The organism is Planktotalea sp. (genome assembly GCF_018607995.1).
GTDB lineage: Bacteria > Pseudomonadota > Alphaproteobacteria > Rhodobacterales > Rhodobacteraceae > Planktotalea.
Genome location: NZ_JABBAL010000016.1, coordinates 1 through 56519, shown reverse-complemented (window position 1 = coordinate 56519; position 56519 = coordinate 1). Strand labels below are relative to the sequence as shown.

Annotated in this window: 56 protein-coding genes and 1 tRNA gene (1 of these 57 running past the window's edge); 30 read left to right on the top strand and 27 right to left on the bottom strand. The window is 54.0% G+C overall.

Translation table 11 applies throughout. The annotated features are described in order from the left end of the window. The 3 genes from QZ280_RS06390 to QZ280_RS06380 all read right to left on the bottom strand — a co-directional run. A protein-coding gene (locus tag QZ280_RS06390; RefSeq protein WP_293441747.1) for a hypothetical protein crosses the window boundary here: on the bottom strand, window positions 1-70 show its start. Its footprint begins 350 nt before the window's first position; 70 of the gene's 420 nt are visible here — the first part of the coding sequence; it begins with the start codon at window positions 68-70; its stop codon lies beyond the left edge, outside the window. A gap of 191 nt (window positions 71-261) precedes the next feature. After that, window positions 262-888, bottom strand: a complete 627-nt coding sequence (locus QZ280_RS06385; protein WP_293441746.1) for a LysE family translocator — start codon at window positions 886-888, stop codon at window positions 262-264. After that, a complete protein-coding gene (locus tag QZ280_RS06380; protein WP_293441745.1) occupies window positions 888-1763 on the bottom strand; it encodes an S-methyl-5'-thioadenosine phosphorylase in 876 nt (291 codons plus the stop codon). Before QZ280_RS06380 ends, QZ280_RS06385 begins: the two co-directional genes overlap by 1 nt. A 175-nt stretch (window positions 1764-1938) precedes the next feature. Here QZ280_RS06380 and QZ280_RS06375 point away from each other — a divergent pair, with 175 nt between their 5' ends. Continuing rightward, the gene (locus QZ280_RS06375; protein WP_293441744.1) at window positions 1939-3573 is read left to right on the top strand and encodes a SulP family inorganic anion transporter; all 1635 of its coding nucleotides are present in this window, start codon (window positions 1939-1941) and stop codon (window positions 3571-3573) included. Window positions 3574-3665: 92 nt separating this feature from the next. Here the strand turns inward: QZ280_RS06375 and QZ280_RS06370 are convergent, their stop codons facing one another. Then, the gene (locus QZ280_RS06370; protein ID WP_293441743.1) at window positions 3666-4271 is read right to left on the bottom strand and encodes a flavin reductase family protein; all 606 of its coding nucleotides are present in this window, start codon (window positions 4269-4271) and stop codon (window positions 3666-3668) included. A 34-nt stretch (window positions 4272-4305) separates the two neighbouring features. Here QZ280_RS06370 and QZ280_RS06365 point away from each other — a divergent pair, with 34 nt between their 5' ends. Beyond that, the gene (locus QZ280_RS06365; protein ID WP_293441772.1) at window positions 4306-4833 is read left to right on the top strand and encodes an N-acetyltransferase; all 528 of its coding nucleotides are present in this window, start codon (window positions 4306-4308) and stop codon (window positions 4831-4833) included. Window positions 4834-4864: 31 nt separating this feature from the next. Then, window positions 4865-5611: an EcsC family protein gene (locus QZ280_RS06360; RefSeq protein WP_293441771.1), complete on the top strand. Its 747-nt coding sequence runs from the start codon at window positions 4865-4867 to the stop codon at window positions 5609-5611. Window positions 5612-5620: 9 nt separating this feature from the next. Here the strand turns inward: QZ280_RS06360 and ptsP are convergent, their stop codons facing one another. From ptsP to QZ280_RS06330, 6 genes are all read right to left on the bottom strand, one after another. Further along, a complete protein-coding gene (ptsP, locus tag QZ280_RS06355) occupies window positions 5621-7867 on the bottom strand; it encodes a phosphoenolpyruvate--protein phosphotransferase (protein ID WP_293441742.1) in 2247 nt (748 codons plus the stop codon). Window positions 7868-7973: 106 nt separating this feature from the next. Beyond that, entirely contained in the window at window positions 7974-9212 is a 1239-nt protein-coding gene (locus QZ280_RS06350; RefSeq protein WP_293441741.1) for an aspartate kinase, read from the bottom strand. A 78-nt stretch (window positions 9213-9290) separates the two neighbouring features. Further along, window positions 9291-9932, bottom strand: a complete 642-nt coding sequence (locus tag QZ280_RS06345; protein ID WP_293441740.1) for an SDR family NAD(P)-dependent oxidoreductase — start codon at window positions 9930-9932, stop codon at window positions 9291-9293. Beyond that, entirely contained in the window at window positions 9932-10387 is a 456-nt protein-coding gene (locus QZ280_RS06340) for a DUF1178 family protein (RefSeq protein ID WP_293441739.1), read from the bottom strand. Before QZ280_RS06340 ends, QZ280_RS06345 begins: the two co-directional genes overlap by 1 nt. Window positions 10388-10428: 41 nt before the next feature. Continuing rightward, a complete protein-coding gene (locus QZ280_RS06335; protein ID WP_293441738.1) occupies window positions 10429-10917 on the bottom strand; it encodes an NUDIX hydrolase in 489 nt (162 codons plus the stop codon). Window positions 10918-10981: 64 nt separating this feature from the next. Continuing rightward, the gene (locus QZ280_RS06330; RefSeq protein WP_293441737.1) at window positions 10982-12214 is read right to left on the bottom strand and encodes a glycosyltransferase N-terminal domain-containing protein; all 1233 of its coding nucleotides are present in this window, start codon (window positions 12212-12214) and stop codon (window positions 10982-10984) included. A gap of 106 nt (window positions 12215-12320) precedes the next feature. On the opposite strand from QZ280_RS06330, the gene modA reads away from it, so the two are divergent. From modA to QZ280_RS06310, 4 genes are all read left to right on the top strand, one after another. After that, window positions 12321-13085 (top strand): molybdate ABC transporter substrate-binding protein, encoded by a 765-nt coding sequence (gene modA / locus QZ280_RS06325; RefSeq protein ID WP_293441736.1) that lies wholly within the window; start codon window positions 12321-12323, stop codon window positions 13083-13085. Continuing rightward, window positions 13085-13774 carry a molybdate ABC transporter permease subunit gene (gene modB / locus QZ280_RS06320; protein WP_293441735.1) on the top strand — a complete coding sequence of 230 codons (690 nt, stop codon included), beginning with the start codon at window positions 13085-13087 and terminating at the stop codon, window positions 13772-13774. Before modA ends, modB begins: the two co-directional genes overlap by 1 nt. After that, window positions 13771-14880: a molybdenum ABC transporter ATP-binding protein gene (modC, locus tag QZ280_RS06315; RefSeq protein ID WP_293441734.1), complete on the top strand. Its 1110-nt coding sequence runs from the start codon at window positions 13771-13773 to the stop codon at window positions 14878-14880. Before modB ends, modC begins: the two co-directional genes overlap by 4 nt. A 72-nt stretch (window positions 14881-14952) precedes the next feature. Beyond that, a tRNA-Met gene (locus QZ280_RS06310) sits at window positions 14953-15029 on the top strand. Window positions 15030-15048: 19 nt separating this feature from the next. On the opposite strand, the gene QZ280_RS06305 is transcribed toward QZ280_RS06310, so the two are convergent. From QZ280_RS06305 to QZ280_RS06285, 5 genes are read right to left on the bottom strand one after another with little or no spacing between them, the layout of a single operon-like run. Further along, complete coding sequence (locus QZ280_RS06305) at window positions 15049-16530, bottom strand: AMP-binding protein (protein WP_293441733.1); 1482 nt, start codon at window positions 16528-16530, stop codon at window positions 15049-15051. Next, window positions 16527-17933, bottom strand: coding sequence for an aldehyde dehydrogenase family protein (locus tag QZ280_RS06300; protein WP_293441732.1), 1407 nt, complete (start codon window positions 17931-17933; stop codon window positions 16527-16529). The genes QZ280_RS06305 and QZ280_RS06300 overlap by 4 nt, the downstream gene beginning before the upstream one ends. Window positions 17934-17990: 57 nt before the next feature. Next, the gene (locus tag QZ280_RS06295; protein ID WP_293441731.1) at window positions 17991-18959 is read right to left on the bottom strand and encodes a tripartite tricarboxylate transporter substrate binding protein; all 969 of its coding nucleotides are present in this window, start codon (window positions 18957-18959) and stop codon (window positions 17991-17993) included. Between the two features lie 54 nt (window positions 18960-19013). Further along, a complete protein-coding gene (locus QZ280_RS06290) occupies window positions 19014-19478 on the bottom strand; it encodes a tripartite tricarboxylate transporter TctB family protein (protein WP_293441730.1) in 465 nt (154 codons plus the stop codon). Window positions 19479-19480: 2 nt separating this feature from the next. Continuing rightward, entirely contained in the window at window positions 19481-21007 is a 1527-nt protein-coding gene (locus QZ280_RS06285; RefSeq protein WP_293441729.1) for a tripartite tricarboxylate transporter permease, read from the bottom strand. 100 nt (window positions 21008-21107) lie between these two features. Here QZ280_RS06285 and QZ280_RS06280 point away from each other — a divergent pair, with 100 nt between their 5' ends. The 8 genes from QZ280_RS06280 (at window position 21108) to QZ280_RS06245 (ending at window position 28657) form a co-directional block, all read left to right on the top strand. Continuing rightward, window positions 21108-22136 (top strand): substrate-binding domain-containing protein, encoded by a 1029-nt coding sequence (locus QZ280_RS06280; protein WP_293441728.1) that lies wholly within the window; start codon window positions 21108-21110, stop codon window positions 22134-22136. 81 nt (window positions 22137-22217) lie between these two features. After that, entirely contained in the window at window positions 22218-23228 is a 1011-nt protein-coding gene (locus tag QZ280_RS06275) for a C4-dicarboxylate TRAP transporter substrate-binding protein (protein ID WP_293441727.1), read from the top strand. A gap of 78 nt (window positions 23229-23306) precedes the next feature. Beyond that, window positions 23307-23936, top strand: a complete 630-nt coding sequence (locus QZ280_RS06270; protein ID WP_293441726.1) for a TRAP transporter small permease — start codon at window positions 23307-23309, stop codon at window positions 23934-23936. Next, a complete protein-coding gene (locus tag QZ280_RS06265; protein WP_293441725.1) occupies window positions 23936-25333 on the top strand; it encodes a TRAP transporter large permease in 1398 nt (465 codons plus the stop codon). Before QZ280_RS06270 ends, QZ280_RS06265 begins: the two co-directional genes overlap by 1 nt. A 54-nt stretch (window positions 25334-25387) precedes the next feature. Then, entirely contained in the window at window positions 25388-26872 is a 1485-nt protein-coding gene (gene glpK, locus QZ280_RS06260; protein WP_293441724.1) for a glycerol kinase GlpK, read from the top strand. Between the two features lie 41 nt (window positions 26873-26913). After that, window positions 26914-27711, top strand: a complete 798-nt coding sequence (locus QZ280_RS06255) for a thymidylate synthase (protein ID WP_293441723.1) — start codon at window positions 26914-26916, stop codon at window positions 27709-27711. Window positions 27712-27714: 3 nt separating this feature from the next. Then, the gene (locus tag QZ280_RS06250) at window positions 27715-28191 is read left to right on the top strand and encodes a dihydrofolate reductase (protein ID WP_293441722.1); all 477 of its coding nucleotides are present in this window, start codon (window positions 27715-27717) and stop codon (window positions 28189-28191) included. 166 nt (window positions 28192-28357) lie between these two features. Beyond that, the gene (locus QZ280_RS06245; protein WP_293441721.1) at window positions 28358-28657 is read left to right on the top strand and encodes a hypothetical protein; all 300 of its coding nucleotides are present in this window, start codon (window positions 28358-28360) and stop codon (window positions 28655-28657) included. Window positions 28658-28714: 57 nt separating this feature from the next. On the opposite strand, the gene QZ280_RS06240 is transcribed toward QZ280_RS06245, so the two are convergent. Continuing rightward, on the bottom strand, window positions 28715-28921 hold the full coding sequence (locus QZ280_RS06240; RefSeq protein WP_009829086.1) for a cold-shock protein: 207 nt from the start codon (window positions 28919-28921) through the stop codon (window positions 28715-28717). Window positions 28922-29055: 134 nt separating this feature from the next. Here QZ280_RS06240 and QZ280_RS06235 point away from each other — a divergent pair, with 134 nt between their 5' ends. Continuing rightward, the gene (locus QZ280_RS06235; protein ID WP_293441720.1) at window positions 29056-29370 is read left to right on the top strand and encodes an ArsC/Spx/MgsR family protein; all 315 of its coding nucleotides are present in this window, start codon (window positions 29056-29058) and stop codon (window positions 29368-29370) included. Between the two features lie 227 nt (window positions 29371-29597). Here QZ280_RS06235 and thrS read toward each other — a convergent pair whose 3' ends face one another. After that, a complete protein-coding gene (thrS, locus tag QZ280_RS06230) occupies window positions 29598-31544 on the bottom strand; it encodes a threonine--tRNA ligase (RefSeq protein WP_293441719.1) in 1947 nt (648 codons plus the stop codon). Window positions 31545-31833: 289 nt separating this feature from the next. Here thrS and QZ280_RS06225 point away from each other — a divergent pair, with 289 nt between their 5' ends. From QZ280_RS06225 to QZ280_RS06195, 7 genes are all read left to right on the top strand, one after another. Then, complete coding sequence (locus tag QZ280_RS06225) at window positions 31834-32058, top strand: hypothetical protein (RefSeq protein WP_293441718.1); 225 nt, start codon at window positions 31834-31836, stop codon at window positions 32056-32058. Between the two features lie 70 nt (window positions 32059-32128). Beyond that, window positions 32129-32881: an alpha/beta hydrolase gene (locus QZ280_RS06220; RefSeq protein WP_293441717.1), complete on the top strand. Its 753-nt coding sequence runs from the start codon at window positions 32129-32131 to the stop codon at window positions 32879-32881. Then, on the top strand, window positions 32878-33072 hold the full coding sequence (locus tag QZ280_RS06215) for a hypothetical protein (RefSeq protein ID WP_293441716.1): 195 nt from the start codon (window positions 32878-32880) through the stop codon (window positions 33070-33072). The genes QZ280_RS06220 and QZ280_RS06215 overlap by 4 nt, the downstream gene beginning before the upstream one ends. Before the next feature lie 57 nt (window positions 33073-33129). Beyond that, window positions 33130-33762 (top strand): alpha/beta fold hydrolase, encoded by a 633-nt coding sequence (locus QZ280_RS06210; protein WP_293441770.1) that lies wholly within the window; start codon window positions 33130-33132, stop codon window positions 33760-33762. A 64-nt stretch (window positions 33763-33826) separates the two neighbouring features. After that, window positions 33827-34435, top strand: coding sequence for a hypothetical protein (locus QZ280_RS06205; RefSeq protein WP_293441769.1), 609 nt, complete (start codon window positions 33827-33829; stop codon window positions 34433-34435). Between the two features lie 55 nt (window positions 34436-34490). Beyond that, on the top strand, window positions 34491-35252 hold the full coding sequence (locus tag QZ280_RS06200; RefSeq protein ID WP_293441715.1) for an SDR family oxidoreductase: 762 nt from the start codon (window positions 34491-34493) through the stop codon (window positions 35250-35252). A gap of 95 nt (window positions 35253-35347) precedes the next feature. Then, window positions 35348-36058: an alpha/beta hydrolase gene (locus QZ280_RS06195; protein WP_293441714.1), complete on the top strand. Its 711-nt coding sequence runs from the start codon at window positions 35348-35350 to the stop codon at window positions 36056-36058. Between the two features lie 61 nt (window positions 36059-36119). Here the strand turns inward: QZ280_RS06195 and QZ280_RS06190 are convergent, their stop codons facing one another. From QZ280_RS06190 to QZ280_RS06170, 5 genes are all read right to left on the bottom strand, one after another. After that, window positions 36120-37937 carry a M3 family oligoendopeptidase gene (locus QZ280_RS06190; RefSeq protein WP_293441713.1) on the bottom strand — a complete coding sequence of 606 codons (1818 nt, stop codon included), beginning with the start codon at window positions 37935-37937 and terminating at the stop codon, window positions 36120-36122. 91 nt (window positions 37938-38028) lie between these two features. Further along, window positions 38029-39621, bottom strand: coding sequence for an ATP-dependent DNA ligase (locus tag QZ280_RS06185; RefSeq protein ID WP_293441712.1), 1593 nt, complete (start codon window positions 39619-39621; stop codon window positions 38029-38031). Beyond that, on the bottom strand, window positions 39618-40646 hold the full coding sequence (locus tag QZ280_RS06180; protein ID WP_293441711.1) for a ligase-associated DNA damage response exonuclease: 1029 nt from the start codon (window positions 40644-40646) through the stop codon (window positions 39618-39620). The genes QZ280_RS06185 and QZ280_RS06180 overlap by 4 nt, the downstream gene beginning before the upstream one ends. A gap of 53 nt (window positions 40647-40699) precedes the next feature. Beyond that, a complete protein-coding gene (locus QZ280_RS06175) occupies window positions 40700-41632 on the bottom strand; it encodes an alpha/beta hydrolase (RefSeq protein ID WP_293441710.1) in 933 nt (310 codons plus the stop codon). Window positions 41633-41643: 11 nt separating this feature from the next. Further along, a complete protein-coding gene (locus QZ280_RS06170; RefSeq protein ID WP_293441709.1) occupies window positions 41644-41934 on the bottom strand; it encodes an SCP2 sterol-binding domain-containing protein in 291 nt (96 codons plus the stop codon). Between the two features lie 66 nt (window positions 41935-42000). Between QZ280_RS06170 and QZ280_RS06165 the strand changes: the two genes are divergently transcribed. From QZ280_RS06165 to QZ280_RS06145, 5 genes are all read left to right on the top strand, one after another. Further along, on the top strand, window positions 42001-42624 hold the full coding sequence (locus tag QZ280_RS06165; protein WP_293441708.1) for a tetratricopeptide repeat protein: 624 nt from the start codon (window positions 42001-42003) through the stop codon (window positions 42622-42624). Between the two features lie 24 nt (window positions 42625-42648). Continuing rightward, a complete protein-coding gene (locus tag QZ280_RS06160) occupies window positions 42649-45357 on the top strand; it encodes a helicase-related protein (RefSeq protein ID WP_293441707.1) in 2709 nt (902 codons plus the stop codon). After that, complete coding sequence (locus tag QZ280_RS06155) at window positions 45354-45728, top strand: RNA-binding S4 domain-containing protein (RefSeq protein WP_293441706.1); 375 nt, start codon at window positions 45354-45356, stop codon at window positions 45726-45728. The genes QZ280_RS06160 and QZ280_RS06155 overlap by 4 nt, the downstream gene beginning before the upstream one ends. 49 nt (window positions 45729-45777) lie before the next feature. Then, a complete protein-coding gene (gene fdxA / locus QZ280_RS06150) occupies window positions 45778-46116 on the top strand; it encodes a ferredoxin FdxA (protein WP_009827504.1) in 339 nt (112 codons plus the stop codon). Between the two features lie 295 nt (window positions 46117-46411). Beyond that, the gene (locus QZ280_RS06145) at window positions 46412-46930 is read left to right on the top strand and encodes a CarD family transcriptional regulator (RefSeq protein WP_293441705.1); all 519 of its coding nucleotides are present in this window, start codon (window positions 46412-46414) and stop codon (window positions 46928-46930) included. Between the two features lie 60 nt (window positions 46931-46990). On the opposite strand, the gene QZ280_RS06140 is transcribed toward QZ280_RS06145, so the two are convergent. Next, window positions 46991-47743: an adenosylcobinamide-GDP ribazoletransferase gene (locus QZ280_RS06140; RefSeq protein WP_293441704.1), complete on the bottom strand. Its 753-nt coding sequence runs from the start codon at window positions 47741-47743 to the stop codon at window positions 46991-46993. A 76-nt stretch (window positions 47744-47819) separates the two neighbouring features. Between QZ280_RS06140 and cobT the strand changes: the two genes are divergently transcribed. After that, a complete protein-coding gene (gene cobT / locus QZ280_RS06135; protein ID WP_293441768.1) occupies window positions 47820-48830 on the top strand; it encodes a nicotinate-nucleotide--dimethylbenzimidazole phosphoribosyltransferase in 1011 nt (336 codons plus the stop codon). Here the strand turns inward: cobT and QZ280_RS06130 are convergent. The 3 genes from QZ280_RS06130 to QZ280_RS06120 are packed head-to-tail and all read right to left on the bottom strand — an operon-like array spanning window position 48827 to window position 53815. Further along, window positions 48827-50704: a cation:proton antiporter gene (locus QZ280_RS06130; protein ID WP_293441703.1), complete on the bottom strand. Its 1878-nt coding sequence runs from the start codon at window positions 50702-50704 to the stop codon at window positions 48827-48829. The genes cobT and QZ280_RS06130 overlap by 4 nt on opposite strands. 24 nt (window positions 50705-50728) lie before the next feature. Further along, window positions 50729-51184, bottom strand: coding sequence for an Lrp/AsnC family transcriptional regulator (locus QZ280_RS06125; RefSeq protein WP_293441702.1), 456 nt, complete (start codon window positions 51182-51184; stop codon window positions 50729-50731). A 48-nt stretch (window positions 51185-51232) separates the two neighbouring features. Further along, a complete protein-coding gene (locus QZ280_RS06120; protein ID WP_293441701.1) occupies window positions 51233-53815 on the bottom strand; it encodes a hypothetical protein in 2583 nt (860 codons plus the stop codon). A gap of 236 nt (window positions 53816-54051) precedes the next feature. Between QZ280_RS06120 and QZ280_RS06115 the strand changes: the two genes are divergently transcribed. Next, complete coding sequence (locus QZ280_RS06115; RefSeq protein ID WP_293441700.1) at window positions 54052-54540, top strand: SIMPL domain-containing protein; 489 nt, start codon at window positions 54052-54054, stop codon at window positions 54538-54540. Window positions 54541-54837: 297 nt separating this feature from the next. Here QZ280_RS06115 and QZ280_RS06110 read toward each other — a convergent pair whose 3' ends face one another. Continuing rightward, the gene (locus QZ280_RS06110) at window positions 54838-56130 is read right to left on the bottom strand and encodes an O-acetylhomoserine aminocarboxypropyltransferase/cysteine synthase family protein (RefSeq protein ID WP_293441699.1); all 1293 of its coding nucleotides are present in this window, start codon (window positions 56128-56130) and stop codon (window positions 54838-54840) included. Window positions 56131-56519: the final 389 nt, after the last annotated feature.

The following is a 56519-nucleotide window of genomic DNA, read 5'->3' as shown; positions in this document are numbered from 1 at the left end:
TTTCATCAATGGCCCGGCTCAACGACGCCTCTGCGCGGGTTTTTTTGCCACCCAGATAGGCTCGGTCCATCTTGGTAATCCCTATCGTGAGCTCGGTCTTGGCCCAACGTACGATCGGCTTGTTACAATCCCCTTTTGGAGGAGCGGCGCAAGCGACGAGGCGATAGAAATCGTTATCCGCAAGGGCTGCGTCGGTCGCCAAAAATTCCTGTGCACTTACAGCGCTCGATAAAGCCAGAGACAGGGCGAGCGCCGCGCGCGTCACACCCGCTTCAACGCTGCTGTTGCGGCACCCATCCCGATCAGTGTTAGCCCGCCTGCTTGGGTTAATCTGCGTATCACGCGCGGCCTTGCGATTTGTGTGCGCAAGACATCGGCGAGAAGCGCGAAAGCAAATGCATTCAACGCTGCCAATACAACGAAAGTGGCAATCAAAATACCGGCCCCGGGGACATATGCTGCCTCAAACGAGATGAATTGCGGCACGAAGGCTACGAAAAAACCGATGCTCTTGGGGTTTAGGGCCGTGACAATAGCAGCATGGCGAAACACTTGTTTCGGTGTCGCAGAGGCGTCTGTTTTCACTAATCCAGCCCCTTCACTGGGTGCGTTCCTCAACATTTTTATGCCTAGATAGAGCAAATAAAGTGCGCCGAGCCACTTTAATACCGTGAATGCGAGGGCTGAGGTCGCGACCAACGCGCCAAGCCCGATCAAGGAGGCCGTCATGGCGATTAAATCCCCGAATGCGACGCCCGCGGCCGTGGCCAGCGCAACCTTGCGGCCCTGCGTGATTGCATAGCTGATGATCAGCAAGATTGTCGGCCCCGGAATTAGAAGCAACGCGCCAGACGCTGCAACAGAGGCCAGCCAAAGGGTAAGATCCATCAGCCGAGAACCCGTCCAGCGACAGCATCGAGTTTGGCGATCAAAACTGGATCGCGCTTTTCGGGGGCCGTCATTACCGCGAACTCCAACGCTTTGTCGCAGCCATGGGGGCAATCCTCGCGCTCTGCGCCAAGCAGGGCAGGCAAACCTTTCACGAGATCGCGACCTTTGTCGGAATTGCCCATCAGGGTTTTGATAATTTCTGTCACATCGACCTCTCCATGATCGGGGTGCCAGCTGTCATAATCGGTTATCATCGCGACGGAGGCATAACAAAGCTCCGCTTCGCGGGCGAGTTTCGCTTCTGGCATGTTGGTCATGCCAATCACATCCGCGCCCCAGCTTTCGCGATACATTTTGCTCTCCGCGAGGGTGGAAAATTGCGGGCCTTCCATAGCAAGATAGGTGCCCCCCATATGGACATTGATGCCGGCGTCCTTGGCCGCCGTGTGGCAAGCCTCTGACAGGCGCGGGCAGGTCGGGTGCGCAACAGAGACATGCGCGACGCAGCCTGTGCCGAAGAAGGATTTTTCGCGCGCGAATGTGCGGTCAATGAACTGATCTACAATGACAAAATCACCTGGGGCCATATTTTCGCGAAAGCTGCCACAGGCCGAAACTGAGACCACATTAGTGGCGCCCAAGCGCTTCAGTGCATCAATATTAGCGCGGTAAGGCACAGTTGTTGGGGAATGCACATGACCACGTCCATGACGCGGCAGAAAGGCCATTTTCACACCGTTTAACGTGCCCGTTAGGATTTGATCAGACGGCGTGCCCCAAGGGCTATCGACGGTTTGCCATGTGGCATCGGCTAAGCCGTCTATGTCATAAATACCAGAGCCGCCAATAACGGCAATCATGGTGTCACTCATGTTAATCGTTTCCTGTCATGTGCAGTTTATCGGCAGGCTAACCAGCACAAGGCTCAATGAAAATGCCTGAATCGTCTTCGTTGCATCAAAATGGCGTGCGAGCAGGGGTGTTCTTTGACCTCGGCTTGGTTTACGGGACGCTAACAAAACGTACTCCGAAAGGCAGGTTAACCACATGAAACGAGCTATTCTCGGTGCATTCGCCAATCACATGACACCGCCCGATTTGCGGTGGATGCCGGATGAAGGGTTTTCAATCACGCGTTTGCGGATCGAATTGCTCTCGGGCTTGACGGTGGCTTTGGCGCTTGTGCCAGAAGCGGTTGCCTTTGCGTTTGTCGCTGGTGTGCATCCTTTGGTGGGTCTTTATGCAGCGTTTTTAGTTGGCCTGATCACTGCCTTGTTTGGGGGACGTCCGGGTATGATTTCGGGCGCGACGGGGGCTTTGGCCGTTGTCATGGTGGCTTTGGTCGCGCAACACGGTGTGGAGTATCTGTTTGCCACCGTTGTTTTAATGGGACTTTTGCAGATCTTCTTTGGGGCAATGCATTGGGGCAAGTTCATTCGATTGGTGCCGCATCCTGTGATGCTTGGCTTCGTAAACGGCCTTGCAATTGTTATTTTTCTTGCGCAGTTGACCCAATTTAAAGTGCCGGGAACCGTCGTGAGTGACGGGCATGGTATGACGGGTGGTGAATGGTTGTCTGGCGGTCCGATGATGCTGATGTTGATCCTTGTTGGGTGCACCATGGCGATCATTTGGGTGACGCCGCGCTTGACGAGAGTGATACCGGCTCCACTTGCCGGGATCGGAATTGTCGCAGCTGTTGTGATTGCGTTTGGTCTTGATGTTCCGCGTGTTGGCGATTTGGCGTCTATCCAAGGCGGTTTGCCAACATGGCATATTCCCACGGTTCCTTTGAATTGGGAAACGGTCCAGATCATCCTGCCCTATGCTGTTATCCTGGCGGCAATCGGTTTGATCGAGAGTTTGTTGACACTGAACCTTGTGGGCGAAATGACCAACAAACGCGGGGGCGCGTCGCAAGAGTGTATTGCGCAGGGACTTGCGAATACTGTGACTGGCTTCTTCGGTGGCATGGGCGGTTGTGCGATGATTGGTCAGTCGATGATAAACGTGAAATCGGGCGGCCGCACGCGGATCGCTGGTATCGCGGCTGCACTCTTTTTGTTGCTATTCATCGTTGCTGGCTCGTCCGTGATAGAGTTGATCCCATTGGCCGCGCTTGTGGGAGTTATGTTTATGGTGGTGATTGGCACTTTCGCGTGGAACTCGCTGCTGATCCTGCGCCGCGTGCCGAAAATGGACGCATTTGTCATTATCTTGGTAACGGTTGTGACGGTGTATTCCGACCTTGCTGTGGCGGTTGTTGTGGGGGTGATCGTCTCAGCACTTGCCTATGCATGGAACAACGCTCGCCGCATTCACGCGATTGAGCGCCCATCGGCCAGCTCTGAGGGTGCAAAAGTCTATGAAATCCAAGGACCTCTGTTCTTTGGATCTTCGGATGGCTTTATTGAATTGTTTAATGTTGCAGATGATCCGTCTGAGATTATCGTTGATTTCGCACAAAGCCGGGTGGTTGATCAATCCGCGTTGCAAGCAATTGAAGCGGTCGCGGCCAAGTATGAAGAGGCTGGAAAGCGCATTCAGCTGCGTCATTTGAGCCGAGATTGCCACCAGCTGTTGAACACTGCGGGTCATCTCATGGTTGATAGCGACGATGATCCTGATTACGAAATAGCAGCAGACTATCAGGTACGGACCGGGATTTTGGGCGGGCACTAGCTTAGCCCGTAAGAGTTTGGTTTGGGTCGTTGCCCCCGCCAATCTTCGATCGACTCCCCCAAGGTATTTTTGGACCAAAGAAGACGGGTGGCTTAGTCGTCGGGGCGGTTCAGCTCGTAGAGCTCTTTAACAACTGAATAATCGCGATAGCCTAGGCGCGCGAGTGGTTGGAACGTTGTGACGTCAAATCGACCCTCTTTCATGCAGGCATCATCCATGTGAACGCCTGTGACTTCACCCAAGACTAGAAAATTGTTGCTGCCCTGCAGATCGATAATTTTCGTCATTTTGCATTCAAGGGAGGCAGGGGCGGTGGCGACGCGCGCAGCGTTGATGCTGACGCAGTCTGCTTTTTCAAGCTCTGCATGCTCGAATTCATCTACACCTGCGGCGAGCGTCGCACTTGACGCATTCATCGCATCTTGCAGCGCGCGCGAAACGATGTTCACACAAAACACCCCAGTTTCGCGGATCGCTGAAACGCTATCTTTGGTGCTATCCCGATCATCCTTTGTGCCAGTTGATGCGAACATAACCTGGGGTGGAACATAGGCGACCGCATTGAAAAAACTGTAGGGTGCGAGATTGTCGCGGCCCTCGCTATCGCGGGTTGAAATCCAGCCAATCGGACGTGGTGTCACAATGGCGTTGAAGGGATTATGAGGCAGGCCGTGGCCGTCTTTGGGACGATAAAACATCATGTCACTCCTTGTTTGCCCAATCGCTATCGACATGTTAACCGCGTTGCCAGTCAAAAAACGCGAGAGCAGAGACGTGTACACGCTCAGACCAGAAAAAACAGAGGATTGGTGGGAGGTCGAAGCCCTCTATGATCTATGTTTTGCGCCGGGTCGCGAGGCGCTATCGTCCTATCGTTTGCGCGACGGCGTGCCAACCGTCGCCGGTTTGAGCAGCGTAGCGCGCGACGCTGACGATATTCTATCAGGCGCGATCCGGTATTGGCCGGTTTGGATCGGTGATCATACCGCTTTATTGCTTGGCCCTATTGCCGTCCACCCAACGCGTCAGGGGGAAGGGTTGGGCGGTGCCCTCATTCGAAACAGTCTTTCGCGCGCGCAGGATCAGGGTTGGGCACGCGTCATGCTGGTTGGTGATGCGCCTTACTATGCGAAATTCGGTTTTTCGCAACTCAGCGGTGTTGTGATGCCGCCGCCAACCAACCCGGAGCGGGTCCTTGGCTTGCACGTTGACGGGCCAGATTGGAAAGACGTGAAAGGCCACGTTGTGCGTGCACCTTGAAACCGACGGGTTGGATGCAAATCTAAATGACATGAGCATCGATCTTATCCCCGCTTCTTTGGAGCAAGACATCGACGTTATTGCGCGTCGTTATCGCAAGGCTGGAGGAATGGGAATCCAAGTGCTTAATCTCGTGGGTGGACATGCAGAAAACTTGATGGAGCGTTTGCCGGACCCAGTGAAAGATCACTTGGAGGAGGCGACGCTGAAAGCGCTTAGAGTGGCCTCGGCCGCCGCCACGCGCAGCAGGGGGATCGTAGCAGATCAGAGCACTTGGCTTAATACTGCGACTGCGACCGCTATGGGGGCCGCAGGTGGCGCAGGTGGATTGCCGACGGCCTTGGCAGAACTTCCCATCACTACGACCGTTTTACTGCGTGCGATCCAAGGGATTGCGGCAGAATACGGCTTTGACCCGTCGGAGCCGAAGATCCAAGCCGAATGTTTGCAGGTCTTTGCAGCGGCGGGGCCTCTGGCGGCAGATGATGGGGCGGACATGGGCTTCTTAAGTGCGCGGATCACTTTGTCTGGCACGACTGTGCAAAGCATAATCGCACGCATTGCTCCGCGGTTAAGCGCTGCTCTGGGACAAAAGCTTGCCGCGCAAGCCGTTCCTATCATTGGGGCAGTCGCAGGGGCGGCCACCAACTATGCCTACACCAGCTATTACCAAGAAATGGCGCATGTGCACTTTGGCTTGATGCGGGCTGGTGCGCGCTATGGTGTACACCGCGATCAACTGGTTCTGCGGCTTTCAGATGCGGTGAAATCGCTCTAGGACACCTTGTTATAAAGGCAGAGACTTGATGTAATCACTCACAGGACCACGCACGGATCGCTCGCCTTTTTGGTCACATTCTTCAATGATTTGACGCAGAATGTTCAAATCCACATGGCGCAGCAGATGTTTAACCGGTCCGATTGAAGCAGGTCGCATCGAGAGCGCTCTCATTCCTATTGCAGCGAAACAGGCTGCCTCAATTGGGCGACCAGAGTCTTCGCCACAGAATGAAAGCGGTGTTCCAGCGATCTCGCAACGGGTCACGATGCCTTGTAAGAAGCTTAGAAATGGAATGGAGAGCGTGTCGTACCGGCGGCGCACCCGCTCATTTTCGCGATCTGCTGCGAAGAAGAACTGTTTAAGATCATTGCCGCCGATTGAGAGGAACCCGACGTCTTCGAAAAACGCTTGCGGTGCAAAGGCCAGCGATGGGGTTTCCAGCATTGCGCCGATTTCGATGTTCGAGGGCAAGGGATGACCGAGACGGCGTTCGCGCTCCATCGCTTTGTCCATCTCCGCTTTCGCGGCGATATACTCGCTATATTGGGCCACAAACGGGAACATGATCGATAGGTCGCGTCCCGCTGCGGCGCGCAAGAGGGCTTGCAACTGCATGCGCATAACACCCGGCTTATCTAACCCGACGCGGATTGCGCGCCACCCGAGGGCCGGATTGGGTTCGTCGTTGGGTTTCATATAGGTCAGAACTTTGTCAGATCCGATATCAAGCGTGCGAAACACAACGCGCTTGTTCCCTGCAGCATCCAGAACGCGGCTGTAGAGGGCGCTTAGCTCTGAGCGCTGAGGCATTTTGTTGCGTACAAGGAACTGTAGTTCTGTTCGAAACAGGCCCACGCCTTCTGCACCGGAATTTTCCAGCGAAGGTAAATCCGCCATCAAACCAGCGTTCATATGCAGTGAAATCGTCACCCCACACAGCGTCATGGCTGGTTTATCGCGTGTCGCTGAATACCGCTCTTGCGCATCCGCTTGCATCGCAATTTTGTCTTTGAAGGCCGCATTTACTGTGTCATCAGGGCGCAAATGCACGATGCCTTGATCGCCGTCGACCATGATATGATCGCCGTTAAGCGCCTCGCGCGTGATGCCATCCGCATGTACGACAAGAGGGATTGCGAGGGCACGTGCGACAATCGCAGCGTGTGATCCAACAGAGCCTTCTTCGAGAACAATCGCCTTAAGAGAGCGGCCGTATTCTAGTAGTTCACCGGGGCCAATATTGCGCGCGACGAGTACCGGATCACTGGGCAGCTCTGCACCAGTGGCGCTGCCTTGCCCCGTTAAAATGCGCAATAGACGGTTCGATAGGTCATCCAAGTCCTGCAAGCGTTCACGCAGGTAAGAATCATTGGCCTGACCAAGGCGCGTGCGGGCTTGCGTTTGCTCTTTTTCGACGGCAGCTTCAGCGGAGAGACCATTCAAAATGTCCTCTTCCATGCGACGCATCCAGCCTTTGGAGTTAGCGAACATGCGGTACGCTTCAAGAACCTGAAGCTGTTCTCCGTCACCTCCTGCGGCACCTGCCAAAAGTTTGTCGACGCTGACGCGCAGGGTCTCAACTGCATCATTCAAACGGGCGGTTTCGGTTTCGGGATCTTCGGCGATGACATTTGTAACGACAACCCGCGGCTCATGTAGCCAAACGTGTCCGATAGCTGCACCTTCTTGGCCCGCTGTACCACGTAGCAGAACGGGTTGTTGGTGACGGGCGGAGAGCGCCTCGCCCTCGCCAAGAAATGCACCAAGCTCGGTCATTTCTGCCAGAACCATGGCGACGACTTCTAATGCGTAAAGCTCATCCGCAGAAAATAAACGCGAGGCTTTGGATTGCACAACCAACACGCCCAGCTTTTCACCAAGGCGCTGAATGGGGATGCCAAGAAAAGACGAATAAATCTCTTCGCCTGTTTCCGGCATGAAGCGGAACCCTTTTTCGGAAGGGGCATCTGCGGTGTTGATTGTCTTGGATTTTTTAGCGACGCGGCCAACAAGACCTTCGCCAAGCCGCAAACGCGTTTGGTGCACGGATTCGGGGTTTAGGCCTTCTGTTGCGCAAAGTTCCAATGTTTCATGGTCACGAAACAGGTAGATGGAGCAGACCTCGGTTTGCATAGAGGTCGCAATAAGGCTGGTGATTTTGTCCAGTCGTTGCTGGCCATCCCCGTCTTCCGCCATTGCATCGCGCAAGCGCACGAGCAGTTTACGGCTTTCGCTTTCTCGTTTTTGCGCCATCTCGCGGTTTTATCCCCCCGGAAGAACCAACATCACGCCTAGAAGCGTCTGAAAGCAGTATATGGGAATCGCTCCCGGAAGGGGAGAGGCAACGCGAGCTGCGCGTTTAAGCCGCTTTTTCCAGCTCGAATGCATCGTGCAACGCTTGCACGGCAAGCTCCATATATTTGCGATCCACGAGGACCGAAATCTTGATTTCAGATGTCGCGATTACCTTGATGTTAACGCCTTCATCGCTGAGCGTTTTGAACATTTTTGCGGCCACGCCTGACTGGCTGCGCATACCAATGCCAACGGCAGAGATTTTGGCAACATCCGTATCCGCAATCAGGTCGTGATAGTTGATCTCGCCAGAGGCTTTCGCGTCTTCCATCGCTTTCTCAGCACGTTTCACCTGATCCGTGGGGCAAGAAAACGTCATATCTGTGCGCCCGTCTTCGGCGATGTTCTGGATAATCATATCTACGTTCACGCCCGCATCAGAGAGCGGGCCAAAGATCGCAGCTGCAATGCCAGGTCGATCTGCGACAGACACCAGGGTCATTTTCGCTTCGTCGCGGCTATAGGCGATGCCTGAAACAACATTGGATTCCATGATTTCCTCCTCGGCGCAAACAAGCGTGCCTGCGGTATCTGATTGTTCTTCAAATGAGCTGAGTACGCGCAGTTTGACCTTGTAGCGCATCGCCAATTCGACAGAGCGGGTCTGCAAAACCTTCGCGCCAAGGCTCGCTAGTTCCAGCATTTCTTCAAACGCGATCTTATCGAGCTTACGCGCCTTGTCGGTGATGCGCGGATCGGTCGTGTAAACGCCGTCCACGTCTGTGTAGATGTCGCAACGCTCTGCCTCAAAGGCGGCGGCAAAGGCAACGGCCGTCGTGTCAGAGCCACCGCGCCCAAGCGTCGTGATGCGACCTTCTGGGCTAACTCCTTGAAAACCAGCAACAACAGCAACGCGATCGCCCGCTGCAAACTTGGCCATGATATTGTCGGACGGAATTTCCTCAATGCGCGCAGCAGAATGGGCAGAGGTTGTTTTCACGGGCACTTGCCATCCCTGCCAAGAGCGCGCGGGCACATCCATTTCTTGCAGCGTGAGGGCCATTAGCCCTGCGGTCACATTCTCGCCAGAGCTGACAATCGCATCATATTCACGCGCATCATAAAGTGGAGAGGTTTCATTGACCCAGCCCACCAATTCATTGGTCTTGCCAGACATAGCAGAGACGATAACGATTACGTCGTAGCCCTTGGCAACCTCGACACCCACGCGCTTGGCTGCGCGTTTGATACGGTCAAGATTAGCAACTGAAGTGCCGCCGAATTTCATAACGAGAACGGGCATGGATGCGTCCTAGACAAGAGAAGTTGCGCAGCATTTACGACCCCTTTAGCCCAAGGGCAAGGGGGCAGTGGGACCGCATTAGAACGGCATATGCGCGCCGTCGTAATTCTCAAACACGCCAGTATGATCACGGGACAACAAATCGAAGCGTTGGATCAAGCCCGCTGCAGAGGTCGCAGCATCAATATCAGCTTCAGCGCCACCCATTTCGGTTTGCACCCAACCCGGATGATATGCACCAACCGCAATGCCGCTTGGCTTGAGTTCAATCGCGAGGTTGCAAGCGAGGTTGACCGCGGCCGCCTTAGACGCACGGTAAAGAAATGCGTTGCCGCCTGCGCGCTCCGAAGAGCCCATTTGCGACGCGATAATCGCGATCTTTGGGGCTTGGCTTTTGCGTAAAGCTGGCAGCAAAGCTTGGATTGTTTGAAACACGCCAGTGACGTTTACGCCAAATGTGTCGGTCCAGAGTTGCCGTTCGTAGCCCGTCTCAAGCGCGTGACCCTTATCGAGGTAAACGCCCGCATTGCAGATCAGCAAGTCGAGCACGGGCTGATAATCAGCTGCAAAGCTTTGAACTTGCTTTGCATTTGTCACATCAAGAACCGCATCTGTGCTGCCGTCGCGAGAGGTTGCGAGTACAGTATCGCCGCGAGCGCGCAGTTGGGATGTCATTTGCGCGCCAATACCGCGGTTGCCGCCTGTCAGAATTACCTGCATCAATTGTCCTTTCCTGAGGGGCGAAACGGCAGCGGTAGAACAGGAACACCGTCTTCCACCAGCTTTTTCGCCTCTTCCAAGTTTGCTTCGCCATAGATTGAGGTTTCGGGTGCATCGCCGTCGTGCATCGCGCGTGCTTTTTTTGCGAACTCGCCGCCTACATATTCGCTGTTGGCTTCAACAGAGCGCCGCAGTTCTGCGATTTTCTGCTCTTCGGGCGATGCAGGCGTCGACAAAGGACCGGACGTCTGATTGCCCTGAGACGCTTCTTTCTTCTGCGCCGTTGCACGCGCGGGGCGCACGGTGGGAGCCATGAGAACCTTGTTCACCTGCGTTGCGCCACAGATCGCACATGTCAACAGCCCTGCGCTTTGTAATTTGTCAAAGGCAGAGGCAGATTGAAACCAGCTGTCAAACTGGTGCCCTTCATAACATTTGAGCGCATATTGGATCATACTCTTCTGTTATATCTTGAAAATCGCAGGGTCGAGAGCATTTAGGCATTTTGAATTTTGTTTGGCTCGAAATTGCGAATGATATGGGCCAATTCCGGTTCGCTCACCTTGTGCGCGGCCTGCGCAAGGCTGAACCACTTACGCTTGCGTTGGCTCACTTCGCGGTATCTGTCATGAATTTTCTTAACTTTCAAAGGATACACAATGCCAACGCAAGGCAACGCGCGACCGGAGACATGGTTTTTAGTGTAAGAATAAATCCCGATACTAAAGTCGTGCAGTTTGCCTTCAACACCGGCCTCTTCATGGGCCTCAATCGCAGCACTTTGTGCAGGGCGCATGCCATCTTGCGGCCAGCCTTTCGGAATAATCCAACGCTTCTTGCGACGGCTGGTGATCAACAAGATTTCCGGCTTGCCCTTGCGCAAACGGTAGCAAAGTGCCGCAAACTGTGTGCGCAGCCCTGTTTTTTTGGCACCCATCATATCAATAGGGGCGAAGGAGTGATCTTTTGCGCGCTGTTCTTTCATGGGTCTGACTGTACTGCCTTTTGCCGCTGGTTTTCGCTTCGCGATCTTATTGTGCATGAATGTATCAGTTTTTTGACATTTGGGAAAGTGTAGTCAAAACAACGTCTAACGTGTTGGTTTGTGGCAGGGCGACGTGGGCGGCGTTGCGCATCTTGTTGGATGCTTCGAGATTGCGCAAAGAGATCACATTACACGCTATCTCTTCTGGTGTTGTGCACATCATGGCGGCTTCGTGTTTCGTAAGAGCTGCATAGGGGACCGCGAAGTTTTCCAAGTGTGGGCCATGCAAGATCGCGCAATCGTAGACGACCGGTTCAAAAGGGGTGTGACCACCTTTCGCAACAAGAGAGCCACCCACAAAGCATGTCCCCGCAAGGCTGTACCACTGCGCCATTTCGCCAAGCGTGTCCGCGATATAAACTTGGCTTGGGCTGTCAAACTCAGTGCCAAGGCTGCGTTGCGTGACGCTTAGGCCAAGCGTCTTGGCGAGCTTTGCAAGGTTTGCGCCACGTTTGGGATGTCGCGGGGCGAGGATCATGCGCAGCGTTGGATCGGATTTGAGCGCCTCAAGATGTGCAAGCAACAGGGTCTCGTCTTCACCTTCATGGGTCGAGGCTGCAAGCCAGACGGACAGTCGTGCTTCATCGTCTGCAATGAAGTGCTTTGCTTGGAATAAGGACTTTAAGGAAATTTCTGCTCCAAAGGCACTGTCTGATGCGCCAAGCTTGGAAAGTCGTGCCGCTGATTCCCGATCCTGCGGGCAAATAAGATCAAAGGTTTGAAAAATCTCCATAGAGAGCTTTGAAAAGCGTCCCCACGTACGTGAGCTATTCCTTGAAATACGTCCGCCAATCAGCGCGATAGGAGCTCTGGCCGCAGCGATCACGCGCATGCGATTTGGCCAGAAGTCGGCTTCGATCAGAATGAAAGTACGCAAAGACAGTTTTCTCAGAAGCCTACCATAAACCCACCCCAGATCGATCGGGGCCAGGTAAACGTTTAACTGCGAACGTCCCCATGCCCGCACCATATTTTTAGCGCTGATACTGTTGCAGGTCACCAGCAAGCGCGCGTCGCGGTTTTGCGTGCAAAGTCCGTCAATCAAAGGTTGCGCCGCGCTTAACTCACCGTTGGAGGCACCATGGATCCAAATGACCTCGCCCGATGGCATATCTTTCCACATCCCCAAGCGCTCGCGAAAATCTTGCAGGCTTTCGACCTTTCGCAACACGCGAATAAATAACGCAACCAATAAAACGGGCATGAGCAGCGTGATAAGGCAGCGATACAGCAGCATAGGTGAGAGGTGCCCTTCCCAAAAACGTGATCTCAGCCCTAGCGCGCAGCCGTGAAACGCGCAAGCCGCGCTTGCACGTGACGGTGGCTTTCTAAATACTCGCGCCATGAAGATTTTGCGCCAAACCTCACGTATTTTTGCGTTTCTCTGCATTGGAGCTTTTCCTGCCTTTGCGGAAAGTGTCACGATTTTTGCGGCCTCTAGTTTGAAAACTGCCTTGGATCGGGTTATCGCAGAAAACGACTTGGACGCGATCGCTGTTTATGGCGGAAGTGCTGCCCTAGCGCGGCAAGTGGCGCAGGGCGCGGATGCAGATATCGTGATTTTCGCGCATCCAGATTGGATGGATTGGCTTGAAATTCAAAATGCGATTACCGCAAAAAGCCGATGTGATGTGACTGGTAATCGTTTGGTCCTAGCGGGTCCGGTGGATGGTCCTTTGTTTACGGCTGAAAACGCCAAAGATATAATAGATGCGCTTGAAGGCGGGCGCTTGGCTGTTGGGCAGTTGTCCTCGGTTCCTGCAGGGCAATATACTGCGCAGTATTTGACTAACCGAGGCTGGCTAGAACCGCTACGTCCGCACCTCGCGGAAACGTCGAATGTGAGATTGGCCCTTGCCTTACTCGCACGTGCGGAGGTGCCTTTGGCCTTTGTCTACGCAAGCGACGTGTTCGCTGAGGATCGTGTGCAAATGGTATTCAAGCCGGATCCATCAGAGTATCCCGCGATCCACTACCCAATGGCCCTGACCGCGACTGCAAACGCGCAAAGCCATGAAGTTGCTCGCAGGATTATGCAAAGCTCGCACGTTTTTATGGAATCGGGCTTTGCAGGCATACCCAAAAATCAAACGGAGTGGTGTCAGTAATGTTGAGCGCGGCTGAATTGGCGATTGTTGCGCTTTCACTTCAGATTGCCTTGCTGGCGACTGTGGTATGTTTACCCTTCGCGATTGCAACTGCATGGCTTCTCGCGCGAAAAAAGTTTTACGGAAAATCGCTGCTCAATATCGCGGTTCATTTGCCCTTAGTGTTGCCCCCAGTTGTCACGGGCTATGCCTTGCTGATCCTGTTTGGCAAGCAAGGCCCCATTGGCAGCATGCTTGAGGCATACTTCGGAATCACATTTGCCTTTCGCTGGACAGGCGCGGCGCTTGCGGCGGGTATCATGGGCTTTCCCCTTATGGTTCGCGCGATTCGGCTTGGAATAGAGGCGGTTGATAAAGGGTTAGAAGACGCCGCCGCGACGCTTGGCGCGTCAAGATCAGCGGTGTTTCTTTACGTGACACTGCCCTTGGTCACGCCTGCCTTGCTGGCGGGCACGGTTTTGGGCTTCGCCAAAGCGATGGGAGAGTTCGGCGCGACGATCACATTCGTGGCTTCGATACCTGGTCAAACCGAAACGCTGCCCTCCGCGGTTTATACGCTGTTGCAAGTACCTGGGGGGGAAGACGCGGCTCTGCGATTGATCCTGCTCTCTGTCGCCGTCTCGATATTGGCGCTGGCTGTGTCAGAGGTCTTGGCCAGACGCGCTGCAAGAAAGGTCGCGGGATTATGAGCTTGAACGTCGATATACAAAGCAAGCTCGGTGCATTCGAGCTGGATGTGCAACTACGCACCAAAGCGGGCACGACTGTTGTATTCGGTCGCTCTGGTAGCGGAAAAACCAGCCTGATCAACGCGATCGCAGGACTGACCACGCCAGATCAAGGGCGCATCGCTTTCCGCGATACTGTCTTATTTGATGCGCAAGGCGGGATACATGTGCCATCACATCAACGCCGGATCGGCTATGTGTTTCAAAATGCGCGTTTGTTTCCGCATCTGTCTGTTGCACAAAACCTCGACTTTGGAGCGCGGTTTGCGAAAGAACCACTGAGTGTAGCCGAACGTCGAAAAATGATCGATACTTTAGGAATCGAGCCGCTTTTGAATCGCAGAATCGCCGCTCTGTCGGGCGGGGAACAACAACGCGTTGCTTTGGGTCGCGCATTGCTGAGTGTGCCGCGCTTGTTGCTCATGGACGAACCGCTCGCGGCACTAGACACGGCCCGAAAGCAAGAAATCCTACCCTATTTTGAGCGTTTGCGCGCGCAAGGTGGTCCACCCATGATCTATGTGACGCATGACATGTCAGAAATCGTGCAACTGGCTGACAACATAGTAGTTTTGCGCGATGGGTGCAGCGTGGTAGGCGGCACTGTTGAGGATGTTTTGGCGGACCCTGCCAACGTAAAGCTGATCGGTGTTCAAGATGCGGGTGCCCTTGTGCAAGGCATAATCTCAGGACATGAGGCGGATGGGCTAAGTACTATTGAGCTGAGCGCGGGGCAGCTGCACGTGCCAAAGATCGGGGCACCGGTTGGGGCAAAGGTTCGCATGCGGATAAGGGCGCAGGATGTTATTTTGTCCCTTTCGGAGCCGAAAGATCTATCGAGCCAGAACATTTTGCTTGCGAGGATCACCGAAATTCAAACGGGGGAGGGCCCAAGCGTTGCGATTGCTTTGCGCACGGGATCAGACCGTTTGCTCGCACGTATTACGCGGCGCGCACTCGCGCAAATGCAGCTTGAAGTTGGACAAGAGGTTTGGGCCGTCCTAAAGGCGAATGCGGTCCCGCCGAGCGCAATTGCGCGCTCAGAAATCAATGGTGGGGTTGCGTAATGTCAAAGAGATGTTTTTCTGCACTTTTCTAACTTGACGGACGTTTTCCAGTCCAGTATCCGACGCCCTGTTGGCGATGTAGCTCAGTTGGTTAGAGCAGCGGAATCATAATCCGCGTGTCCGGGGTTCAAATCCCTGCATCGCCACCAACTTAATCAGAATGTTTGCTTATACTAAATCCACTAGCTTCAAGCGTTGGATCTTTCCCGATGGCCCTTTGGGTAACTCATCAAGCAAATGAATCGTATCAGGTGCCTTAAACGTCCCGAGCTTATCAACACAGAGTGCCCTTAGCTCCTCCATTGCTAAAGAAGACCCATTGCTGAGGCTCACCGCGGCTTCTACGCGCTCGCCGTAGCTATCGCAAGGCCGTGCGAAGGCGGCGGCTTCGACAACATCTGGATGGGCATAAAGCGCTTCATCGATTTCGCGCGGGGCGATGTTTTCGCCACCTTTGATGATCAACTCCTTGAGACGGCCCGTCACAAAAACATAGCCATCCTCGTCCATGCGGCCTAAATCGCCCGTGCGCAGCCACTGGCCTGCGAATGTGGCAGCGGTGGCGTCGGGATTATGCAAGTATTCGAGTAATGTGTTCGGACCGCGCACCGCGATCTCGCCCTCAGTTCCGAGTTTCGCTTCCATCAGATCAGCGTTGAGAATTCGGACTTCGTTGCCAAAGGCTTTGCCGGGAGAGCCGATTTTGCGCTCATTCGGAGCAAGTGGATTGGACAGAATTTGTGCAGCGGTTTCTGTCAGGCCCATGGTCTCGATGATCGGCACGCCAAAGCGTGTCTCAAAGGCTGTGTGCGTCTCCACCGCCAAAGCGGAGGAGGCGGAGCGCCCAAAGCGCAGATTGGATTTTAAGGTGGCGCCTGGTTCTGCTTTGCCGTGCAGTAAATGACTAATGATTGTGGGCACCACAGAGAACCAGGTGACCTTGGCGCAATCGGCTTGATCCCAGAATTTGCTGGTGGAAAACTTTGACGCCATGGCGAGTGAGCCACCAGAAACAAGCGCACCCATAACCGTCACGCAAAGACCGTTGATGTGATAGATCGGCAGCACGCAAAACCCGCGATCTTGCGGTGCTAACGCATGAGCAATGGCGGTCGTCCAACCGCCTGCAAGCAAGCTGGCATGGCTGTGCACAACGCCTTTGGGCTTGCCTGTGGTACCGGATGTATACATGAGCAGCGCGTGATCTTTTGGCGCGAGATCGTGCAGCGCGGCTTCGCCTCGCGAATCGTTCAGCGCTCTCATATGTGCGGGCGCGACGGATTTGAACGTTTCTCGCTGCGTTTCGTGCACCAAAGCAAAGCGCGCACCAGAGTGGTTCAGCGCATAGGCGATTGCGTCAGGACCAGCCGCCAGATTTATCATCGTTGCGCGAAATCCGCCATAAAGCGCAGCATAGAGCGCAACGACACCGTCTTTTCCATTCGGGTGGATGATGGCGAGGCTTTCGCCCTTTTCAACGCGCTGGGCGGTGAGCCCTTGGGCAAGTGTTTTCGCCGTGTCGCGCAGCTCAGCCCAGCTTAGAGCTTCGTTTGTTTCAGGGAAAACAAAAGCCGTGCCCCCTTGTTCCGCGCGCGCATCTAGCCAGTTGCGCACAGTGCCTTTGGGAGGTGTCGTTTGGCTGAGGATCACTTGCCAACCTCGGCCCAGTAGTCGCTGAATATATCCTCAAGCGCAGGCTCACGCTCGGGGATTTCGCGAACGATCTTAGTGGTTTGGAGGAAATGCTTCCAATGCAGGTTGTCATCAATCGAATTGCCACCCCATGAGCCACAGCCCATTGAAAGCGAGAACGGCATGCCGTTGTTGAACGCACCACCCGTGGCAAAACAATGTGCTTGGTTCACGATCACGCGGCACGTGGGAATGGCATTGGCCAGTTGCGTTGCGTGGGCATCGTCGGTGCTGTACAGCCCGACAGAATGCCCTGCGCCCATGTGCAATTGAATGCGTCGCGTCGTGGCAACTGCATCGTCAAAATCAGTGGCGCGATAGAAGGCCAGAACACGGCTTAGCTTTTCGCCAGAGAGCGGATGTTCGGGGCCGATGCCTGTGGTTTCGACAGCGACGTATTGCGTACCTTCTGGGACTTCATCTCCAAGGTCCAACGCAGTGATCATCTTATCCGCATCTTGCGCAATCGCTTCTCGATTGAGATGCCCATCTGGCCAGAGCGCTTTGATTATACGGCTTTCATCTTTGATCACCACACCACCAGTTTTCGCCATTTCGGCGACGAATGCGTCATAGACCGCATCGACCACAACGACCGCGTTCTCGGACGAGCAAGAGGTCGCGTTGTCGAAGGTTTTGGAGGCTTTGATCTTTTCCGCAGCAGCCTTCAAATCAGCGGTTTCATCCACAATCACAGTCACATTGCCCGCGCCAACCGCGACGGCAGGAGTGCCGCAAGTATATGCGCGCTTCACGTTGTTCTGTGAGCCTGTCACGACAACCAGATCGGACTGCTCAAGCAAGCGCTGCGTTTGCTCTTTCGAGCCGCGCCCGGGGACCATCATCACCAAATCATGATCGAGACCAATTTTGTCGAACTCCGCATAGATATGTTCCAACAAACGCTCCATCGTTGGAACGCCTTTCGGCGAGGGCGAGAGCACAATGGCATTGCCGCATTTCAAAGCGTTGATGATGTTGTTTGCAGGCGTTGCGCCGGGATTCGTGGAGGGCACCACTGCGCCGATCAATCCAATAGGGCGAGCGATTTCGGTGATGCCAGTCTCTTCATTATCAGAAATCACACCATAGGTCGGCACATCCGCAATATCGCGCATTAGGCCCAGCGTTTTGCGATGGTTCTTGGTTATCTTGTCCGGCACGTTGCCAAGACCTGTCGTCTTAACAGACAGCTCTGCGAGCGCTTTGTTGCGCGATGGTTCCATAATTGCCCAAGCGACGGCTTTAGCGGCACTATTATACAGTTTTTGACTACCGTTCGCTTCAAAGCGGACCTGCGCAGTGCGGGCGCGGGCGATCACGGCATCTAGCTCTGCGATGGGATCTGGAGAAGCAGTCATGAGAATTCCTTAGAAGTAGCAGGCAGGGCGCGTTTTGACGCCCTGCTGTAGATTTAGTTACAGACCTGCGAGCAGCTCTTTGAGTGTCTCTTCGCGTGCGGCCCACATTTCGAGCACTTCATCGCGTGTCATGATGTACATAGGCGATCCGCCTGCTTTCATCTTGCCTGCGACACGGCCATTTTCGAACATTGCAGGCACAGTTGCCGCCAGCTTGTCGATGATGCCCTGTGGCGTGCCTTTTGGAACCATCACACCGCGGAAGTTCACGGATGCGTTGTCGATGTCAAAGCCTTGCTCTTTCAGCGTTGGCACGTCTGGCAAGAAGTCGTTGCGCTCAAGATCGAACACACCGAGGATCTTTACATTACCAGCCGCCGCTGCGCGGAACGCATCGGAGAGGTTGTTGACGCCGCCCATGACTTCACCCGCGATCACTGATTTCATCGCACCTGCGCCGCCTTTGTTGGACGGGATATACGCCATCTTCACACCTGCCGCTTTTTCAAGTTGCAGTGCTGCAATGTGGTGACCCACAAACAGGCCCGCGCCAGAGAATGTTAGCTTGCCAGGGTTTGCTTTGGCAAAGTCTACGACGTCTGTCATGGAGTTCATCTCGCTATCCGCGGCCACAACGAAGACCGCAGGATCCGCGCCCCAGTTTGCGATGGGCTCGAAGCTGTCCGCTGAGTACTCAACGCCGCCTTTGATCGATTGTGCGATAAAGTGTGGCACGTTGTATGCACCAAGTGTGTAGCCATCGCTCTCGGCTTGGGTTGCCATCCAGTTCCAACCAACACGACCGCCTGCACCCGGCTTGTTGATGATCGCGATCGGCATGCCAAGCGCGTCTTCATTTCCTGCTGTCATTGTCACGATGCGAGCTTGAAAGTCTGTTGCACCGCCAGCGCCGTAGCTGACCATCAGCATCACGGGCCGCTCTGGATAGTTGGCATGACCGTCCGCGTATGCAGTCCCGGTCAAACCCATCAGCGCGATTGCCGCACCTGCTAGTAAATTCTTCATTTTTGTTTCCTCCCTAGGAATGTTGAGCCCTGCTGCGATTGCAGTTCAGAGCACTCAGTTAAAAAACTCTCGCGGCGTGTAGACGTTGAGTAACATCGCGAAGAGGCCGTACATGATGGCCAGAAAACCAGCCGTAATAAGAGCTCGCCTAATCCAGCTTTTGATCTCACTGTGCTGGGCAGGATCGTAAAGGCTGAGTAGGATGAAGAACGCAATTGTCGAGCTTGTGTAAAACCCCAGCGCTTTCGCAGCCCAGAAAATATAAACCAACATCACTAGTAAACCCGGCGTGATGCGCGACATCGCCTCCATCGAAAGACCGTTGCCGACTTTGGTTTTGCCGAGCAAGGCTTTGCCAAATGTCCAGATTGCGAGAACCGCAAAAACGGTTGAGATCAAGCGCGGAAAGGTGAACGCTTCTGAGGGCTGTTGCGTGTAGCTCAGGTAGCAAACGGAAATACCCACACCGGCGACGATGCCAGAGGCGATGATATGCTGATTGCGGGGCAGATCGGGCATGATTACAGCGCCTCCTCTTTATGGACGGCGTCGTCCTTGGTGGTGTAGCGGATCTGGCGCAGTTCCATCCAGACCGAATAGGCGATGGAGGCTAGAACGACCGCGATCAACGTTAAGTTCAGCGTGCCAGTCAGGAAGTAGGGGCCAAGGCCGCTGGTTGCGTTCGCGATCATGCTGCCTTGTACGAAGTTTGCCTCCGCGATGGGGCCAAGTATAAGGCCCAACACCAAGGGAGCTGCGGAAAAGCCAAAGCGCTCAAGGAAATACATACCAATGCCGAGCGAAGCCATCACGTATACATCCCCCATGGAGTTTTGAACCGAATAGCTCCCAAAGAGCGCGAGACCTAAAACGATTGCCGCCATCACCGAGTGCGGAACCCGTGCAACAGAAGCGGCAAGACCAGCAACGTAGAGCCCAAAGATACACATCAGAATTTGACCGATCAGCATGGAGTTTATGAACGTCCACGCCACATCCGGATGATTGTCAAAAAGATCCGAGCCCGGGAAAATACCGTGGATCAGGAGGCCACCTAGAAGGACAGCCGCTGTAGGCGAACCGGGGATAGAAAGCGTGAGCAAGGGCACAAGGCTGGGACCAACCATTGCATTGTTGGCAGCTTCCGCTGCGATCACACCCTCGGAATGGCCGGTGCCGAATTTTTCGCGCTCTGGGCTGAATTTTTTGCTTTGATCATAGGCCACAAGACCTGCGATTTGCCCGCCCACACCGGGGATCAAGCCGATCACAGAGCCAATTGCAGTGCCAATGCCAAGCGCGCGTCTGCGTTTGATGACTTCGCGGATCGAGTCCATGACAGGTTGTTTCTTTACGGCGATCACTTCTGCCGTTGTGTCATTGGGCCCTTTTGCGAACATGGTGATAACTTGTGGGATCGCGAAGAGACCGATCAGCGCAGGAATAACATTGATGCCCCCGCTGACAGCTGGATGAAAGATAAAGCGCTGGGCCCCCATAATGTCATCAAAGCCAATCGTTGCGAGCCAAAGTCCAATGCAGCCTGATAGTAACCCTTTAATAACGCTACTGGAATCAAGTGATCCGATGATTGTCACGCCCAAAATCGCGAGCCAGAAAAGGTGCGATGGTCCAAAGGCCAAGGCCCACTTCGCGAGAACTGGTGTGAGGAAGATAAGCAGCATCACACCGAACACACCACCGATGGCAGAGGAGACGAACGAGAGCTGCAACGCTTTCGCGCCCTCGCCCTTTTGCGCCATTGTATGACCATCGAGCGTGGTCGCGATGTTTGCAGGGGCGCCGGGGATCTTCAGCAAGATCGCCGAAACAGCACCCCCTGCGACGGTTGATGTGTAAGCGGCACCGAGAAGAATTAGGCCCTGTGCGGCTTCGAGTTTGAACGTGAATGGAATAAGCAGAGCGACTGCCATCGTCGGTGACAGGCCGGGCGTTGCGCCTAATATCAAACCGCCAATCGTGCCGATCAAGAGCAAGCCGAAATTCACAGGCGTGAACACATCGCTAAAATAGAGCAGAAATTCCAAGCGTTTGCCTCCCTTGGCGCAGCCGTGTTGACGTTTCAAGCTAATCAATGAAAATAGTTTTGCAAATGTTTTCACAAAATTAGCTATAAGGAGTGCATAGATGTCTGATAATAATAGTAAAAAAGCGGATATTATCTCTGTCGCAAAGGCCGCAAAGGTCTCGGCCTCAACTGTGTCGCGTTACTTTAATCACCCTGAATTGCTGAAAAACTCAACACGTCGCCGCATTGATTCCGCTGTTCGCAAGCAAGGCTACATTCGCAATCGCGCGGCGCAGACGATCCATGGGATTCGCTCTGGCACGATTGGGGTTTTGGTGCCCACAATTGATCACGCAATCTTTGCAGAAGTGGTGCAGGCCTTTTCTGACGCGGTGGCGGAGCATGGGTTTACTATTCTGCTTGCTTCGCATGGATATAACGCGAAACAAGAATACGCAGTGCTGCGCAAATTTTTAGAACATCGCGTCGATGGCGTTGTGCTCACAGGTCTTGAGCATGATGAGGCAGTGTTCCAACTGATCGAAAGCCAAGACATTCCTGCGGTTTTGATTTGGAATCACAGCGATAGCGCGCGCCTGCCGTGCATAGGAGCCGATAATCGGCGTGCTGGGCAGTTGATTGCGGAGCATATCCTCGACCTCGGTCACCGCGATATCGCCTGCATGTTTCCACCTATGGTGGGCAATGATCGCGCGCAGGATCGGCGGATGGGGGTGATGGACACACTCGCCAAAGCAGGGGCGCAAGTGCGGGCTGAGTGGCAACTTGAGACGATCTATTCTATTTCCGCCTCTAAACGCGACACAATAAAGATATTGTCGAATGAAATGCGTCCGAGTGCCATTATTTGTGGCAATGACATCCTCGCCACAGGCGCACTCTATGGGGCACAAGCTTGTGTATTGGGCGTGCCGCAGGACGTCTCCATCGTTGGAATCGGCGACTTCAAGGGCTCGTCCGAGATTGAGCCGGCTCTCAGCACAGTGCGCCTGCCTGCGGTGCGGATCGGGCAAGAGGCGGGGCGGGCGCTGGCGCATGCTATCACGCAAAAAGAGAGCAGCATCGCGAATTTGCACTGTTTGCCAGAGCTTGTGCCACGTGCCTCAAGCGCAATTGCCAAACGATAGCTGCGACAAAAGTGGAAGAATCCCGTTGCACGCTTCGTTTGCGACGCTAGTCTCTGGTTAATCATAGACTGGGAGAGTGACATGAAACATCTATCTGCAAAACTCGTCGGCGCGGCCTTTATCGCGTCTTTGGCTGGCGAATCGGCTGCAACCGAATGGAATGTATCCGTTTGGGGCAAGCGCCGCGCATTCACAGAGCACGTTGAAAAATTGGCCGAGCTGGTGTCTGAGAAGACCAACGGCGAATTCACGATGAACGTTTCTTACGGGGGGTTGTCCAAGAACCGCGAAAACCTTGATGGCATTTCCATCGGCGCGTTTGAGATGGCGCAGTTCTGCGCAGGCTATCACCGCGACAAGAACCGTGTGATCACTGTTTTAGAATTGCCATTCTTGGGCGTTGAAAACCTTGAGCAGGAAGTCGCCGTGTCCAAAGCCGTCTACGCGCACCCCGCGGCGACCGAAGAAATGGCGCAGTGGAACGCGAAACTGCTGATGACTTCGCCGATGCCACAGTACAACTTGGTCGGTACGGGCGAAGCACGCTCCACCTTGGCTGACTTTGAGGGTATGCGCGTGCGCGCAACAGGCGGTCTTGGCAAAGCATTTGAAGCGGTTGGCGCGGTCCCGACGTCTGTAACTGCGACGGAAGCGTATCAAGCGATGGAAGGCGGGGTTGTCGACACAGTTGCGTTCGCACAGCACGCGCACCTCAGCTTTGGCACGATCAACCAAGCAACTTGGTGGACGGCGAACTTGAACCCCGGCACGGTGAACTGCCCTGTTGTGGTGAACATCGACGCTTATGAGGGCCTCAACGATGAGCACCGTGACGCGCTCGATAGCTCGATTCAGGAATCGCTTGATCACTACTTGGCGAACTACGGCGAGTTGCTCGCGCGTTGGGACTCCGTTCTGGAAGAAAAGAACGTGGCCAAGGTCGAGATCGCGGATGACGTGATTGCGGATTTCCGCGCCAAAGCTGCTGATCCAATTCGCGATGCGTGGATTGCAGACATGGAAGCGCAGGGCCTGCCAGGTCAGGAGCTTTATGATCTGGTCGTGAAAGCGCTTGCTGATGCGAAGATGTAATTAAAACTGGGGTGCGTGGGATACCACGCACCCTACCTTTTTACTGCGCTCCATTTCTAATATTTAGGGATATCGCATATGGCAGGCTCAGCAGCCGTACTCGAAGATTCCAGCTTGCTCAGCAAGCTAGACCGCACGCTTTTGCCGTTGGAAAGGTTCTGCGCACTGCTCAGTGGCATAGCAATTTTCTCCTTGATGTTCCTCGCGGTTTACTCGGTCACAGGGCGCAAATTTTTTGCCTCGCCTATGATGGGCTATGTGGATTACATCGAAGCCGCAATGCCGATAATTGCGATCATGGGCGTGTCTTACGTGCAGCGTGATGGTACTCATATTCGCATGGATATGTTGGTCTCCAAGCTCCGTGGTCGCGTGCTTTGGCTGTTTGAACTGACCTCTGTCCTGCTTATCCTAGTTCTAATCCTGTCGCTCACTTGGGGCGCTTGGGATCACTTTGATCGCTCTTTTGATTGCGCGCGCCCTTTGTGCAGCCGCGATAGCTCCATCGACGTAGGTATTCCGATTTGGCCCTCTAAACTGGTAGTGCCTATTGCCTTTGGCGTGTTGGCCTTGCGGTTGATCTTGCAAACGATCGGCTTCGGGCGCGCATTCGTCTTGAACTTAGAAAACCCTGTAGCTGTGCCGCTGACACTGACAGTCGCAGAGCAAGCCGCGATTGAAGCAGCCTCCATGGAAGGGGCCGATTGATGGAACCGATTGAGATTGGCCTATGGGTCAGCGGTGGCATGTTGGTGTTTGTTCTGCTTGGCATGCGCGTGGCGTTCGCAGCAGGGCTAGCGGGGTTTGCAGGGCTGGTGTGGCTCCGCTGGAATGGGTTTGACTATGACCCAGACCGCTTTTGGAAAGCCTTCCAGATCAGCGTGAAAATCGCAGGCCTGACGCCGCATTCTAAGGTGTCTGCGCAGGTTTTGAGCTTGATTCCGGTGTTCATTTTGATCGGCTATCTGGCTTATCATGCTAAATTAACGGTTGCTCTGTTTGAAGCTGCAAAACGCTGGATCGCTTGGGTGCCGGGCGGGCTTGCGGTGTCGACCGTTTTCGCGACGGCGGGTTTCGCCGCGGTATCAGGCGCATCGGTTGCGACGGCAGCGGTGTTCGCGCGCATCGCGATCCCCGAAATGCTCAAGGTGGGTTATAACAAAGCCTTCGCCGCTGGTGTTGTCGCAGCGGGTGGTACGCTTGCCTCGCTCATTCCGCCCTCTGCGATCCTCGTGATTTACGCGATTATCGTGGAGCAAGACGTGGGTAAACTTCTGCTCGCTGGCTTCATCCCAGGCGCGTTTTCCGCTCTGGTTTACGCAGCTCTGATCATCGGTATGGCGATGACGTTCAAAAATATCGGCCCGCCTGTTTCGGGCTTCACATGGCGCGAGCGCTTTGAGTCTTTGCCGCCTGCCTTGCCAATTGTGGCAGTGGTCGTGATCATCATTTTCTTCGTCTATAACCCGTTTGGCGATGCTTGGGGCACGGCAACAGAAGGCGGTGCGATTGGTGCGTTCATCATCTTTTGCATGGCGCTTTATCGTGGAATGCGCTGGGCGAAACTGAAAGAGGCGCTGCTGGAAACAGCAAAGCTAACAGTGATGATCTTTACGATCATCTGGGGTGTGCTAATTTATGTGCGTTTCTTGGGCTTTGCCAAGTTGCCGGATGCGTTTTCGGATTGGATCACCTCGCTGGACATGGCCCCGCTCACGATTTTGATCTGCATTTTGCTCGCATATGCGGTGCTTGGGATGTTCATGGATGCCATCGGTATGCTGCTGTTGACGCTGCCTGTGGTCTATCCTGCGGTGATGGCGCTGAATGGCGGTGAGTTGGTGAGCGCGGCGGACAGTGCGTTTGGCATGTCTGGGCCAATGTGTGCGATCTGGTTTGGGATACTGGTGGTCAAAATGGCGGAGTTCTGTTTGATCACACCACCTATCGGCCTCAACTGTTTTGTCGTGGCCGGCGTGCGAGACGATCTCACGGTGCAAGACGTGTTCAAAGGCGTGACGCCATTTTTCATAGCAGATGGAGTGACGATCGCGCTGCTTGTCGCGTTTCCGAGCATTGTTCTTTGGTTGCCCTCGCTCGTGTAACCTTATGTGCTGCAGCACGTAAGGCTGTTGGATAAAAATCTAGGGATATCCCTCATGACCCACATTCTCGCTATTGACCAAGGTACCACTTCCACGCGCGCGATCCTTTTTGGCGCGGACATGGCACCTGTCGCCTCTGCTCAAGAAGAGTTCAAACAGCACTTTCCGCAAAGCGGCTGGGTAGAACATGAGGCAAGTGATCTGTGGTCTACCACCGCCAGCACATGTCGCGGGGCGATCGAAAAAGCGGGCATCTCTGCCAAAGATATCATGGCAATCGGTATCACCAATCAACGCGAAACTACGGTCATTTGGGATCGAAAAACTGGTAAAGCCATCCACCGTGCGATTGTTTGGCAAGATCGCCGCACGTCCGAGCTGTGCCAAACGCTCAAGGCCGCTGGTCACGAGGAAATGGTGACAGAGCGCACGGGTCTGCTGCTCGATCCCTATTTCAGTGCAACCAAACTCAAGTGGTTGCTAGACAATGTAAAAGGTGCACGCACGCGTGCCGAATCGGGTGAGCTGGCTTTTGGAACCATCGACAGCTGGGTCATCTGGAACCTCACAGGCGGCACCTCTCACGTCACCGACGCCACCAACGCCGCGCGCACTATGCTTTACGATATCCGCAAAGGCCGTTGGTCTAAGACCATGTGCGATTTGCTCGATATCCCGATGAACCTGCTCCCGGAGGTAAAGGACTCCGCTGCTGATTTTGGCGTGACGCGTGCCGATCTGTTTGGCCGTGAAATCCCTATCCTTGGCGTTGCAGGCGATCAGCAAGCGGCCACAGTTGGGCAAGCGTGTTTCGAGCCTGGCATGCTCAAATCTACTTACGGCACCGGCTGTTTTGCGCTTTTGAACACGGGTGATACGCCTGTCACATCGAAAAACCGTTTACTCACGACAATTGCCTATCAGCTTGATGGCAAACCCACATACGCGCTCGAGGGCTCGATCTTTGTGGCGGGCGCTGTTGTGCAATGGCTGCGCGATGGGCTCAAGATTATTCGGGATGCGAAGGAAACTCAGCCGCTCGCCGACAATGCTGACAAAGGTCAAGATGTTGTGCTTGTACCCGCGTTCACAGGTCTTGGCGCGCCTTACTGGAACGCGGAGTGTCGCGGGGCTGTTTATGGGCTGACGCGCAGCACGGGGCCTGAGGAAATGGCGAAAGCGGCACTTGAGAGCGTTGGTTTTCAAACGCGCGATTTGCTGGAAGCGATGCATGCGGATTGGCCAAATGCTGAGGAGGCTGCCTTGCGCGTCGACGGTGGGATGAGCGCGTCTGATTGGGCGATGCAATTCTTGTCTGACATTCTTGGCGCGCCTGTAGATCGACCCGAAGTGTTAGAGACAACAGCGCTTGGCGCGGCATGGCTAGCAGGGCAGCGCGCGGGTGTCTATCCTGCGATGGATGAGTTCGCGGCGACATGGGCGTTAGAACGCAAGTTTGAACCGACATTGGACGAGGCCTTACGCACACAGCGCTACGCACGATGGGGTCGGGCCGTGCAAGCAACCTTGTCGGTGTGAGAGAAGCAGGGTAGGCAGCGTACAAACTCTGGGGAGTCATTGTGAAACAATATCATCAAGCTTTGCGCGACGTGCTGGAGCAGGGCGTGCAATCGACAGATCGCACAGGGACCGGCACGACCTCGCACTTTGGCCTGCAATGCCGCTACCCGATGGCAGATGGGTTTCCGCTGGTCACGACCAAGAAACTTCACCTCAAATCCATTATTCACGAGCTTTTGTGGTTCCTTGCAGGGGACACGAATATCAAATACCTTAAGGACAATGGTGTCTCGATCTGGGACGAGTGGGCCGATGAGAACGGCGATCTTGGCCCCGTCTACGGCTCGCAGTGGCGCCGTTGGCCAAGCGGCTCTGATATGGGGCCAATTGATCAGATCACGGACCTTGTTGAAGCGATCAAAAAGACGCCAGATAGCCGCCGCCTGATTGTATCAGCGTGGAACCCGGCGGAAGTGCCCGACATGGCGCTGCCGCCATGTCATACGCTTTGGCAAGTACGCATCGCAGGGGGCAAGCTGCATTTGCAGCTTTACCAGCGCTCTGCGGATATGTTCCTTGGTGTGCCATTCAACATCGCCTCTTACGCTCTTTTGCTGCATATGTTGGCGCATGTCACGGGGCATGAGCCGGGCGATTTTATCCATTCCATTGGCGATGCCCATATCTATTCCAATCATATGGAGCAGGTGCAAACGCAACTCGCGCGCGCACCCCAAGCGTTGCCTCATTTGAAGATCAAGCGGAAGGTCAGCTCGCTTTTCGATTTCACTTATGACGATTTTGAAATCATAGGCTACGACCCTGATGCGGGCATCAAAGCTCCAGTGGCGGTGTAACTTATGATCTCCTTAATTGTTGGACGCGACAAGAATGGCGTTATTGGTAAAGGGAATGATATCCCGTGGTACGCGCCCGAAGATCTGCAATTTTTCAAACGTGAAACGCTAGGCGGCGCGATTATCATGGGACGCAATACCTGGGACAGTCTGCCGTTCAAGCCTTTGAAAGATCGCCTCAATATAGTTGTGACGTCGCAAGGTTGCGCGGCCGAGCTGACTTGCAAAAGCATTTCAGAGGCGATTGATCTTGCGTTTTCTAAAGGATTTCGACGGATCTACGGGATCGGCGGTGCGGGTATCTACCGCGAGATGATCGAGCTTGCTGATCGGCTTTTGATCACCGAAGTCGATCTTGAAGTCAGCGACGCGGACGTCTTTTTTCCCGAGATCCCAGCCGAAAATTGGCAAATCATTGGAGAAACACGCTTGCGTGAAGAAATACCGGCTTGCTCAGTTTTTGAGTATTTGCGCCTTTGAACCAGCCCGTATACGCGCAATTTTTTGGTAAAAGAATCAAAGGTTTGCACACGATTGCTGTCTTTTGGCCTTGGACGCATCTGCTTAAATTGACCTAATTTCGCTGTATGTTACCCCTAGATCATACAAAAAGATGATCTTGAACAGTAGTCGAAAGTGCAGTTCCATGTTTTCAAAAATTTTGTCAGGTGCCATTGCTGCGACAATCGTGACCGCATTCCAAGCCTTCGCGTGGGGTGATATGTATATGGGGGACGGCACGCACAACCCAAATAGCGTGGTCCCTGTTGCGTATCACGGATCGAACTATAGCCCGATTGGTCTGCAAACTGTTGTGTTGGGGGAGGGTGATTTGTTGCGGCACGGCCGCGCGTGGCTACATGCCTATGAAAATAGCGCACTCGAATTCTCATACGCACACTATCATATGAAAACACCTACACACAACAAGACCCACGCGCACTGACTGCGAAACGTAATTCGAAGTAACAAAGCCCAGCGACTCCGTTGGGCTTTGTTCGTTTTATAGCAGCGCTAAGTTTGCGGCCATCTGGCGGCCATCGCGCCCGTCTTCTAGCTCAAAAGAAATCTTTTGATTGTCTGCCAACCCGGTCAAACCCGAACGCTCGACGGCTGAGATATGTACAAAAACATCATTGCCTCCGCCTTCCGGCTCGATAAAGCCGAACCCTTTAGTTGTATTGAACCACTTGACTGTGCCATTGGGCATGACCGTACCTCCTTATTAGCTTTGGTGACTGTCAGCCTAGCGTGATTTTAAAAAAATCAAGAATTTCCATATGTGATAGCGTTGACATTTTCGTTATTTCGCCCAGTTTTACCCGGTGAAAAAAGGACCTGGCTATGAAAATTTACGGACTCAAGAATTGCGATACGTGTCGTAAGGCTTTGAAGGCTTTTCCAAAAGCGGACTTCATTGATGTACGTGTTGACGGTGTTTCATCAGACCTCCTGCAAGATGCAGAAAAAAGGTTTGGGTCTGCGATTGTTAATTCTCGTTCAACCACGTGGCGGGGATTAGATGACACGGCGCGTGCACGACCTGCGCTTGAGTTGCTGAAGGCTCACCCAACATTGATGAAGCGGCCGCTCATTGAGATGGACGGCACGCTCTATTTGGGTTGGACGAAAGAGGTGCGGGCCGCCTTAAGTGTATGATTTATTAAGAAGTTTGTCGAGCGGCAGCCAGCCCGCACCCTTGAAGACGATAATCGACAAGGCAAGGACCCAGAACATACGTTGATCCAAAATGATGCCATTGGGGATGCGTTAGCTCACGGTAGTGCTCTGTGAAGTGGTGTGTGAGAAAAAATCCATAAAAAACAGAAAAGACCCGCCTGATGGGGCGGATTTCGTTGCAATTTTAACGTGATTTCTGTGAAGAGTTATAATTTGTCTGGTGGGGTAGCTTCTAGTGAAAGTGTCTTTATTACAGAATCCAAGGCTTCAACCTTCGTTTGTTTCTCACCAAGGCGTCTGACGGTCACTGTCCGCTCTCCCACTTCGCGCGCACCTACGGCCAGAATAACCGGAACCTTGCCGACAGAATGTTCGCGTACCTTATAATTAATCTTTTCGTTGCGAATATCCGCCTCTGCGCGCACGCCAGCCGCTTGCAGTGCTGCGACCACTTCATAAACGTAATCATCTGCGTCCGAGATAATGGAGGCCACAACAACCTGACGCGGCGCAATCCAGAACGGAAGCTTACCAGCATGGGATTCGATCAGGATGCCGATGAAGCGCTCGAACGAACCCAAAGTCGCACGGTGCAGCATCACGGGGCGATGCTTGTCGCCATCCGCACCGATATAGCTGGCGTCCAACCGCTCAGGCAGGACGAAGTCCACTTGGTGCGTACCACATTGCCAATCACGGCCAATCGCATCCGTCAGAACGAATTCCAGCTTAGGACCATAGAAGGCCCCTTCGCCTGGGTTCATTTCAGGCTCAATCCCTGCCGCACGAGTTGCTTTCAGCAGAGCGTCTTCGGCCTTATCCCAGACCTCATCCGAGCCAGAACGCTTTTCAGGGCGATCCGAGAATTTCACGCGGAACTGTTCAAAGCCGAGGTCTTTGTAAACGCCAGACAAGAACTCAATATAGGTCGCAGTTTCTGATTCAATCTGATCTTCACTACAGAAGATGTGCCCATCGTCCTGCGTAAAGCCGCGCACCCGCATTATGCCGTGCAAAGCGCCAGACGGCTCATATCGATTGCACGACCCGAACTCAGCCATGCGCAAAGGCAAGTCGCGGTAAGACTTCAAACCTTGGTTAAAGATTTGCACGTGGCAAGGGCAGTTCATCGGTTTCAGAGCATTCACAGCCTTTTCGCGCGCGTGCTCTTCATCGACTTCAACGATGAACATGTTCTCTTGGTACTTTTCCCAGTGACCAGATTGCTCCCACAACTTGCGATCCACGACCTGAGGCGTGTTCACCTCAACATAACCACCCGCATATTGCTTGCGGCGCATGTAGTCTTGAAGCTCTGTGTAGATGCGCCATCCATTTGGATGCCAAAAGATCTGACCTGGCGCTTCTTCTTGCATGTGGAATAAGTTCATTTCGCGACCAAGCTTGCGGTGATCGCGTTTCGCGGCTTCCTCAAGCATGTTCATGTGCTTCTTCAGCTGCTCTTTATTCAGGAACGCACAGCCATAAATCCGCTGCAACATCGCTCGATCTGAATCACCACGCCAGTAAGCGCCAGCGATGCTCATCAGTTTGAAACTGTCACCTGGAACTTGCCCCGTGTGCTGCAAATGTGGACCACGGCACAGGTCCTGCCACTCGCCATGCCAATACATGCGCAAAGGCTCGTCGCCGGGAATGGCGTCGATCAGCTCGACCTTATAGGGCTCGTTGTTGTCTTCATAATGCTTGATCGCTCGGGTACGGTCCCAAACTTCAGTGCGCACAGCGTCGCGCGCATTGATGATCTCTTTCATCTTCTTTTCGACCATGCCGAGGTCTTCAGGCGTAAACGGGTCCTTGCGATCAAAGTCATAGTACCAGCCGTCTTTAATGACAGGGCCGATGGTAACTTTCACATCTGGCCAAATCTCTTGCACTGCGCGCGCCATAATATGCGCGAGGTCGTGACGGACCAGCTCAAGCGCGGGCTCTTCGTCCTTCATGGTGTTCAAGGCAATTGAACTGTCGCTCTCGATTGGCCATTGCAGGTCCCAATGCGCGCCGTTCACAGTCGCGCTGATCGCTTTTTTGCGAAGAGAACTGGAAATATCCGCAGCAACATCAGCCGCAGTGATGCGGCGTGCGTACTCGCGTTGATTGCCATCGGGGAAAGTAAGGGTGACGTTAGCCATATCGGCGCTCCTCGTCAGTTTGGCGCCCACGAAAGCGCCCGGTTGCGGGTTTGTACTATGTGCATCCTCTCTATGAACCTGCGCAAGAATCACGTCAAGTCGGCTAAGTGCTTGATTGCGTACAAAAGTATGCCGTGTTGTGTGCGAGGGAATACTGTCGCAGGTGAAGTAAGCTCATGTTTTCAATGAGTATTATTGTGAGTGCTTGGGGTTGAGGTCGCTTGGAAAGTCCTGATATGCTTGAAAAGCGACAAAAAAAACCTCCTTTTGGACATGCTGGAGCAGAGATATGCCACGTTACAACACACAATTTGAATTGACTGTTGAAGACCTCGACGTGATCGAAAACGCGCTTCGCGAAGTTAAGACCAAAATGAGTAATGATGCGCTTGCGGCAAACACAGACAATGCCCCTCAGTCTGACGAGGTGAGCCAAATCCATGATCTGCTTGGCCGCTTGCACAATCAAAAGGTCTTTTACCGCCCAAAGAATGGCACATATATAAGCGGCTAACCCCGCGTTGCTCTTGCGAAAGGGCACTCTGAACAGCATGATCGCGCCTAACCAGTAAAGGGAGGGCGCGATGGCATTTCTAGAGACGACTCAAGGACGCACGCTTGCCTATGAAAAAACAGAAGGCTCTGGGCCTACAGTGGTTTTTTTGGGTGGCCTTAAGTCTGACATGCAAGGCACTAAAGCGATCCATCTTGAAGATTGGGCTATTGCCAAAGGTTGGGCCTTTCTGCGCTTTGACTACTCCGGGCATGGCGAAAGCTCTGGTGCGTTCACAGATGGCAGTATCGGTGATTGGGCAGAAGACACGGGCGAGGCACTTGAGAAACTAACTGACGGGTCGCTCGTACTTGTTGGGTCTTCGATGGGTGGATGGCAGGCGCTTTTGGCAGCCAAACGCATCCCCGAGCGGATCGCAGGGCTTGTGACAATTGCGGCCGCACCCGATTTCACCGAAGACAGCATATGGGCCGGATTTGATGCAGGACAACGCGCTGAATTGGAAAGTGCAGGGCAAGTTGCGCTGCCGTCTGAGTATGGCGAACCCTATATTATCACCAAACGCATGATCGAAGATGGGCGTGATCAACTGGTGCTGCGCGACACGCTTGATATTCCGTTTCCAACGCGATTCTTACAAGGAACGGCCGATGAGGATGTCGATGTGTCGGTTGCTTTGCGACTTTTATCACATGCGAATGGGGCTGATATGCGATTGACACTAGTAGATGGTGCGGATCATCGTTTTTCCGACAATGCTTGCCTTGACTTGATAGAGCGCTCTGTCGAAGACGTGCTGAATTTAGCTGAGAATTCCTTATGAAGACTGTTTTGAAATGGACCGGCTGGCTGGTTCTGGTCTTGCTTGTGGGCGTTGGGCTTTTGGCACTGCTGGGTCCGCGCGAGAAAGTTGATCTTAGCGCAAGTTTCGACGCGTCACTGTTCGGGGACGATATTGATGCCTATTTCGAGCGCGAGGAAGCGAAGTTTTCTGACATCGTCGAAGGCGTTTAGAAGCGCGTCGTTTGGGCTGGTGATGTTGGGGTTAAGACGCAATTCAGTGTTCTTTATATCCATGGATTTTCAGCGACCTCTGAAGAAATCCGTCCGGTTCCTGACAAAGTCGCCGAGGCATTGGGCGCGAATTTGGTATACACGCGTTTGACAGGTCATGGACGAAGCGGCGCAGCGATGGCGCAAGCCAATGTAGGTAACTGGATGTGTGACGCCGCCGAAGCGTTAGCTGTCGCGCGCGCTGTAGGTGAAAGTGTGCTGGTGATCTCGACTTCAACGGGTGGAACGCTGATGGGGGCGGCGGCGCTGCGCGAGAATCTGATGGAAAACGTTGCAGGCGCGATTTTTGTGTCTCCGAACTTTGCGATAAACTCCGAGTCTGCGGTCATTTTGACATCGCCAGGGTTTCGCTGGTGGGGGCCTCTCGTCGCAGGGGCGGAGCGCAGTTTTACTGTCTCCAACGGCGACCATACTGCATATTGTACGAATAGTTATCTGACGGTTGTCTTGCTTCCGATGGCGGCGCTAGTAAAAGTAGTGGACGGTTTGGAATTGGGGCAAGCCAAGATACCAGCCTTGTTTGTTATTTCAGATAATGATCAGGGCGTAAGCCCGACGAAAAACCGTGAAGTCGCAGAGGAATGGGACGCTGCCCCAAACCCCGAGGTGTTTTTAGACCAAAGAAGGTGAGGCTTATGATCGAGGCGATCTATGTGATCTGGTTTGAAGGCCGCTGATGCGTAAGCCTGCATCTATGTGGTCGCTTGAGACTTTGGGGCGTGTGCGGCTTTCTAAGTATTTTTACATGCGGGAATTTCTGTATTCTGAGATTGGGAATTTCCATCAGATCCGCAATATTCCAGAGGATCCTAATCTCGCGATTGAAAGGGGACGGCGATTTTGCACAGAACTGCTTGATCCATTAGAAGAGACATTTGGTCGGGTTGCAGTGCGCTCCGGCTATCGTTCGCCAGAATTAAACGCATTTGGCAATGCGCATCGTTTGAACTGTGCACGTAATGACTATCCATTGGAGTGTCACATTTGGGATCTGCGCGATGTGGAAGTGGCGGGCGCGTCCATTGTGATTCCTTGGTTTGCAGAGCGTTATGAGCAAGGGCGCGATTGGCGAGACATGGCGTTTTGGCTTTATGATCATCTCCCTTTTGCGGAGGCTTGGTTTTTCCCCAAGCTTTGCGCGTTCAATCCGACATGGCGACCGGATGTGCGCCGGCGGATTGACAGCTATATTGCTCCCAAAGGGACCTTGCTGCAGGCGCATGCAAGTCCGGCCGAACTCATGGTAGAACGCCAGAAACGTTATGCTGATTTCCCCGAGTTTCGTGGTTTGAACATCAGCTAGACAGCGTGTTTGTACGGGCATATCGTGAAAACTCCTGGATGATAAAGGCTATGATATGACCCTACCGGCAACCCCCTCCTTCCGCCTTGATGGCAAACGCGCCTTGGTTGCGGGCGCAAGCAGCGGCATTGGCATGGCTTGTGCGGTTGCTTTGGCTGAAGCGGGCGCGGATGTAACGTTTGTTGCACGTCGCGCTGAAGTGTTGAACGACGTCGTAAGCGCTGTGAGTGCGGCAGGCTACTCTGCGCGTGCGTTAGCTTTGGATGTGACGCACACGGACGCCGTGCGCGAAGTTTTTGAAGCGCAGCCCTATGACATCGTTGTGAACTCTGCTGGTTTGGCGCGCCATAGCCCTGCGGTGGAGACGACGGAGGACGATTTTGATGCAGTTATGTCGATTAACGTGCGTGCGGCTTATTTTATTGCGCAACAAGCCGCAAAAGCAATGATTGCCCACGGCAAAGGCGGGTCAATCATCCAGATTTCCAGCCAAATGGCTCATGTGGGCGGCGTCGAGCGTGCGGTATATTGTGGCAGTAAACATGCGATTGAGGGGATGAACAAAGCGATGGCCATTGAATTTGGGTCCGCTGGCATCCGTGTGAATTCTATTTGTCCAACCTTTATCCTAACGCCATTGACCAAGCCGACTTTTGAAGATCCTGAAAAACGCGCATGGATTGATAGCAAGATTAAGTTGCCTCGTGTGGGCGAGGTCGAGGACATTATGGGCGCGGCAGTCTTTTTGGCGTCAGATGCATCGGGCATGATTACTGGGACTTCAATTCTCGTGGATGGCGGTTGGACTGCGGGGTAATTTATCCGCGCAATGTGCAGCTATCGGCTTGCGCTTGTGACGTGAGCAGATAAGTCTTTGATCAAGCTGTGGCATCATATTTTTAAGGATCCGTGATGAACGAACCTGTAGTTTTTCTTCCTGGATTGATGTGTGATGCGCGGTTGTTTGGACCACAGATCGCTGAATTGTCGTCGGACCGTGCGGTCATGTGCGCACCGATTTCGCAAGGCGAACGGATTGAAGAAATTGCCTCTGACTTGCTGGACGTGTTGCCTACAAAATTTGCGCTGGCAGGATTGTCGATGGGCGGCATAGTCGCGATGGAAATATTGCGTCGTGCGCCCGAGCGGGTGACGCGCATCGCCTTGATGGACACCAACCCTTTACCCGAAACGCCGCAAGCGGCCGCAGCACGCGAGCCGCAAATTATTGGCGCGCGCTCTGGGCGTTTGTCAGAAGTCATGCGCGAAGAAATGAAACCGAATTATCTGGCACCCGGTCCACGACGAGTAGATGTGTTGAACCTAGTGATGGATATGGCTGCGATCATGGGGCCAGAGGTATTCGTTCGCCAATCGCGTGCCTTGCAACGGCGTCGCGATCAGCAATCAACCCTGCGGAAATGCAAAGTTCCCGCGCTTGTTTTATGTGGGGAGCATGACGCGCTTTGTCCCGTGAAACGCCATGTTTTTATGGCGGAACTCATTCCTTATGCGGAATTGAAGGTCATTTCGAACGCAGGGCATTTGCCGACGTTGGAAAACCCGGATGCGACAACAGAAGCACTTTATGAGTGGCTGGCGCAGCCGTTTGTGTTGCAGTGAGTGCATAAAAAAGCCGCGCAAGACCATGTCTGCGCGGCTGATAAGTGAGCGATCTGAACGTCTAGTCCATTGCTTCCAATTCGTCGATCATACCTGAGATCATTGATAGACCTTTGTCCCAGAATTTCGGATCAGAGGCATCAAGGCCGAAGGGTGCAAGCAGGTCTTTGTGGTGCTTTGAGCCACCCGCTTTGAGCATGTCGAAGTACTTTTCTTCAAACCCTTCATCGCCCTCTCGGTAGACTGCGTATAGCGCATTCACGAGTCCATCGCCGAAGGCATATGCGTAGACATAGAAGGGGGAATGCACGAAGTGCGGGATATAGGCCCAGAAAGTCTCATAGCCATCGACGAAATCAAATGCTGGCCCTAAGCTTTCGGCTTGCACGCTCATCCAAAGGGCATTGATATCCTCGGGGGTCAGTTCGCCGCCGCGACGGGCGTCGTGGAGTTTGCACTCAAAGTCATAAAAGGCGATCTGGCGAACGACCGTGTTGATCATGTCCTCGACTTTTCCCGCGAGCAGGATTTTGCGCTCGGCCTGTGTCTCTGCCTTTTCCAGCATCTTTTGGAAAGTGAGCATTTCGCCAAACACGCTTGCTGTTTCCGCCAAAGTCAAAGGCGTGGAGGAGAGCATTTCGCCCTGACCTGCGGCCAGAACCTGATGCACGCCGTGCCCGAGCTCATGGGCCAAGGTCATCACATCGCGTGGTTTTCCGAGATAGTTGAGCATCACATAAGGGTGCACATCGGTGACCGTCGGGTGTGCAAATGCGCCGGGGGCTTTGCCGGGTTTCACGCCTGCATCGATCCAACCTTTTCTAAAGAAGGGTTTGGCAATCTCGCCCATGCGTGGATCGAATGCATTATAGGCGTCCATCACTGTGGCCTCGGCGGCGTCCCAGCCGACGATTGCGGTGTCTTCCATTGGCAAGGGGGCGTTGCGATCCCAAACTTCCATGCGTTCAAGGCCGAGCCAGCCGCGTTTCATCTCATAATAGCGGTGGCTGAGTTTCGGATAGGCTTCGACCACGGCTGTGCGCAGCGCTTCGACGACTTCGGGTTCCACGTGATTGCTCAGGTGGCGGCCCGTTTGCGGGGTTTCCATGCCGCGCCAGCGATCAATGATTTCTTTCTCTTTGGCTTGCGTGTTGTGAACGCGCGCGAATGTTTTGACATTCTCGCCAAGCACACGCGCAACTTCGCGGCTGGCCGCTTCGCGCTTGGAGCGATCTTGCTCCGTCAGCAAATTTAAAGTGCCCTCAATATTGAGGGTCTTGCCGTCCACCTCAAAGCTGAGGCCTGCAATTGTTTCATCGAACAAGCGTTCCCACGCATCACCTACAACGCCAAGATCGTGCAGGAATTTTTCCAATTCATCGCTTAGTTGATACGGCTTCATCGCACGGATGCGATCAAATACAGGCTTGTATCTGGCAAGGTCTGTGTTCGCAGCGAAATGCGCGTTAAGTTGGGTATCCTCAAGGCGGTTAAGTTCAAGTGTGAAAAAGACCAAAGGCGTGGTGAAATTGGTAATCTTTTCCTGCATGTCGGACATGAATTTAGCGCGATCAGCATCCGTGGTCAGCTGGTAATAGCGCAAGCCTGCGAAGGACATAATGCGCCCCGCAATCGAATTGATACGTTCATTGCGCAGCACGCAATCAAGTAGCTCAGCCGCGTCGAGGTTTGCTAGCTTGGCCTCAAAGTCGCGCGCGAAACTAGCACAAGCCTCTTCGAGCCAATCCAGATCGCGCTTTAGTTCGGGGGCATTTTCATCCGAATATAGATCGCTGAGATCCCATTCTGGCAGATTGCCGAGGGGATCCGGACCACCGCCAGCATTGGCGTCACGAACGGGGAAGGGAAGTTGGAACATCGAAAACCTCATATATCTTTGGCCCATAACCTAGGCATGCGCGCCGCGAGTTAAACCCCTAAAACGCGAGATGCTCGTTCTGGTGAAGGGCTTAGCCATAGAGACGTAACATTTCTTTAAGATCATCAAGGCTGTTGGCATCTTGTGCCGCTTTATCTTGTCGCCACCGCAACATGCGTGGGAAGCGCAGGGCGACACCGGATTTATGACGCGTGCTGCGTTGGATGCCTTCGAAAGCGATCTCGAACACATGTTCGGGCGGAATCCGTCGCACGGGACCAAAACGTTGCAGCGTGTTCTTGCGCACCCATGCGGTGATCTGGCGAAACTCCGCATCGGTCAGGCCTGAATAGGCCTTTGTGAACGGGATCAGATCGTTGCCTTGCCAAACGGCGAAAGTGTAGTCCGTGAAAAGGGTCGCACGCCGCCCATGGCCCGATTGTGCGTAGATCATCACTGCATCTATGGTCAGAGGATCAAGCTTCCATTTCCACCAATCACCTTTCTTGCGCCCTGCCAGGTAAAGGCTGTCACTGCGTTTTAACATCAGTCCTTCCGCATGATGTGCACGGGCTTCGGCGCGGGTTTGCGCGAGGTCTTCCCACGTCTTTGCTTTAATCTGCGGGGATAGCTTGATCGGTGCGTCGCTTGGCACATCTCTCAGAGTAGTATCCAAAAGCGCGCGCCGCTCTAAGAATGGGTGATTACGGATATCTTCGCCCTCCCATTCCAGAAGGTCGTAAGCGTATAGAATAACAGGCGTGTCGCGCAGCAATTTAGCGGGCGTCGTCTTGCGACCAATCCGTTTTTGCAGATCTGCGAACGGCAGGGGTTGCGCGTCTTTCCAACCCAGTATTTCACCATCAAGAACCGTGCCCGAAGGCAGATAATCCAGCAAACGCATGAATTCGGGGAAGCGGTCCGTCATCAGTTCTTCGCCGCGCGACCACACGAAATGTGTACCACCGCGCAGTATGACTTGCCCGCGAATACCGTCCCATTTCCATTCGGGGTGCCAGTCCTCAACAGCGCCAAGATCGTCGGGCGCGCCGTCTAAACCATGCGCTAGATAGAATGGATAGGGGCGAGACAACGCACTTTCGGGATCATCCGCTTCGATCAATGTATGGAAGTCCGTGCTCTGCGGTGTCCAATTGCCCATCAAACGGTGTGCCAGCTCAGCCTCGTCTTTGCCTGTGGCGCGTGCAAGGGCACGGGTCATAAGTTTTTGTGAAACCCCAACGCGAAATCCACCTGTTATCAGCTTGTTAAACAAAAATCGCTCAGTGCCACCAAGGGTATCCCACGCGTTTAGTACGAAGTCTTTCTTGGCTGTTTCATCAGCGTCCTTAAAGCTGGCCAATGCATCGATCCAATGGGTCAACCCCTTGTTGGAGTGCTGTGAGTTGACTGGCAAGATAAGCCCAATCGTCTCGGCAAGATCACCGACAATCGGGTAGCATTCCTCAAACAGCCAAAGATCAATGCCTGCGGTCTCCGCCGCCCAAGTGCGCAGTTGTGTCGTGGTGACCGCGCGCTTGGGGCGACGACCAGAGAACAGTGCGATGGTCCATAAGCGATCCGCATCATCTGCGGTCTCAAAATACTGAGCGATCGCGTCGACCTTGCGGCTGGTTTTGGTGGTTTCGTCCAAGGCTTGGAAAACTGTTGCAAAGTCTCTCATGACGCGTCGCTCTCGACAGCTGCGTCTGGCTCTTCACTATCGCCCTCAAACGCGGTTTCTACGATTGCAGCGTTGTATCCGATACTGTTTAAGTGGCGCGCAAAGATGTCCGTGTAGCCGTGCGTGACGTAGATATTTTCGGCATTTGTCGCGGATATTGCGTCCAGCAAACCATTCCAATCCACATGATCGGAGATGATAAATCCCTGATCTAACGCGCGCCGACGGCGCACACCGCGCAGCCGCATCCACCCGCTGGCAAAACCGCTAGAGTGCTTTGCGAACCCACGCGCCCAGTTCGAACCAAGTGCCGCAGGTGGTGCCAAGATCATTGCGCCTTTATAAGCTTTTCTGTCCAAGTCAGGTGTCACCAGCGTGGTAGGCGGCAACTGCACGCCCTGCGCGCGTAAGATTTCATTGCTGGCTTCGATCGCCCCATGGGTCAGGATCGGGCTGATATCCGTATCTAACATGGACAAAATGCGTTGGGCCTTACCGAGTGAGTACGCGCCGATGATGCTGCTCACCCCGGCTTGCGCATTCTTGTGCCACCATGTGTTGATTTGCTCTGCGATCACGGTCTGAGGCTCCCACTTGAAAATGGGCAGGCCGAAGGTGCATTCAGAGATGAAATGTGTGCAGCGCACTGGCTCAAAGGCTTCGCTGATGCCGTCATCTTCGGTTTTGTAATCACCAGACACGACCCAGATTTCGCCCTTGTAGGCTAGGCGGATCTGCGCAGATCCGATCACATGGCCCGCAGGGTGAAACGAGATCTCGACGCCATTCACGGCCACCGTTTGCCCGTAGTCAATTGTGTCGAGCGTGATGCTACCCAGCCTGTGGCGCATCACGGGGGCTGCACTTGTTGTACACATGTACCTTGCGTGGCCTGCTCGTGCGTGATCTGCGTGTCCATGGGTGATAAGCGCGCGCGTCACAGGTTTCCACGGATCGACATAGAGAGCTGCGCGGGGGCAATAAATGCCGCGGTCCGTGAAGGTGATGAGCGGGTCTGAAGCCATGCCCAGGAACATAGAGCGCAAAACGCGTGATGCTACCGCAGTGGATTTATTATTCAGAGGGCGTCGAGAAAAGCGACGGCCTCTTTGGTCAAGGTCGCGCGGATCGTGGGGTTGTCCATGAAGACTTCGTGCTCCGCATTTTCGACCATGCGTAACCTGCCGCTCGACCATGAGGCCATTTTCGTGTGCACGGCGCTGGCATCAACAATGCGTTCGTTATCGCCAAGAAACGTTAGGGCCGGCAACGTGGGCACAGGGGCGTTCATGATCGCGTTACATTCTAGCAGTGCTTCTCGCAGCCAATGCAAGCTAGGGCCGCCAAGTTCCAGCCCGGGGACTGCACGAATTTGATCGCCCATCAATTTCCACATCTCGGGATCGCGGGTCAGCGTGTTGTTCTTAAACGGCTGATTCAGGATAAAGCTGCGCGCGTTGGTGCCTGGGGTTAGTGTGCTTCCAACGCCAAATAAATCCGCTGCGCGCGATAAGACCCATGCGGCAGGGCGCAGTGTGGGGGACATGAGAATCCCCCACATCGGTGCCGAGAAAAGCGCGCCCTTTACAGGGAGACCGTCGATGATGGAACGCAGGGCGATGCACCCACCCATCGAATGGCCTAACAAGGCTTTCGCAGGAGGCATTCCTTGTTGCGCCATGGTACCTATCAGGGTTTGTGCATCTTTTTGATAGTCTTGGAACGTGCCGACGTGACCGCGCAGTGGCTCATCAATCAATTGATCTGACAGCCCTTGGCCACGCCAGTCTACCGTCGCAACCGCGTAACCAGCGGCGTGCAAGTCCGCCGCAACATGAGCGTATTTCTCAATGTATTCAGTGCGCCCAGTGTAAATCAGCACAGTATCCGTGGCCCCATCCAAGGGCCACAGCCCAATGCGCAGACGCACCCCGTCCGATGCTTCGCGCCAAAGCGCGTAGCCGCTTGCCGGACCATTGCAAATTTTGGCGTGATAGGGTGCGTCAGTCATGTCTGTTTATCCTAGCTCAGCACTGCGCCAAGTTTCATCGCCATGCCCATGTCACCATCGACGGATAGCTTGCCGGTCATGAACGCGGCAGTCGCGTTTTGCTCGCCTTCTAGGATCGCTTGGAACGTTTCCGCATTTGCTGTCAGCGTCACATCCGCGTCTGCATCGGACGCCGAAGCACCAGTTTCATCAATCCGAACAGCGCCTTCACCTTCAATCTCGAATTTTGCACTGCCATCGAAATCTGCGCCTGCCAGCTTTTCATTCAGGGCCGTAACGGCTGCATTAATAATATTGCTCATGTCGCTCTCCGCTTCGTTATCTCATTGCATCTGGCATCTTGCCTATCATGCGCTACACTCTTTTGTATGAGACTGCGATTCCCCACGCGCAAACCTTACCTTGCGGCATATTTACGTAAACTTAGCGGCACGATCGGTGTGACGCTGGTGCTGTTTACGTCACCCTGTAGCTTACCCGCTATTGCGCAAGACGTGCCTCACAAGAGTGCGACAGACGTTAACGCGCAAGTTCTCTTGGGGCAGTTACGCGACGCGAATGCGGGGGAGGCCGCAAAAATCGCCAAGCAAATCAAACGCGATTGGGCGCGTTCTGGTTCTGCTTCGGCCGACTTACTGTTGAAACGCGGGCGCGATGCGCTGGGCGCGAAAAAGCCTAAGGTAGCGGTCGAGCATTTGACTGCCCTCATAGATCATGCCCCTGATTTTGCGGAAGGCTGGCATATGCGTGCGAGCGCGCTGTATCAGCAGGAACTTTATGGTCCCTCGCTTGAAGATCTTGAACGAGCTTTGACGCTTAACCCCCAGCACTTTGATGCGATCCAAGGTTTAGGCGCGATTTTCGAGCAATTGGGCGATCCAAAGCGCGCGTATGAGGTCTATGAGCAAGTTCTGACTATACATCCGCATCACACGACCGTACTCGAAGCGATGGAGCGGTTGGAGACTGAAGTCAAAGGTCCAGCCCTCTAAATTAATATCGAGTTTGGGGCAGATATGGCCGCGCAATCACGCATCATCGCGGTTCTAGGGCCGACCAATACGGGCAAAACTACCTACGCGATCGAGCGTATGTTGGCGCATCGCACAGGTGTTATTGGCCTGCCTTTGCGTCTTTTGGCCCGCGAAGTCTACGACCGCATCGTCGCTTTGCGCGGGCCGTCTGTTGTGGCGTTGGTAACAGGTGAAGAGCGTATAGTGCCGCCGCGCACGCAGTATTGGGTCTGCACTGTCGAGGCAATGCCGCAAGGCATGGGGGCCGATTTTCTGGCTGTCGATGAAATTCAACTCTGCGCCGATCCAGAGCGAGGGCATGTATTTACGGAACGTTTGCTTAGTGCGCGTGGCCTGCATGAGACTTTGTTCATGGGCGCGGACACGATGCGTGACCCGATCCAGTCGCTTATTCCTGATGCTCAATTCGTAGCGCGGGAACGCATGAGCGAGCTGACGTATTCTGGCCCAAAAAAAATTTCCCGCATGCGTCCGCGTAGCGCAATTGTGGGTTTTTCTGTGGAAAACGTCTACGCCATTGCTGAATTGATCCGCCGTCAAAAGGGAGGAGCGGCTGTTGTTATGGGCGCTTTGTCGCCGCGCACGCGTAATGCGCAGGTGGAAATGTATCAAAACGGCGATGTGGATTTTCTCGTAGCGACCGATGCGATTGGCATGGGGCTTAACCTTGATATTGATCACGTGGCGTTTTCTTCACTGAGCAAATTTGACGGCCAACGTATGCGCCCGCTGATGGCAAACGAGCTTGCGCAGATAGCAGGGCGGGCTGGACGTGGGATGAAGCCGGGCACTTTTGGTGTGACTGGCGAAGCGCCACCGCTCCATGATGAGTTGGTGCGCGCCATTACCGAACATCGCTTTCAACCTGTTGGCAAACTGCAATGGCGCAATCCCAAGTTACAGATGGGCCGTCTTGATGCACTGATCGCCTCGCTGGAACAGCCAAGCCATGATGACCGTTTGGTGAAATCGCGCGAAGCCGATGATCTTCGGGTGCTCAAAACCCTAGCAGGCGAGACCGAAGTCATGGCGCGTGCGAGCGATGCCAAATCGGTGCAACTCCTTTGGGATGTGTGCCGCGTGCCTGACTTTCGCGGCATCAGCAATTCCGAACATGCCAACCTGCTTGAGGGCATTTTCAACTATCTTCATGAGCTTGGCCGCATCCCCGATGACTGGCTTGCAAGGCAAATCAAACGCATTGACCGCATAGAGGGTGACATCGATACGCTCTCCAAACGACTCGCGTTTATTCGCACTTGGACTTACGTGGCTCAACGCTCTGGCTGGACAAATGACGAAAACCATTGGCGTTCGCAGACGCGCGCTGTAGAAGACCGCTTGTCAGATGCGCTGCACGAGCGTTTGACCCAAAGATTTGTGGACCGGCGCACATCCGTGCTTTTGCGCCGGCTCAAACAAAAGGAGGCCCTTTTGGCCGAAGTAAACGATAAAGGTGAAGTGACCGTCGAAGGTGAATTCGTGGGTCGTTTGGAAGGGTTCCGTTTTTCGCAGGATAAGTCCGCGAGCGGTGCCGAAGAAAAGACATTGCGCGCGGCCTCCGTGGCTGCGTTAACCCCACATTTCCATTTGCGCGCGGACCGTTTTTACAACGCACCCGATACAGAGATTGATTTTACCGAGCAGGGTGGCCTCATGTGGGGCGAATATGCGGTCGGTAAACTGGCCGCGGGCCCCGAGGCTTTGAAACCTCAGGTCCAAGCGTTTGTTGATGATGAAGCAGGCGCAGATGTGATTGAAAAAGTCACGCGTCGTTTGCAGCATTTCATTGACCGCAAGATCGCGCTGCATATGGAGCCTTTGCTGAACCTGCAACGCGATGAAGAGCTTTCCGGCATGGCGCGTGGCTTTGGCTTCCGTTTGGTGGAAGCTTTGGGGCTCGTCGCGCGTTCCGACGTAGCCGAGGATGTTAAAGCGCTTGATCAAGATGCACGCGGCGCGCTGCGCAAACATGGCATTCGCTTTGGTCAGTTCACCATTTTTATGTCTTTGCTTTTGAAGCCTGCGCCGACGCGTTTGCGTCTTGTGCTGTGGTCTTTGGCCGCGGGTCATCAAGAATTCCCAGAATCGCCGCCCCCCGGTTTGGTGACGGTTCCGTCTGATGAACACGCACCAGCGGGCTACCATTTGATGTCTGGCTACCGCGCTGCTGGGGCCCGTGCGATCCGTATTGATATGCTGGAACGCCTTGCAGACATGCTACGCACCGAGGACAGTCGTGGTGGGTTCGAAGGCAATGCAGATATGCTTTCTATCACAGGTATGACTTTGGAGCAATTCGCGGATCTTATGCAAGGTCTCGGATATAAAGCGGAAAAAGGCGAGCGCGAGAAAGTTAAAGTGACGCCTGTTGTGGCTGTGGATGAGACAGCTAAGGTCGAAGACGCCCCCGCTGAGGCTGAGGCTGAAGACGCCCCAAAAGAAGACACACCGCCCGAGATGGAGGTGTTCTACACGTTTACATGGGGCCGTGCGCGTCAGCAAAAGCACGCGGACAGTCGTCCTCGCAAGCAAGGCGGCGCTCCCAAGGGCAAAGGCAAACCTCGCGGGAAACCTCAAGGTGGCAACAAAGCGCAAAACTTCTCTGCACGCCCGCCCAAGTCCGAGAAAAAGATCGATCCCGATAACCCGTTTGCAGCGGCTTTGGTGGGATTGGCCTTTAAAAAGTGAGCGAAACAGTTGAAAAGCTGCGCGCTGACAAATGGCTCTGGCAGGCGCGGTTCTTTAAGACCCGTAGCCTGTCGGCCAAACTCATCACAGGTTCGCACCTACGGGTGAACAGCGACAAGGTGATCAAAACCTCCGCCACAATCAAAGTTGGCGATGTTCTGACATTCCCCCAAGGCAATCACATTCGCGTTATTCAAGTGGACGCCATCGGGATGCGGCGTGGTCCTGCGCCCGAGGCGCAAGCTCTATATACCGATCTTAGCCCGCCGCAACCGCGCGATATTGGCAAATCTTATGCAGAACGCGGTGGTCGCCCAAGCAAGGCGGACCGAAAGCTTGGCGCGCAAATCAAACGCGGAGAGCTTGAATGATCCACCCGCTTGGATTAGCAAGTCCGCAACTTCGATTGAGGCACGATTCATGACCTACATTGTTAACGACAGCTGCATCGCCTGCAAATACACAGACTGCGTCGAAGTCTGCCCTGTGGACTGCTTCTACGAGGGTGAAAATATGCTGGTGATTCACCCAGATGAGTGCATCGATTGTGGCGTATGCGAACCCGAGTGTCCTGCCGATGCGATCCGTCCTGACACAGAACCGGACATGGAAAAATGGGTTGAATTTAACCGCAAGTATTCCGAGATGTGGCCTGTCATTATCACCAAGAAAGACCAGCTTCCTGACGCGGAAGAGCGTGACGGTGAAGAAGGAAAGCTTGAGAAATACTTTTCTGAGAAACCTGGTGAGGGTGGCTAGATACACCGAATCACCTATGCGATTTTGAAAAGGTGCGTGCGTAGCACCTTTTTTACGCTTTGGGCCTGCGAATGCGGGGTGTACTGGATGTTAACGTATCTTGCACGCACTACTGGTGAGGGGAGCATTTTTATGATAAGGACTTCATCAAATGATAAATAATTACCTGACACTGATCTGTTTCTGCCCTCCCGCGAGATAGTAAAACCTATACAAAGCGTGCTGAGCTGGCTGATGCCTGTGCGTGCGCTTTTGACGTGTCTGATGATCCTAAATGAGCTGAGGAAAGCCCATAATGAGCAAATCAAAGAACCTCGATTTTCGCATTAACGAATTTGTTGTGTACCCCGCGCATGGCGTGGGCAAAGTGGTCTCCGTCGAAGAGCAAGATGTCGCAGACGTTAAGTTAGAACTTTACGTGATCGCATTCGAAAAAGATAAAATGACCCTGCGCGTACCGACGCATAAAGCCATCGACATTGGTATGCGCTCGCTCAGCACGGGCGATGAAGTCGCCCACGCAATGAAAACGCTCAAAGGCAAAGCGAAAGTGAAACGCGCCATGTGGTCGCGTCGCGCGCAGGAATATGAGCAAAAGATTAATTCTGGCGATTTGATTGCGATTGCAGAAGTTGTACGAGATTTGCACCGTACCGATGATCAGCGCGAGCAAAGCTATTCAGAGCGTCAGCTTTATGAAGCCGCGCTTGAGCGTTTAACCCGCGAGATTGGTGCTGTTCAAGGGGGCGATGAAGACGCCGCCGCACGTCAGATCACTGACGTTTTGATGTCCCGAGTTGTTGCTGCCGCTTAGGCCGACTTTTCAGGGAACAGGGAAAGCCGCGCTTTTGGGAGGAAGCGCGGCTTTTCTATTTTAGCCCGCCAGTAGGGTAAGAAGCAGTGCCGCTTCAGTGACTTGCTGGCTTGCGCCGCAGACGTCACCAGTCTGACCTTCGATCTTTGCGCGAGTCAGCGTTATGCAAAAATAAGCGCAGATCGCGGCAACAAGCGCCATCGCAATCCCGTAAAACCCAAACGTAAATATTAAAGCGAGTACTCCGACCCCAGCCGCAATTTGTGCACAATGCATAGAGACAACGCCAACAGATTTGGACAGACCAACGTCACGGGCGTGAGGCAGTGCCGTCATAATCGCAGGCATCACAGCGCGCGACGCAACGTGAACCGCAACCAACGGTAGCGCCCAATTGTCAAAGCGCAACAGCTCTACCAGCACGCCAACACGCAGGGCCAAAGTGATCCCTAAAGCCAAAACACCATAAGTGCCGATCTGACTGTCTTTCATGATTTTCAGCCGCATCGCAGGGTCCCAACCACCCCAGAACCCATCGGCGCAATCGCCCAAACCGTCCTCATGCATTGCGCCCGTCACGACGATGCCAGCGGCCAACGCCAAGATAGCAGCGCTCCATAGGGGCAAACCGATCCAAAGCGCAAGTTTCGCAGCGATGCAGGTGATCAAACCGGTCACCACCCCAACCAGCGGATAGGCCCAAGCCGCGCGCGCGCTCTGGGCGTAAGCGTCTTCATCTAATCGGATCGGGAGCCGTGTGAGCAAGCTCAGTGCCAGCGCGATATCTTTTAAGAGGTCGTTTTGCTGTGCCAAAAGGGTCGTTCCTACCTTGTCGCTTATGCAGAGCACGTTAAACACAGATACAAAGATGCTTACAACGAAAGAGCCGATCATGAGTACATTTTCTTCTTTAGCCGAGTTTCACGCGCTGCTCGCGGCGATGCCAAACGCTGATGCAAACGCTGTTGCAGGCGCGCAAGAGCGCAACGGCCAATTGACCAAACCGCCCGGCGCTTTGGGCCGTCTTGAAGAGTTGGCGATTTGGTATGGTGGGTGGCGTAGTACGGATCGGCCCAGCGTTGGCAAGCGCCAAGTAATTGTTTTTGCAGGCAACCATGGTGTAACGGCACAGAGGGTTTCAGCCTTTCCACCCGAAGTGACAGTGCAAATGGTTGCAAATTTTGAACATGGCGGCGCTGCTGTGAACCAACTAAGCCGTGTGGCAGGGGCAGAGATGAGCGTACATGCGCTGGATCTCGATACGCCTACGGCAGATTTCACCAAAGAGGCGGCGATGAGCGAGGCTGAGGTTGTGGCTGCACTTACAACAGGCTGGAACGCTGTGGACGCTGACACGGAAATGCTGGTCGTGGGTGAAATGGGCATCGGCAACACCACTTCTGCTGCTGCAATTGCAACGGCGCTTTTTGGAGGTGACGCTGCGGATTGGACAGGGCGGGGCACGGGCGTTGATGATGCAGGATTAGCTAACAAAACGCGGGTTGTCGCGGAAGGCGCGGCGCTGCACGCAAGTGAAGACGCGCTGGAAATCTTACGCTGCTTGGGTGGGCGTGAACTTGCGGCAATGGCGGGCGCAATTGTGAGCGCGCGTGCCAAGCGCATTCCTGTGATCATGGATGGGTTCATCTGCACCGCCGCTGCGGCCTGTCTTGCGAAAGCCCAGAATGGGGCGCTTGATCACGTGGTTGCAGGACATCTGAGCCAAGAGGGCGCGCACGGTAAGCTTCTGGCAGAACTTGATAAAGAGGCGATCTTGTCCCTTGACATGCGTCTCGGTGAGGGCTCCGGTGCTACGCTTGCTATCAATGTTCTCGTCGCAGCAGTCGAGTGCCATTCTGGCATGGCGACTTTCGCTGAGGCAGGCGTCGCAGCGGGCTAATCCCCGGATTTACGCGCTTCCAAAATTGTGAGGAGCGAGGCTTCTAGGTCTCGCTCCAGGTCCTTCGCCCGCGCGATATAAGCTCTGTTTTCGCCTGATGGCGTATCTGGATCCCAGACTTCGGCCAACTCGCGGATCGCATGACGATCGTGGGCATAAAAGGTTTTTTCGGCTTCTGCCGCTTCGAACTCAGTTAATCCAATATTCTCAAGTACATAGCGGCCTGCGCGTAGAGAACTGTCAAACATCTCGCGCACAATATCATTCGCGCCTGCGCCATAGAGGCGAAAAACATCACTGCGATCCTGTGCGCGCGCGATTATGTGTAAATCGGGGCGCTCTTTACGCGCATAGAGCACCAGTTTCAAAGTTGCCGCGGGATCATCAAGCGCCACTACTAGGACGCGCGCATTGGCCAATCCAGTCGCGCGCAGCATGTCGGGGCGTGTTGGATCACCGAAGAACCCTTTGAATCCAAAGCGGCGCATCAATTCGATGGTTTTTATGTCATGATCAATCACGATAGTTTTGAACCCCGCTGAGCCGACCAGGCGGTTCACAATTTGACCAAATCGACCGACGCCGGCAATGATGACAGGCCCTTCATCATCGATCTCGTCATGCGTGATGTCTTGGTTTGCGCCGCGAAAACGCTTGTTGATTACTTCCATCAGGATGAACAAAAGTGGTGTGATCAACATCGAGAGTGCGATGATCAACAAAATGCGTTCCGAAAGGCTGACTGGGATGACATCTTGCGCGACGGAAAATGCGGTTAGGATGAAGCCAAATTCGCCTGCCTGTGCAAGACCAAGCGTAAACAGCCAACGATCTTGACCGTGTAGCTTGAAAATCCGCGTCAGCGCATAAAGGACGAGGCCTTTGATCAGGATGACGGCTGCGGTCAAGCTCAAGATCGCAATCGTATCGCGCTCCAGAACAGCAAAGTTGATGCCAGCACCAACGGTGATGAAGAACAGGCCAAGCAGAAGACCTTTGAAGGGTTCAATGTCTGTTTCAAGTTCGTGCCGGAACTCGGAGTTCGCCAGAACCACGCCTGCAAGGAATGCGCCAAGGGCGGGTGAAAGGCCAACGAGCAGCATCAGGAACGAGATCCCAACCACGATCAAGAGCGCCAGCGCGGTGAACATTTCGCGCAAGTGGCTCGCATGGATAAAGCGAAACACAGGCCGTGCGAGGTAAACGCCTGCAAGAATAATCGCAGCAATTGCACCCAAAGTGATAAGTGTAACGCCCCAGCCCGGTAGGTCCGAGGTTAAGTTGAGTGTGGTATGATCCGCACCGTGTTGGTCGCCGATGTGGCGATTGATCGAGCCATCTGCGCTCAGCGTCATTGCTTTGGGTAGCGCGAGAAGCGGTAGAATCGCGAGGACCGGGATAACTGCAATATCTTGCGTCAATAGAACAGAAAACGTAGAACGCCCGCCCGCAGTGCGCATCAGACCCTTTTCGCTAAGAGTTTGTAGCACGATTGCGGTAGAAGACAGCGCGAAAATCAGGCCAACCGCCAAAGCAATAGACCAATAAAATCCGAGTGCCATTGCGCCAATCATGATCGCAAGGGTCGTGAGCGTAATTTGCAATCCGCCCAACCCAATCAAACGATGTCGCATATCCCAAAGCGCGCGAGGTTCCAGTTCTAGCCCGATCAGAAAGAGCATCATCACTACGCCAAACTCAGCGAAATGTTGCAGATCCTTCGTTTCTGCACCCACCAATCCCAAAAGCGGACCGATCAGAATGCCCGCTGCCAAATATCCAAGCACTGAGCCGAGGCCCAAGCGTGCAGCAACGGGAACCGCAATGACGGCGGCCCCCAGATAGATCGACGCTGAAAATAAAAAGCCTTCCATCGAGCACTTTCAACTTTGGCGCGCTCAGGTCGGAAGCGGCGCGTCTTGCTTCAATTGGTCCATAACTATCTGACTTTGCACGCGGGCTACAGCAGGATGTGGAAGAATAACATCGTGGATAAGTTGATTTAAGCTGCTGAGATCTGAGCAATAAATGCGCAAAAGATAGTCGGAATCCCCCGTTAACGTCCAAACGCTAATAATTTCTGGCCGTACTTCGGCAAGACTCGCGAAACTGCGCGCTTCTTTGGGGCCATGCGATCTAAGCTGAACTTGAACAAACGCTTGAACCGTGAGGCCAATGCGAGACGCTTCAAGATGCGCATGATAGCCACTGATATACCCATCTGCTTCCAGCTTTTGACGGCGTCGTCCCGCTTGGCTGGCTGACAGGTTAAGCCGTTCGCTAAGATCTTGGGCGGTGTAATGTGCGTTGCTTTGGAGTGCGGCAAGCAGTTTTTTGTCTATGTCATCTAACATGCTGACTTCTTTTCGCGCAGGTGTGGCAGGTCTGCTAAACTGGGACTTTTAGCCTTTGGGCATTCTCAAGGTCACATTACGACCCCGTTTTGTGTAAATAAGTTGACCTTCGCCAATCGCAGAAACACGTCCACCATCGACACGATCGCCGACTTTCACTTTCTTGTAGCGCCCGCTCGAAAGCCGAACCAGCGCGCGTCGACTGGAAGGTTTGCCGTAAACACCAATAAGGTTTACGCGGCTGAGATTGATTGCATTTCTGACGGTTGCTGTTTTGGCGACAGATGCGCTGGATGGAATGCGCGGTTTGACAGTTCTGGGCGCAACCGCTGCGACTTGAGTTGCTTGTTGTTCTGTCTGACGCTCAGACTGCTTTTGCGCGCGCGATACGATCTGCGCAAAATTGCGCGGTCGTTGGGATGGTTTACGAGAACTGGCAATGGCCAAACGGGTCGCAGGCACGACAGCGGATTCTGTTTCCGCAACTTCCTTTTCTACGCGTGGGCGCAGCTTTGGACGAATCTTAGCGAGCTCTGCGCGAGAATTGCCACCTAATTGCGTGCGCTCAGTGTCTTCGACCAACGTTTCGGGGCGCGTTTTCGGGCGCAGAGAGGCGAACAGGCCGCTCTCAAATTCCGTGCCGGGCGTCGTAAGTGCGTCAGCCGGCGTAAGTGCAGCGGTGCGAAGGCGCTCAGGAACAGCTGGTGGCACGCGCGCGGGGCGTCCCAGAAATACCAAAGCGCCTTCCGGCGTGATCGCGCCATCCGGTGTTGCAGGCACAAGGCCATTTTCATCAAATGCGAACTGGGAGCCCGCTGTTGGCGGTCCTGTCAAACCTTGAGGCAATGCATCACGAGGCTGCGTCAAAGGCTCTAATGCAAAGGCATCTTGACCGCTAATGCGCGCATCAATCGAAGCTGGGTAAACGTCATCTAGCGCGATTTGCGGCGGTAATGCGGGTTGCACGGGTGTGGCGAGCCAGATGCCAGTTGCGGCGTATTTCGCGGCCGCTTCCTCTGGTGAAATAACTGGGGCCACAGACTCAACCTGAGCAAGCCCTTCGTTCCTCAGCGGGAGGTCTTCAATCAAGACATCGTCTTCACCAGTGGGCAAGGACGCCAGTTCTATCAACGCCTCGTTATCTTTCTCAGCATCTGGATTAGGCAGTTCTGCAATTGCTTTGTTGCGATTATCGCCACCAAAAAAGCGAGCCAGACCATCGTCCAAAAAGACAGAGGCCCAGGCCGCGACAGTCACCAAAAACAGCAAAAGAATGGCAGTAAGAATCAAGCCAAGGAAGCGCGGCTTACCGCCGACGGCGATGTTTTCTTTCTTTTTCTGAGGCTTGCGTGCACCGAAGACAGTCATGCGCTGCTTTTCGTCTTCGCGCGCAGAGATGGCGGCATCAACGACAGGTTCCAGTGCGGCTGGGGGTTCGGCTTTTGTTGCACGCTTCGCCATTAACCCGCGTGCGCCAGCCAAGGTTGCACCACCTGCCGTTCCTGCAAGTGCAAAGGCTTTTGCAGTGGCTTTCGATCCGTTTTCTTTCAGTTTATTTGGTGCAGCTTCCTCAACAATCGGTGCAGGCGCGCGAAGGTTGGCAATCAGTGCACCGTCAGCAGCACCCTGAAACGCAGGCACCGTGCGTGGCGAAGCGGCAAAGTCAGCGGGCATCGGAGGGATGTTGTCGGGGAAATCGCCTTCTACATATGCAAGGCCAGGGCGCAAAGTGCCAAGCTTTGAGTCAACTTTTGTCTCTTCCAAAGCTGCGTCAGACATGCCTGTCACTTGCGGGGATTGACCAACCCCAGGCTTCGTTGCATTTGGTGCAGGGATCGCGGCCGCAGGAGGCATCACTGGATCGGCTTGCCGCTGAGCCTCGTCTAAACGCGGCGGTGCTGCAAGTAGGGGCGATACCGGCTTTGCGACAGTTTCGGTGGGTGCTGGTGCCGCAGGTTCTGGCGCACTGCGGCGCGAGGAAAAGCCGGGAACCGTAATTTTCAATTCCTCTATGAGATCATTCGGCGCGTCTTCGCTCGACGGAATTACGGGCTCTGGATCAGGGACAACTAGCGTTGGAAGAGGGATCGCATCACCCGTCGCAATTGCAGGCTTGCCATCCGTAACGAGCGTGGTAACTCCCTTTGATTTGGCCAAAGTACTGACGCCAAAGAAAGGTTCATACGGAAAATTTACAGGCGCTGTCGCAGCAACAAATACCATCGGGGCGAAACCATGCTCTGTTGCGAAGGCTTCCGCTTCTTGCAGAGTTTCTTTTGCGACGGCGGCTATATGAACCTGTCCGGCCTCATTGGCGAAATCGAACGCCAGATCATCGACTGGATAGGGCGTTGCGCCGTCAAGCGCACCAAGCACAGAATTTTGAAGAGCATCTTTGTCCAAGCCTGTGGCATCAACCGTTAGATATTTGATCTGGTCGTCGGCGATAATCAATTTGGTTTCGACAGGCCCGTTGCCAAGCGCCTCTGCTTTGGCGCGCAAAGCAGCAAGATCGCCCGTGAGATCGGCGGAACCTATGTCGACATCACCCACACGGCCCCACCCATTCTCTTGCTGCTGCAAAAGTTGGATACCGCTGAATGAAAGCGACAATGCAAAATTCAGTCTCATACTGGTGTTTTAGTCTCCCCAAACGCGCACTGGGAGTCGGTGCGCGATATTTGATAAAGTATAGCAGCTTCTTGCCTAGTGGAAGAAGCGTTGCCTGAGAGAAGTTTGCCCAAAGTTTCCCCTTCTTGAGTGTACTACCTTAGTGCCAAGGATATCGAGGTCGCTTGCGACTAAAGCAAAGAGGCGGGGAAGCAGTATAGGCCCTGTTGATAGTAAAATCGGTGTAAGGTGTTACAATGTTCTTAAAAAATTGGGTATTTTTGTTTGCACTTGCAATTGCAGCAAGTGTGGGGACGCAAAACTTGGTGCAAGAGACAGAGCCACTTTGCACCATTGTGGTGATCGGAGAAGCGCAAATTGCGGCTACTCCTGACAAAGCCGTTATCACCTTGGGTGCACGTCATGTGGCGAAAAGCGCAGCGGGTGCGCTTGGGGAAACCAGCAAAACGGTTGCAGCGATTCTCTCTCGGATGGAGAAAATGGGTGTCGAGCGGGCCAATATGCAAACCCTGCCGTTGACGCTTAATCCCGTGTGGCGACGGAGAAAACGCTATGACGGCGACGGATCAGTTTTAAATCCTATCGGCTTTGAAGCGTCGAATTCAGTGACGTTCACATTGCTCGATCTTACGACGCTAGGGGAGGTCCTGGATAAGATGGCCCGAGATGGGGTAAATTCGTCTTCGAGCTTTCGCTTCGCCCTGATTGATCCCGAACCCATTTAAGATCGCGCGGGCACCGCAGCTGTGGTTGATGCCCGTCGAAAGGCGGAACTTTACGCGCTCGCAGCGGGTCTGGAACTTGGTGAGGTGTTGCTTGCTGATCACCGAAGAAATGGTTGGCTCCGGCGGAGGCTTTCCACCACGCGTCATGGAAATGGCTGCGCGCTCATCTTCCGTTCCAATCGGGCAAGCGAAATAACGCGGCGCTCGAGTGTTAAGGCCGTGTTCAACATCGCACAATAGAGATGAAAAATGGCCCAAGACGATCCTCGGGCCATTCTAGCTTTTGGTGTACCTCGTTTACTTCGAGGCGGCTTTGATCGCTTGATCCAGGTCAGCAATCAAATCTTCCGCGTTCTCTATCCCGATGGAAATACGCACGACATTCGGACCCGCGCCCGCCGCTTCCTGTTGTTCTGGCGAGAGCTGGCGGTGTGTGGTCGAGGCCGAGTGGATAACTAAGGAGCGTGTGTCACCCAAGTTGGCGACGTGGCTGAAAATCTCAAGGCTGTTGACCAGTTTGATGCAGCCTTCATAACCCGCCTTTAGCGCGAATGTGAACAAGCCGCCTGCTCCTTTCGGGCAGATCTTAGCGACGCGCTTGTTGTAAGGTGAAGAGGGAAGACCTGCGTATGTAACATACTCAACATGCTCGTTTTTTTCTAACCAGCCTGCGACGGTTTGCGCGTTCTCAACATGGCGTTGCATACGTAGGGAAAGGGTTTCACAGCCCATCAACGTATAATGTGCTGCTTGTGGGTTCATCGTCATACCGAGATCGCGCAGCCCGATGGCGATGCCGTGGAATGTGTAGGCCAAGGGGCCAAATGTTTCTGCGAATTTGAGGCCGTGATAAGCAGGTTCTGGCTGGCTGAGGGACGGGAATTTGTCGGACGCTGTCCAATCAAACTTGCCGCTGTCGACAACGCAGCCACCCGTCACGGTGCCGTTGCCTGTGAGGTACTTTGTGGTGGAGTGTACGACCAGCGTCGCACCATGCTCGATCGGGCGGCACAGGTAGGGAGTTGCCGCAGTATTATCCACGATCAAGGGAATGCCAGCAGCGTCGGAGATTGCAGAAATAGCGTCGAGGTCGGTGATGTAGCCCCCGGGATTAGCAATTGCTTCGCAGAAGACCGCGCGCGTGTTGTCGTCGATAGCGGTTTTCACGGCTTCTTCGTCATCGAAATCGACGAACTTTGCTTCCCAACCGAAACGTTTGATCGTTTGGCTGAACTGCGTAATTGTGCCGCCATAGAGACGTGTGGAGACAACGACATTATTGCCCGGCTGCATCAGCGGAAAGAGTGCCATGATCTGTGCTGCGTGACCCGAGGAGCAGCACACCGCGCCAACACCGCCCTCAAGTGTGGCTATGCGTTCTTGCAGAACCGCAACCGTGGGGTTGGTCAAGCGGGAATAAATGTAGCCGACTTCTTGTAGGTTAAAAAGCGCAGCCGCATGTTCTGCATCGCGAAATACGTAAGCTGTGGTTTGATAGATCGGCGTGTTCCGTGCGCCTGTTGCTGGGTCGGGGCGCGCGCCTGCGTGAATTTGCAGCGTATCAAAGCCGTAGCTGGGTCCGTCGGTCATTGTGGTTCCTCACGTTAAGTATAATCGTTAGGGACGGGTTTAGGCCAATGTTGCGCACCTCACAACCAAGAGGCATGAAATCAGAACGTGCGTTCGCAAAGAGGTAATACTTGGAAACAAGCGTTTTGTACGCAATTTAGCGCATGCAAAAACCGACCTTTTTTATGCGATTGCGGATCGCTGGCTCTTTGCAGGGCATATTTTGAGCGTGCTGTCCTTGTGAATGGCGCGCTCGCCTTGGCAGATTTATAGCCCCAGTCTTGAGTGACAGCTGATCGTTGCTTCCGCTTAGTAAAACAAGTTTGAGAATCGGCGCACTTGGGGCCTATGGTTGTGAGTAGCCCCGTTTGAGTGGTCCAATTTGAAAGTTAGTGCATGCTTGGCCTTTG

Bases quoted from the DNA above. Each gene is read 5' to 3' on its own strand.
- QZ280_RS06385 (WP_293441746.1), bottom strand. From the start codon at position 888: ATGGATCTTACCCTTTGGCTGGCCTCTGTTGCAGCGTCTGGCGCGTTG.
- QZ280_RS06380 (WP_293441745.1), bottom strand. From the start codon at position 1,763: ATGAGTGACACCATGATTGCCGTTATTGGCGGCTCTGGTATTTATGAC.
- QZ280_RS06375 (WP_293441744.1), top strand. From the start codon at position 1,939: ATGAAACGAGCTATTCTCGGTGCATTCGCCAATCACATGACACCGCCC.
- QZ280_RS06370 (WP_293441743.1), bottom strand. From the start codon at position 4,271: ATGTTTTATCGTCCCAAAGACGGCCACGGCCTGCCTCATAATCCCTTC.
- QZ280_RS06365 (WP_293441772.1), top strand. From the start codon at position 4,306: ATGTTAACCGCGTTGCCAGTCAAAAAACGCGAGAGCAGAGACGTGTAC.
- QZ280_RS06360 (WP_293441771.1), top strand. From the start codon at position 4,865: ATGAGCATCGATCTTATCCCCGCTTCTTTGGAGCAAGACATCGACGTT.
- ptsP (WP_293441742.1), bottom strand. From the start codon at position 7,867: ATGGCGCAAAAACGAGAAAGCGAAAGCCGTAAACTGCTCGTGCGCTTG.
- QZ280_RS06350 (WP_293441741.1), bottom strand. From the start codon at position 9,212: ATGCCCGTTCTCGTTATGAAATTCGGCGGCACTTCAGTTGCTAATCTT.
- QZ280_RS06345 (WP_293441740.1), bottom strand. From the start codon at position 9,932: ATGCAGGTAATTCTGACAGGCGGCAACCGCGGTATTGGCGCGCAAATG.
- QZ280_RS06340 (WP_293441739.1), bottom strand. From the start codon at position 10,387: ATGATCCAATATGCGCTCAAATGTTATGAAGGGCACCAGTTTGACAGC.
- QZ280_RS06335 (WP_293441738.1), bottom strand. From the start codon at position 10,917: ATGAAAGAACAGCGCGCAAAAGATCACTCCTTCGCCCCTATTGATATG.
- QZ280_RS06330 (WP_293441737.1), bottom strand. From the start codon at position 12,214: ATGCTGCTGTATCGCTGCCTTATCACGCTGCTCATGCCCGTTTTATTG.
- modA (WP_293441736.1), top strand. From the start codon at position 12,321: ATGAAGATTTTGCGCCAAACCTCACGTATTTTTGCGTTTCTCTGCATT.
- modB (WP_293441735.1), top strand. From the start codon at position 13,085: ATGTTGAGCGCGGCTGAATTGGCGATTGTTGCGCTTTCACTTCAGATT.
- modC (WP_293441734.1), top strand. From the start codon at position 13,771: ATGAGCTTGAACGTCGATATACAAAGCAAGCTCGGTGCATTCGAGCTG.
- QZ280_RS06300 (WP_293441732.1), bottom strand. From the start codon at position 17,933: ATGACTGCTTCTCCAGATCCCATCGCAGAGCTAGATGCCGTGATCGCC.
- QZ280_RS06295 (WP_293441731.1), bottom strand. From the start codon at position 18,959: ATGAAGAATTTACTAGCAGGTGCGGCAATCGCGCTGATGGGTTTGACC.
- QZ280_RS06290 (WP_293441730.1), bottom strand. From the start codon at position 19,478: ATGCCCGATCTGCCCCGCAATCAGCATATCATCGCCTCTGGCATCGTC.
- QZ280_RS06280 (WP_293441728.1), top strand. From the start codon at position 21,108: ATGTCTGATAATAATAGTAAAAAAGCGGATATTATCTCTGTCGCAAAG.
- QZ280_RS06275 (WP_293441727.1), top strand. From the start codon at position 22,218: ATGAAACATCTATCTGCAAAACTCGTCGGCGCGGCCTTTATCGCGTCT.
- QZ280_RS06270 (WP_293441726.1), top strand. From the start codon at position 23,307: ATGGCAGGCTCAGCAGCCGTACTCGAAGATTCCAGCTTGCTCAGCAAG.
- QZ280_RS06265 (WP_293441725.1), top strand. From the start codon at position 23,936: ATGGAACCGATTGAGATTGGCCTATGGGTCAGCGGTGGCATGTTGGTG.
- glpK (WP_293441724.1), top strand. From the start codon at position 25,388: ATGACCCACATTCTCGCTATTGACCAAGGTACCACTTCCACGCGCGCG.
- QZ280_RS06250 (WP_293441722.1), top strand. From the start codon at position 27,715: ATGATCTCCTTAATTGTTGGACGCGACAAGAATGGCGTTATTGGTAAA.
- QZ280_RS06245 (WP_293441721.1), top strand. From the start codon at position 28,358: ATGTTTTCAAAAATTTTGTCAGGTGCCATTGCTGCGACAATCGTGACC.
- QZ280_RS06240 (WP_009829086.1), bottom strand. From the start codon at position 28,921: ATGCCCAATGGCACAGTCAAGTGGTTCAATACAACTAAAGGGTTCGGC.
- QZ280_RS06235 (WP_293441720.1), top strand. From the start codon at position 29,056: ATGAAAATTTACGGACTCAAGAATTGCGATACGTGTCGTAAGGCTTTG.
- thrS (WP_293441719.1), bottom strand. From the start codon at position 31,544: ATGGCTAACGTCACCCTTACTTTCCCCGATGGCAATCAACGCGAGTAC.
- QZ280_RS06225 (WP_293441718.1), top strand. From the start codon at position 31,834: ATGCCACGTTACAACACACAATTTGAATTGACTGTTGAAGACCTCGAC.
- QZ280_RS06220 (WP_293441717.1), top strand. From the start codon at position 32,129: ATGGCATTTCTAGAGACGACTCAAGGACGCACGCTTGCCTATGAAAAA.
- QZ280_RS06215 (WP_293441716.1), top strand. From the start codon at position 32,878: ATGAAGACTGTTTTGAAATGGACCGGCTGGCTGGTTCTGGTCTTGCTT.
- QZ280_RS06205 (WP_293441769.1), top strand. From the start codon at position 33,827: ATGTGGTCGCTTGAGACTTTGGGGCGTGTGCGGCTTTCTAAGTATTTT.
- QZ280_RS06200 (WP_293441715.1), top strand. From the start codon at position 34,491: ATGACCCTACCGGCAACCCCCTCCTTCCGCCTTGATGGCAAACGCGCC.
- QZ280_RS06195 (WP_293441714.1), top strand. From the start codon at position 35,348: ATGAACGAACCTGTAGTTTTTCTTCCTGGATTGATGTGTGATGCGCGG.
- QZ280_RS06190 (WP_293441713.1), bottom strand. From the start codon at position 37,937: ATGTTCCAACTTCCCTTCCCCGTTCGTGACGCCAATGCTGGCGGTGGT.
- QZ280_RS06185 (WP_293441712.1), bottom strand. From the start codon at position 39,621: ATGAGAGACTTTGCAACAGTTTTCCAAGCCTTGGACGAAACCACCAAA.
- QZ280_RS06180 (WP_293441711.1), bottom strand. From the start codon at position 40,646: ATGGCTTCAGACCCGCTCATCACCTTCACGGACCGCGGCATTTATTGC.
- QZ280_RS06175 (WP_293441710.1), bottom strand. From the start codon at position 41,632: ATGACTGACGCACCCTATCACGCCAAAATTTGCAATGGTCCGGCAAGC.
- QZ280_RS06170 (WP_293441709.1), bottom strand. From the start codon at position 41,934: ATGAGCAATATTATTAATGCAGCCGTTACGGCCCTGAATGAAAAGCTG.
- QZ280_RS06165 (WP_293441708.1), top strand. From the start codon at position 42,001: ATGAGACTGCGATTCCCCACGCGCAAACCTTACCTTGCGGCATATTTA.
- QZ280_RS06160 (WP_293441707.1), top strand. From the start codon at position 42,649: ATGGCCGCGCAATCACGCATCATCGCGGTTCTAGGGCCGACCAATACG.
- fdxA (WP_009827504.1), top strand. From the start codon at position 45,778: ATGACCTACATTGTTAACGACAGCTGCATCGCCTGCAAATACACAGAC.
- QZ280_RS06145 (WP_293441705.1), top strand. From the start codon at position 46,412: ATGAGCAAATCAAAGAACCTCGATTTTCGCATTAACGAATTTGTTGTG.
- QZ280_RS06130 (WP_293441703.1), bottom strand. From the start codon at position 50,704: ATGGAAGGCTTTTTATTTTCAGCGTCGATCTATCTGGGGGCCGCCGTC.
- QZ280_RS06125 (WP_293441702.1), bottom strand. From the start codon at position 51,184: ATGTTAGATGACATAGACAAAAAACTGCTTGCCGCACTCCAAAGCAAC.
- QZ280_RS06120 (WP_293441701.1), bottom strand. From the start codon at position 53,815: ATGAGACTGAATTTTGCATTGTCGCTTTCATTCAGCGGTATCCAACTT.
- QZ280_RS06115 (WP_293441700.1), top strand. From the start codon at position 54,052: ATGTTCTTAAAAAATTGGGTATTTTTGTTTGCACTTGCAATTGCAGCA.
- QZ280_RS06110 (WP_293441699.1), bottom strand. From the start codon at position 56,130: ATGACCGACGGACCCAGCTACGGCTTTGATACGCTGCAAATTCACGCA.